This window comes from Thioalkalivibrio thiocyanoxidans ARh2 (genome assembly GCF_000385215.1).
Taxonomy (GTDB): domain Bacteria; phylum Pseudomonadota; class Gammaproteobacteria; order Ectothiorhodospirales; family Ectothiorhodospiraceae; genus Thioalkalivibrio; species Thioalkalivibrio thiocyanoxidans.
The window spans coordinates 1-47685 of the sequence record NZ_ARQK01000037.1; the positions used below are offsets into that span (position 1 = coordinate 1).

Annotated in this window: 50 protein-coding genes; 28 read left to right on the top strand and 22 right to left on the bottom strand. The window is 67.4% G+C overall.

Annotation, left to right across the window (positions count from 1 at the left end; genetic code table 11):
• Positions 1–513 (top strand): NAD-dependent epimerase/dehydratase family protein (locus G372_RS0103170; protein WP_020008823.1); only part of this gene is annotated, 513 nt, incomplete at its 5' end.
• A 30-nt stretch (positions 514–543) separates the two neighbouring features.
• Here the strand turns inward: G372_RS0103170 and G372_RS0103175 are convergent.
• The 3 genes from G372_RS0103175 to lexA all read right to left on the bottom strand — a co-directional run bounded on the left by G372_RS0103175 (position 544) and on the right by lexA (position 3405).
• Positions 544–1995 carry a Y-family DNA polymerase gene (locus G372_RS0103175; RefSeq protein WP_019624592.1) on the bottom strand — a complete coding sequence of 484 codons (1452 nt, stop codon included), beginning with the start codon at positions 1993–1995 and terminating at the stop codon, positions 544–546.
• Between the two features lie 172 nt (positions 1996–2167).
• Positions 2168–2791, bottom strand: coding sequence for a translesion DNA synthesis-associated protein ImuA (gene imuA / locus G372_RS0103180; RefSeq protein WP_019624591.1), 624 nt, complete (start codon positions 2789–2791; stop codon positions 2168–2170).
• Positions 2791–3405, bottom strand: a complete 615-nt coding sequence (gene lexA, locus G372_RS0103185) for a transcriptional repressor LexA (RefSeq protein WP_019624590.1) — start codon at positions 3403–3405, stop codon at positions 2791–2793. The genes imuA and lexA overlap by 1 nt, the downstream gene beginning before the upstream one ends.
• A gap of 188 nt (positions 3406–3593) precedes the next feature.
• On the opposite strand from lexA, the gene G372_RS0103190 reads away from it, so the two are divergent.
• Positions 3594–5390, top strand: a complete 1797-nt coding sequence (locus tag G372_RS0103190) for a potassium/proton antiporter (protein WP_019624589.1) — start codon at positions 3594–3596, stop codon at positions 5388–5390.
• Between the two features lie 28 nt (positions 5391–5418).
• Here the strand turns inward: G372_RS0103190 and G372_RS0103195 are convergent, their stop codons facing one another.
• A complete protein-coding gene (locus G372_RS0103195) occupies positions 5419–5769 on the bottom strand; it encodes a P-II family nitrogen regulator (RefSeq protein ID WP_019624588.1) in 351 nt (116 codons plus the stop codon).
• Positions 5770–5800: 31 nt separating this feature from the next.
• The gene (locus G372_RS0103200; RefSeq protein WP_019624587.1) at positions 5801–6127 is read right to left on the bottom strand and encodes a hypothetical protein; all 327 of its coding nucleotides are present in this window, start codon (positions 6125–6127) and stop codon (positions 5801–5803) included.
• A 165-nt stretch (positions 6128–6292) separates the two neighbouring features.
• On the opposite strand from G372_RS0103200, the gene G372_RS0103205 reads away from it, so the two are divergent.
• The 3 genes from G372_RS0103205 (at position 6293) to lolA (ending at position 10826) form a co-directional block, all read left to right on the top strand.
• Positions 6293–7531: a methyltransferase domain-containing protein gene (locus G372_RS0103205; RefSeq protein WP_026340423.1), complete on the top strand. Its 1239-nt coding sequence runs from the start codon at positions 6293–6295 to the stop codon at positions 7529–7531.
• Positions 7532–7678: 147 nt separating this feature from the next.
• The gene (locus tag G372_RS0103210) at positions 7679–10048 is read left to right on the top strand and encodes a DNA translocase FtsK (RefSeq protein WP_019624585.1); all 2370 of its coding nucleotides are present in this window, start codon (positions 7679–7681) and stop codon (positions 10046–10048) included.
• Positions 10049–10166: 118 nt separating this feature from the next.
• On the top strand, positions 10167–10826 hold the full coding sequence (gene lolA, locus G372_RS0103215; protein WP_026340422.1) for an outer membrane lipoprotein periplasmic chaperone LolA: 660 nt from the start codon (positions 10167–10169) through the stop codon (positions 10824–10826).
• A gap of 263 nt (positions 10827–11089) precedes the next feature.
• On the opposite strand, the gene G372_RS0103220 is transcribed toward lolA, so the two are convergent.
• Both G372_RS0103220 and zapB read right to left on the bottom strand, forming a co-directional pair.
• On the bottom strand, positions 11090–11392 hold the full coding sequence (locus tag G372_RS0103220) for a cell division protein ZapA (RefSeq protein ID WP_019624583.1): 303 nt from the start codon (positions 11390–11392) through the stop codon (positions 11090–11092).
• Complete coding sequence (gene zapB, locus G372_RS0103225) at positions 11389–11613, bottom strand: cell division protein ZapB (protein ID WP_018863741.1); 225 nt, start codon at positions 11611–11613, stop codon at positions 11389–11391. Before zapB ends, G372_RS0103220 begins: the two co-directional genes overlap by 4 nt.
• Positions 11614–11858: 245 nt before the next feature.
• Here zapB and G372_RS0103230 point away from each other — a divergent pair, with 245 nt between their 5' ends.
• From G372_RS0103230 to G372_RS0103255, 6 genes are all read left to right on the top strand, one after another.
• Positions 11859–12146 carry a hypothetical protein gene (locus G372_RS0103230; protein WP_019624582.1) on the top strand — a complete coding sequence of 96 codons (288 nt, stop codon included), beginning with the start codon at positions 11859–11861 and terminating at the stop codon, positions 12144–12146.
• Positions 12146–12748, top strand: a complete 603-nt coding sequence (locus tag G372_RS0103235; protein ID WP_018138364.1) for a UPF0149 family protein — start codon at positions 12146–12148, stop codon at positions 12746–12748. The genes G372_RS0103230 and G372_RS0103235 overlap by 1 nt, the downstream gene beginning before the upstream one ends.
• Positions 12745–14109, top strand: coding sequence for a Xaa-Pro aminopeptidase (gene pepP, locus G372_RS0103240; protein WP_019624581.1), 1365 nt, complete (start codon positions 12745–12747; stop codon positions 14107–14109). Before G372_RS0103235 ends, pepP begins: the two co-directional genes overlap by 4 nt.
• A gap of 259 nt (positions 14110–14368) precedes the next feature.
• Positions 14369–15628: an FAD-dependent monooxygenase gene (locus G372_RS0103245; RefSeq protein ID WP_019624580.1), complete on the top strand. Its 1260-nt coding sequence runs from the start codon at positions 14369–14371 to the stop codon at positions 15626–15628.
• Positions 15625–16818, top strand: a complete 1194-nt coding sequence (locus G372_RS0103250) for an FAD-dependent monooxygenase (RefSeq protein WP_019624579.1) — start codon at positions 15625–15627, stop codon at positions 16816–16818. The genes G372_RS0103245 and G372_RS0103250 overlap by 4 nt, the downstream gene beginning before the upstream one ends.
• A gap of 557 nt (positions 16819–17375) precedes the next feature.
• Positions 17376–18455 (top strand): porin, encoded by a 1080-nt coding sequence (locus tag G372_RS0103255; RefSeq protein WP_018863746.1) that lies wholly within the window; start codon positions 17376–17378, stop codon positions 18453–18455.
• 401 nt (positions 18456–18856) lie between these two features.
• Here G372_RS0103255 and G372_RS0103260 read toward each other — a convergent pair whose 3' ends face one another.
• The 6 genes from G372_RS0103260 to G372_RS0103285 form a co-directional block, all read right to left on the bottom strand.
• Positions 18857–19597 carry a secretin N-terminal domain-containing protein gene (locus G372_RS0103260; RefSeq protein WP_026278938.1) on the bottom strand — a complete coding sequence of 247 codons (741 nt, stop codon included), beginning with the start codon at positions 19595–19597 and terminating at the stop codon, positions 18857–18859.
• A gap of 61 nt (positions 19598–19658) precedes the next feature.
• On the bottom strand, positions 19659–20141 hold the full coding sequence (locus G372_RS0103265; protein WP_019624578.1) for a DUF7931 domain-containing protein: 483 nt from the start codon (positions 20139–20141) through the stop codon (positions 19659–19661).
• A gap of 243 nt (positions 20142–20384) precedes the next feature.
• Positions 20385–20843, bottom strand: coding sequence for a GNAT family N-acetyltransferase (locus tag G372_RS0103270; RefSeq protein ID WP_018863749.1), 459 nt, complete (start codon positions 20841–20843; stop codon positions 20385–20387).
• Positions 20844–21047: 204 nt separating this feature from the next.
• Complete coding sequence (locus G372_RS0103275; protein ID WP_019624576.1) at positions 21048–22271, bottom strand: SAM-dependent methyltransferase; 1224 nt, start codon at positions 22269–22271, stop codon at positions 21048–21050.
• Entirely contained in the window at positions 22271–23041 is a 771-nt protein-coding gene (locus G372_RS0103280) for a DUF1365 domain-containing protein (protein WP_019624575.1), read from the bottom strand. Before G372_RS0103280 ends, G372_RS0103275 begins: the two co-directional genes overlap by 1 nt.
• Positions 23042–23050: 9 nt before the next feature.
• Positions 23051–24436, bottom strand: coding sequence for an NAD(P)/FAD-dependent oxidoreductase (locus tag G372_RS0103285; RefSeq protein ID WP_019624574.1), 1386 nt, complete (start codon positions 24434–24436; stop codon positions 23051–23053).
• 246 nt (positions 24437–24682) lie between these two features.
• Here G372_RS0103285 and G372_RS0103290 point away from each other — a divergent pair, with 246 nt between their 5' ends.
• From G372_RS0103290 to G372_RS0103310, 5 genes are all read left to right on the top strand, one after another.
• Positions 24683–25141, top strand: a complete 459-nt coding sequence (locus tag G372_RS0103290; RefSeq protein ID WP_196800085.1) for a glutathione peroxidase — start codon at positions 24683–24685, stop codon at positions 25139–25141.
• A complete protein-coding gene (locus G372_RS0103295; RefSeq protein WP_019624572.1) occupies positions 25138–25953 on the top strand; it encodes a DUF3429 domain-containing protein in 816 nt (271 codons plus the stop codon). Before G372_RS0103290 ends, G372_RS0103295 begins: the two co-directional genes overlap by 4 nt.
• Positions 25954–25982: 29 nt before the next feature.
• Positions 25983–26636 carry a GTP cyclohydrolase I FolE gene (folE, locus tag G372_RS0103300; RefSeq protein ID WP_018863755.1) on the top strand — a complete coding sequence of 218 codons (654 nt, stop codon included), beginning with the start codon at positions 25983–25985 and terminating at the stop codon, positions 26634–26636.
• A gap of 243 nt (positions 26637–26879) precedes the next feature.
• Entirely contained in the window at positions 26880–27482 is a 603-nt protein-coding gene (locus G372_RS0103305; RefSeq protein ID WP_019624571.1) for a class I SAM-dependent methyltransferase, read from the top strand.
• Between the two features lie 130 nt (positions 27483–27612).
• Positions 27613–27825, top strand: coding sequence for a YjfB family protein (locus tag G372_RS0103310; protein ID WP_018863757.1), 213 nt, complete (start codon positions 27613–27615; stop codon positions 27823–27825).
• Between the two features lie 77 nt (positions 27826–27902).
• On the opposite strand, the gene G372_RS0103315 is transcribed toward G372_RS0103310, so the two are convergent.
• The 9 genes from G372_RS0103315 to metG all read right to left on the bottom strand — a co-directional run bounded on the left by G372_RS0103315 (position 27903) and on the right by metG (position 36803).
• Positions 27903–28595, bottom strand: coding sequence for an electron transport complex subunit E (locus G372_RS0103315; RefSeq protein ID WP_018863758.1), 693 nt, complete (start codon positions 28593–28595; stop codon positions 27903–27905).
• Complete coding sequence (gene rsxG / locus G372_RS0103320) at positions 28592–29275, bottom strand: electron transport complex subunit RsxG (protein WP_019624570.1); 684 nt, start codon at positions 29273–29275, stop codon at positions 28592–28594. The genes G372_RS0103315 and rsxG overlap by 4 nt, the downstream gene beginning before the upstream one ends.
• Entirely contained in the window at positions 29268–30329 is a 1062-nt protein-coding gene (rsxD, locus tag G372_RS0103325; protein ID WP_018863760.1) for an electron transport complex subunit RsxD, read from the bottom strand. Before rsxD ends, rsxG begins: the two co-directional genes overlap by 8 nt.
• Entirely contained in the window at positions 30329–31957 is a 1629-nt protein-coding gene (gene rsxC / locus G372_RS0103330) for an electron transport complex subunit RsxC (protein ID WP_019624569.1), read from the bottom strand. The genes rsxD and rsxC overlap by 1 nt, the downstream gene beginning before the upstream one ends.
• Before the next feature lie 32 nt (positions 31958–31989).
• Entirely contained in the window at positions 31990–32574 is a 585-nt protein-coding gene (gene rsxB / locus G372_RS0103335) for an electron transport complex subunit RsxB (RefSeq protein ID WP_018863762.1), read from the bottom strand.
• Positions 32571–33149, bottom strand: coding sequence for an electron transport complex subunit RsxA (gene rsxA, locus G372_RS0103340; RefSeq protein ID WP_018862782.1), 579 nt, complete (start codon positions 33147–33149; stop codon positions 32571–32573). Before rsxA ends, rsxB begins: the two co-directional genes overlap by 4 nt.
• Positions 33150–33384: 235 nt before the next feature.
• Positions 33385–34080, bottom strand: coding sequence for an HAD family hydrolase (locus G372_RS0103345; RefSeq protein WP_019624568.1), 696 nt, complete (start codon positions 34078–34080; stop codon positions 33385–33387).
• Complete coding sequence (gene mtnB / locus G372_RS0103350) at positions 34077–34697, bottom strand: methylthioribulose 1-phosphate dehydratase (protein WP_018863764.1); 621 nt, start codon at positions 34695–34697, stop codon at positions 34077–34079. The genes G372_RS0103345 and mtnB overlap by 4 nt, the downstream gene beginning before the upstream one ends.
• A 69-nt stretch (positions 34698–34766) precedes the next feature.
• Positions 34767–36803: a methionine--tRNA ligase gene (gene metG, locus G372_RS0103355; RefSeq protein WP_019624567.1), complete on the bottom strand. Its 2037-nt coding sequence runs from the start codon at positions 36801–36803 to the stop codon at positions 34767–34769.
• Positions 36804–37263: 460 nt separating this feature from the next.
• On the opposite strand from metG, the gene apbC reads away from it, so the two are divergent.
• From apbC to G372_RS0103415, 12 genes are all read left to right on the top strand, one after another.
• On the top strand, positions 37264–38355 hold the full coding sequence (gene apbC, locus G372_RS0103360) for an iron-sulfur cluster carrier protein ApbC (protein WP_018863766.1): 1092 nt from the start codon (positions 37264–37266) through the stop codon (positions 38353–38355).
• 29 nt (positions 38356–38384) lie between these two features.
• Entirely contained in the window at positions 38385–38951 is a 567-nt protein-coding gene (dcd, locus tag G372_RS0103365; protein WP_012983152.1) for a dCTP deaminase, read from the top strand.
• Between the two features lie 28 nt (positions 38952–38979).
• Entirely contained in the window at positions 38980–39885 is a 906-nt protein-coding gene (locus G372_RS0103370) for a carbamate kinase (RefSeq protein WP_026340421.1), read from the top strand.
• A gap of 110 nt (positions 39886–39995) precedes the next feature.
• On the top strand, positions 39996–40205 hold the full coding sequence (locus G372_RS0103375; RefSeq protein ID WP_018863768.1) for a fimbrillin family protein: 210 nt from the start codon (positions 39996–39998) through the stop codon (positions 40203–40205).
• Positions 40206–40354: 149 nt separating this feature from the next.
• Positions 40355–42073 (top strand): biosynthetic-type acetolactate synthase large subunit, encoded by a 1719-nt coding sequence (gene ilvB, locus G372_RS0103380; protein ID WP_019624565.1) that lies wholly within the window; start codon positions 40355–40357, stop codon positions 42071–42073.
• Positions 42074–42095: 22 nt separating this feature from the next.
• A complete protein-coding gene (gene ilvN / locus G372_RS0103385) occupies positions 42096–42590 on the top strand; it encodes an acetolactate synthase small subunit (protein ID WP_019624564.1) in 495 nt (164 codons plus the stop codon).
• A 91-nt stretch (positions 42591–42681) separates the two neighbouring features.
• Positions 42682–43698 (top strand): ketol-acid reductoisomerase, encoded by a 1017-nt coding sequence (gene ilvC / locus G372_RS0103390; RefSeq protein WP_018863771.1) that lies wholly within the window; start codon positions 42682–42684, stop codon positions 43696–43698.
• Between the two features lie 64 nt (positions 43699–43762).
• Positions 43763–44431 (top strand): phosphatidylserine decarboxylase, encoded by a 669-nt coding sequence (locus tag G372_RS0103395; protein ID WP_018863772.1) that lies wholly within the window; start codon positions 43763–43765, stop codon positions 44429–44431.
• On the top strand, positions 44428–45237 hold the full coding sequence (pssA, locus tag G372_RS0103400) for a CDP-diacylglycerol--serine O-phosphatidyltransferase (protein WP_019624563.1): 810 nt from the start codon (positions 44428–44430) through the stop codon (positions 45235–45237). The genes G372_RS0103395 and pssA overlap by 4 nt, the downstream gene beginning before the upstream one ends.
• Before the next feature lie 3 nt (positions 45238–45240).
• On the top strand, positions 45241–46035 hold the full coding sequence (locus G372_RS0103405) for a uracil-DNA glycosylase (RefSeq protein ID WP_019624562.1): 795 nt from the start codon (positions 45241–45243) through the stop codon (positions 46033–46035).
• A 93-nt stretch (positions 46036–46128) separates the two neighbouring features.
• A complete protein-coding gene (gene rimI, locus G372_RS0103410; RefSeq protein WP_026278941.1) occupies positions 46129–46608 on the top strand; it encodes a ribosomal protein S18-alanine N-acetyltransferase in 480 nt (159 codons plus the stop codon).
• 155 nt (positions 46609–46763) lie between these two features.
• A complete protein-coding gene (locus tag G372_RS0103415; RefSeq protein ID WP_019624561.1) occupies positions 46764–47567 on the top strand; it encodes a tetratricopeptide repeat protein in 804 nt (267 codons plus the stop codon).
• Positions 47568–47685 lie beyond the last annotated feature (118 nt).

The window sequence follows — 47685 nt, forward strand, 5'->3', positions numbered from 1 at the left end:
TATGCGCACCTGTACCAGCTCCCGGTGACGGGGCTGCGCTTCTTTACCGTCTACGGCCCGTGGGGCCGTCCGGACATGGCGCTGTTCCTGTTCACGAAGAAGATCCTGGCGGGCGAGCCCATCGACGTCTTCAACTACGGCCATCATCGGCGCGACTTCACCTACATCGACGATATCGTCGAGGGCGTGATCCGCGCGTTGGATCGTCCGGCACGGGCCAATCCCGCGTGGACCGGGGCCGAGCCCGACTCGGCGACGAGTGCGGCACCCTACCGGCTGTACAACATCGGCAACCACGAGCCGGTGGAGCTGATGCGCTACATCGAGGTGCTGGAAGACTGCCTGGGCAAGAAGGCCGAGAAGAATCTTCTGCCGCTGCAGCCGGGGGACGTGCCGGACACCTACGCCGACGTCGAGGCTCTGCGCGAGGACGTGGGCTATGCCCCCGCGACCGCGGTGGAAGACGGTATCGCCCGCTTTGTCGAGTGGTATCGCGAGTACTACCGCGTCTGATCAGTCACCCGTGCGCGCCGTGCTGGCGCGCTACCCCCAGTAGCCCTGCCGGAACCACTGGCCGCTGCGCAGGCAGCGGTACAGCCACAGTCTGCGACCCTGCCGGTCGCGCGTGACCGCGTAATCGCGGCGCACATCCTGCCCGCGGTCCCACCAGCCATCCTCCAGTCGACCCAGCCCGTGCGTATGCAGCGGGGGCGGGATCGGTTGCGGGTCCTCTAGCCAGAGCGCCGTGCCGCAGATCATTTGCGCGGGTGTCGGCGGCGGAGGCGAGGCCGCCGCGTCGAGATCGTGTCGCGCGTCCTGGGCGGCCTCGGGGCGCGGGATGCCGCTGGCGGTGAGCCGGACGATCGCCTGCTCGCCCAGACGCGCGCTCAGACGGGCCAGCACGGCCGGCAACTGCGCGTCCGCCGGCGGGTGGCCCGGGGTCTCGGCCAGCAGGCTGGCGCCCTGCGCGGGCGGGTCGAGCAGCCGCGCGGCCCGCAGGCGCAGCCCGATGACCGGTGCGGGCAGGGCCTCGCGCTCCAGCCGGGTCTGCCACAGGGGCAGCCAGTCCTCGGCGCGGATACCGGGGTGGCCGCGCTCCAGCGTTATTCGGGTAGGGGTGATCCGGGTATGTTCTTCGCGGTGTTTCAGTTCCAGCGTCATGCCCTGCAGGCTGCGGTTCAGGCCGCGCAGCTGGGCCTCGGCCTGGCGCAGCAGGCGCTTGAGCGGGAAGGCCAGGGCCCCGGTCGCGTGAATCTCGTGTTCCAGGCGCAGCGACAGGTCCAGTTCCGGGGGCGGATCGAAGCGCGGCAGGGTCTCCGTGCGCCGCCCCAGCAGCCGATCCAGCAGTACCAGCAACTCCGGGCCATGGCGACGCGCGAGCTCGGGGCGCGCCAACCGCAGCAGGTCGCCGAGCTGGCGCAGGCCGATGGCCCGCAGGCCCTCCCGGGTCGCGGCGGACAGTGGCAGGGCCTCCAGCGGGACGGGTGACAGGGTGCGGCGCAGGGCCTCGCTATCGTCGGGGATTGCGGGATTGCGCAGGGTGGCCAGCAGACGCGCGGCGGCCGGGCTGCGCGCCACGCCGATGCGCGGGTGGAAGCCCAGCCCCTTCAGGGTCTCCCGTACCCGCTCCCGCAGGGTGGCGAGCCCGCCGAACAGGCGCCGGCTGCGTCCGACCTCCAGCAGGATGCGCCGGGCCTCCGGCTCCGGGTGTACGTGATCGGAGAACTGCAGCAGTACGCCGGCCAGCATGGCGATCTGCGCGGTCTGGGCCTGCGGGTCGTGCTCGACGAGTTCCGGGGTGTCGAGGATGGCGAGGGCATCGGCCAGCGCCATGCCCGGCCGGGCCCCGGCGCGCCGCGCTGCGCGGTTGGTGGCATGCACGCGCGGCGCAGCGCCGGCCTCGACCACCAGCAGGGGGCGTTCGGTCAGCCGTGAACGGTCCGCCTCGGCACGCGCCAGGGTCTCCAGCGCCAGATGCGGCAGCTCGACCGCCATCCACTGTTCGTCTGCCGAGCATGGTTCGATCCGTGGGGCAGGGCCGGGCGCTGCCGGAGCCTGAGGGGGGGCAATCGAGGGCGGAATCAGGGCTGGCTGGCGCCATGCGCGGGCCGGGCGAGACGTCTGCTGCGGGTGCGGGACGGCTTGTGGTCGCTCGGGATGGCCCATCTCAGGGTACCGGGATGTGCAGGGTCTGGTCGGAACGGGCCCAGTCGCCGATGCCCTTCAGGCAGTGCAGTTCGAGGCCGTCGGTGGCGGGCTGCCAGCGCAGGCGCTGATGGGCCGGGGAGGGCTGCTCCGCGGCGCGCGGCGGGCGGTACAGGATGGCGCAGGCCTGGCTTTCGGCTGCGGCCAGGCGCAGCCGGCGCAGCAGCGCGGTTTCCACCGGGCCGCCCAGCCAGGCCAGCAGGACGCCGAAGGCCGGGTCACGCAGGCACTGCTCGCCGGCCCAGAGGGTGTCGCGGGCGTGTTCGGTGCGGATCAGCAGCACCCGTTCCTGCGGGATGCCAAGCGGCTGCCAGCCGGGCAGCCAGGGCGTGGCGGGCGGCGCCAGCAGCGCGATCCAGTACCCTTCGCGGCCACAGGACGCGAGCATGGGGACCAGCAGGCGGGTCTCGCCGCAGCCAAAGGGGGCGCCCAGGAGTTCGATCAGCTGGCCGCGCGGCCAGCCGCCCCCCAGGGCGCGGTCCAGCGCCGGGTGGCCGCTCGGCCAGACCGGGGCATTCGCGGCAGGGGCGGCGCTGCGCCCGCGCCACAGCGCCGGATGATCGAGCAGGGCATCAATGCCGGGCATTACTGCAGTTCAAGATCGCGCAGTACGCCGACCCCGATACCCTCGATTGCCAGCTCCTGGCGCTCCAGGTCGATCTCGATCGGGGCAAAGTCGGGGTTCTCCGGCAGCAGGCGCACGCGGGGACCGTCCTGCTCGAAGCGCTTGACCGTCACCTCGTCCTCGATGCGGGCCACGACGATCTGGCCAGGGCGGGCCTCCGGGGTCTGGCGGACGGCCAGTAGGTCGCCATCGAGGATGCCGGCGTCGCGCATGCTCTCGCCATGCACGCGCAGCAGGTAGTCCGGGCGGGCCCGGAACAGGCTGTCGTCGATCCGGTAGTGGCGTTCGATATGCTCGGTGGCGAGTATCGGCGAGCCGGCGGCCACGCGCCCGACCAGGGGCAGTTCGGCCGGTCGGGCCGCATGCGTACCGGCCAGGCGGATACCGCGCGCGGCCCCGCCCACCAGCTCGATCGCGCCCTTTTTCTCCAGGGCCTTCAAGTGGCATTCGGATGCATAGGGCGAGCGAAAGCCAAAGGCACGGGCGATCTCGCTGCGCGTCGGGGCCGTGCCCTGGGTGGCGACGGTCTCGGTGATGTAGTCGAGGATGGCCTGCTGGCGCGCGGTCAGGGACACGGCGAATACTCCACGGATGACTGTTTATAAATACAGTATCCCGTGGCCGGGGCCGAGGCAAGTGCGAGGACTTGTCGCGCGCATTGAGAACGGCGGATTCTTGTCCGGGGGCACCCCCTGGAGGTCGGTTCCAGGGTGATCATGCGATGATGGCCCGCATGTGGGTCCGAAGGACATAAAGGGGTTCGATGGACTGGATTTTTCCGCTGATCCTGATTGGCGCCGGGCTGATCGTGGTCTCGGTGCTGACGTCGGCGCTGTCGTTCCGGCTGGGTGCACCGCTGTTGCTCGTGTTCCTGGGCATCGGCCTGCTCGCCGGCGAAGACGGCCTCGGGCTCGAGTTCGACGACCCCAATACCGCGTTCCTGATCGGCAGCCTTGCGCTGGCCGTGATCCTGTTCGACTCCGGCTTTGGCACCCGGCTGCGGACCCTGCGCCGGGCGGCGGGTCCAGCCATTGTGCTGGCCACGGTCGGAGTCGCCCTGACCACGCTGCTGCTGGGCGCGGCGGCCCACTGGCTGCTGGATCTGCCCTGGGGCTATGCGCTGTTGCTGGGGGCCCTGATCAGCTCCACGGATGCCGCGGCGGTGTTCTTCCTGCTGCGGGTGGGCGGGGTGAAGATCAACCGCCGCGTGCGCTCCATCCTGGAGGTGGAGTCGGGCTCCAACGACCCGATGGCGATCTTCCTGACCGTGGTCTTCATCGAGTGGATCCTGTCCGGCACCACGGTCGGTGGCCTGGCCACACTGTTCGCCACGGAATTCCTGTGGCAGATGGGGCTAGGTCTCCTGCTCGGCGTGGTGGGCGGCTATCTGCTGGTGGAACTGGTCAATCGCCTGCCGCTGGAGGAGGGGCTTTACCCGATCGCGGTGATGGCCGGCGCGGTAAGCCTGTTTGCCCTGGCCGGCTGGCTGGGGGGCAGCGGGTTCCTGGCCGCCTATGTGGCGGGCATCGTGGCGGGCAACCGCAAGATGCGGGGCGCGGCGAAGCTGCACCGACAGCAGCAGGGGCTGACCTGGCTGGCGCAGATCAGCATGTTCCTGATCCTGGGGTTGCTGGCCACGCCCTCGGAGTTTCCGTCGCTGGCGCTGCCGGCCCTGGCGCTGGGCCTGGTGCTGATCCTGCTTGCCCGGCCACTGGCGGTCTGGCTCTGTCTGCTGCCCTTTCGGCAGGACTGGCGGAGCACGGCGTTTGTCTCCTGGGTGGGCCTGCGCGGGGCGGTGTCGATCCTGCTGGCGATCCTGCCGATGGTGGCCGGTGTCGAGGGCGGAGAGGTGTTCTTCAACATCGTGTTCATGATGGTGCTGGTCTCGCTACTGGTGCAGGGCTGGACGATTCGCCCGGTGGCTGAGCGGCTCGGGCTGGTAGTGCCGCCGGAGATGGGCCCGGTGGAACGCGTGCAGCTGGAACTGCCCGGCAGTCCGCGGCATGAACTGGCGGTGTACCGCGTGATCGAGGACAGTCCAGTCCTGCGCGGGGCGCGTCTGCCACGCTGGGCGCGCCCGTCGCTGGTGGTGCGCGAGGGGCGTTCGGTGCGCTATCAGCAGGCCGGGCGCCTGACGCCGGGGGACTATCTCTACATCTTCGTGGTGCCGGAGTACGTGCCGCTACTGGACCGCCTGTTCGCCAGCCCGCGTATCCCGGGTCATGACGATCCCGAGTTCTTCGGCGAGTTGCCGTTGAACTCGGAAAAATCGCTGGCCGATCTGTGCCAGATATACGGGGTGTCCTGCGAAGAGGTGGATGCGCAGCTGACCATCGGCGAATATCTGGCGCAGGAGCTCCCGGGAGAACCGGTCGTGGGTGACCGGGTGAGCTTCGGTTCCGCGGACCTGATCGTGCGCGAGGTCGACGAGGCCGGGCAGGTCACGCAGGCGGGGCTGGCCTTTCTGCGCCATGGGGCCGGGGGGGACGGGCTCACTCTGCCCTGGTACGGCTGGTGGCGGGCACTGCGCGGGCGTCGTGCCCCGAAGAGCCAGGGCTAATCAAAAGCCTTGCACTGGGCAGCGCTTTTTACGGCGAGCCCTGCTCCAGTGTCTTGCGCAGGTGTTCGATCTGCTCCGGCTTGATGCCGGCGATGTCCTTGATCGGCAGGGTAAACGCGAAGCCGTTCCCCACCTCGCTCAGCGCGAGTTCTTCGTCCAGGCGCTTCAGCAGGCGTTCGGCGAGACTGGCCTCCAGGACCATCAGCAGTACCGTGCGGGCCGCGGAGTCCTTCAGGTCCATGATCGGTGTGCGGCGCAGCTGGGCAATGCCCTGGCCCTCCAGCAGCGTCAGGCCGGCCGCGCCCTCGCGGCGGACGGTCTCGATGGCGCGGTCGGCCCGGTTGCGCGGGACCACGGCGGCGAGCAGTACGAATTGCATGGCGTTCCTCGCGCAGGAGATCAGTGTTTCCTTAGGGTTGGGCAGGGCCACCGACGAACTGCATGCCCGCCAGGGCCTGGGCATCCAGCGTGAAGGCCAGACCGTTGTAGGGCTGCAGCAGGTCCAGTTCCAGGTTCAGGCGGCGGGCGATGCGCTCGGCGCGTTCCTCGTCCAGCTCCCAGATGCAGATCGACTCACGACCCTGGTAGGTCACGCCGAGAAAGGTCATGTGGTCCGGGAAGCCGAGCCCCGCACCGTGCATCACCGTGCCGTCCATGCTGCCTTCCTCGGCGGCGATCGCCAGCGCCAGATCCTCGCGGTCCTGATCGACGATGGCTACCAGAAATGTTTCGGCCATTAGGTGACCCCTGTTTGTTGGGTTCGCGTGCCTGGTGCCAGTGAGTATCTCAGCAACGCCTGCCGGGTGCCCAGACCCATGCCGTTGATCCGGCAGCGACTGCAGACGAAACGAAGTCCTGTTCGCCGTACCATACCCGGAATGTCGCAAGGGAGACACGGATCCATGTACGACCCCTTTGCCTGCCCGGGCCGTACGCCACCGACATCGAGCATGCCGCACAAGGCGCTGGATGTCGGTTTTACGCTGGATTGGGCCAGTGCCGAGGCCCGGCATCGCGACTGTCTGTTTCTGCCGTGGCTGATGCCGGTACAGGACGCCTGGCCGGGTGCCGTCGGGTCACAACTGGCCGGCGCGAAGGTTGGCGAGGCAGTGGAAGTTCCGGGGGAGCCGCTGGTCCCGGGGTGGGACCCGGCAGGGGAGGTAGAACTGCCGTCGGTGGCCTTCAATCAGCGCCTACGCCGGCGTCGGGTGGTGGAACCCCGTGCCGGGCGTTTCTATCCGCGGGCGTTCATCGCCGGTCACGCCGGCATCGAGGCCGGTGACCGCGAGCTGTTCCGCATCGGCGCGCTGGAGGACGCGCGGCTCATCGCGGACCTGAACCACCCGCTGGCGGACGCAGACCTGCAGCTGCGCGCTAGGGTAATGGCGTTTCACGAGCAGGGACGCGACGACGATCGGGCGATGGACGTTACCCGGATGCTGACGGCGCGCGGCCCGGGGATGCAGGCGCGCTGGCACGGGCGGCCGACGGCCTTCTGGTCCGGAGATGCCTGCGAGCGCGAGGATTCCGCGCCCGATCGCGACTTCTACGCCAGTCCACGACTGGTGCATCACCTGGATGCCACGGCCCGCGCCCGGATCGCGGCGCTGTACGCCACGCTGATCCCCTCGGGCGCGCGGGTGCTGGACCTGATGAGCAGCTGGGCATCGCACCTCGATCAGGTGCGAGAACCCGAGGCCGTTGTCGGGCTGGGCATGAACCACGAGGAGCTGGCCGCCAACGCGACCCTGGATCAGGCCCTGGTGCACGACCTGAACCGGCAGCCGGCGATTCCGCTGCCGTCCGCGAGTTTCGACGCGGTGGTGTGTACCGCCTCGGTGGAGTACCTGACGCGCCCACAGGCGGTATTCGCCTCGGTGCGCGAGTTGTTGCGCCCGGGCGGGGTGTTCGTGGTGACGTTCTCCGATCGCTGCTTTCCGACCAAGGCGATCGCGGTCTGGGAGCAGTTGTATGACTTCGAGCGCATGGGGCTGGTGCTCGATTTGTTCCTGCGCGCAGGATTCGGCGACCTTTCCACGCTCTCGTTGCGCGGCCTGCCGCGCCCGCCGGACGATCCGTATGCCGGGCGGCTGGAACATGCCGATCCGGTTTTCGCGGTCTGGGGTTGTCGGCGGGACTGAGGGAGCTTCGCGGGCAAGCCCGCTCCCACAATGGCGGGGCTCACTGTGTGTGGGCAAAAAGGCAACCGGACCGGACTCGGTTCTCAGGCTTGGCTGGCCTGGCACCACGAACGCTGTTTTAACCGGTAAACTGCGCGATGATTCGCAATGCCCGCGTCGCGGGCCGAACACGATGGGGAGCGCATGGCCGCAAGCAAGGCCAAATCCGGGGGCAAGGGCAGGAAGACGGCAGAGCCGGCCGCGGCACCGAGCCTGAGCGGGCAGCTGCTGCGCGGGCTGCGCGAGGGTGCGCTGCTGATCTTCGGCATGCTGGCGCTTTATCTGCTGGTCGCCCTGGTCAGCTATCACCCGGGCGATGCGGCCTGGTCCACCACCGGCGATGGCGAGAGCCTGCGCAACCTCGGCGGCACCACTGGCGCCTGGTTTGCGGATATCGCGTTTCACCTGCTGGGCTATCTGGCCTATCTGGTTCCGCTGGCGGTCGGCGGCATCGGCTGGTGGCTGTTCCGGCATCGCCGCGAGGCGCGGATCGCCAGCCCGATGGAGCTGACGGTGCGCGGGGTCGCGCTGATCGTGGCACTGATCTCGGGCGCGGCACTGGCTGCGCTGCATCTGCTCCCGGGCGGGATGCCGGTGCACGCGGGCGGCATCCTCGGGGACCTGTTCGCCGGCTGGGCCGTGGCCGGGCTGAGCCTGGTCGGGGCGACGCTGGTGTTGCTGGCGCTGTTTCTGGCCGGGGTGACGCTGTTTACCGGGCTGTCCTGGTTCCTGCTGATGGATCGACTGGGTCAGTTGACGATTCGTGGCTTCGAGCGGCTGCGCGCCCAGCTGGATTCGGCCCGGGATCGCCGCATCGGCGCGCGCGAGCGCGCCGAACGCGAGACGCGGGTGGAGAAGGAGCGCAAGCGCACCGAGAAGCGCGCCCCCTCGCGTGTGGAGCCGCGCATCGAGGCGCCGGCGCCCAGCCCGCGCGTACAGAAGGAAAAGCAGGTCCCGCTGTTCACCGAAGGGTCCGGGGCCGATCCGCGTCCACCGCTGTCCCTGCTGGACGAGCCGCCGCCCCCGCCGGATGGCTTTTCGGAGGAGTCGCTGCAGGCACTCTCGCGCCTGGTCGAGCTGAAGCTGAAGGACTTTGGCGTGGAGGTCGAGGTGGTCGCGGTGCAGCCGGGCCCGGTGATCACGCGCTTCGAGCTGCAGCCGGCCGCCGGGGTCAAGGCCTCTCGCATCTCCGGGCTGTCCACCGATCTGGCGCGTTCGCTGTCGGTGATCGCAGTGCGCATCGTCGAGGTGATCCCGGGCAAGTCCACGGTGGGCCTGGAGATCCCCAACGAGAACCGCGAAATCGTGGCGCTCTCGGAGATCCTGCGCTCCGAGCTGTTCGACGCGAACAAGTCGCCGCTGACGATGGCGCTCGGCAAGGACATCGGCGGCGGCCCGGTGATGGCGGATCTGGCGAAGATGCCGCACCTGCTGGTGGCCGGGACGACCGGCTCCGGGAAGTCGGTCGGCGTGAACGCGATGCTGCTGTCGCTGCTGTACAAGTCCACGCCGGACGACGTGCGCCTGATCCTGATCGACCCGAAGATGCTGGAGCTGTCGGTGTACGAGGGCATCCCGCATCTGCTGTGCCCGGTGGTCACCGACATGAAGGATGCCTCCAACGCCCTGCGCTGGGCGGTGGCGGAGATGGAGCGGCGCTACAAGCTGATGTCGGCGATGGGTGTGCGCAACATCGGCGGCTTCAACAAGAAGGTGCGCGATGCCGAGGCCGCCGGCGAGCCGCTGAAGGACCCGCTGTTCAAGCCGGAGGAGGCGTTGACCGAGACCGAGGCGCCGGACCTGGAGCCGTTGCCGTTCATCGTGATCGTGGTCGACGAGTTCGCCGACATGATGATGGTGGTGGGCAAGAAGGTGGAGGAGCTGATCGCACGCCTGGCGCAGAAGGCGCGCGCCGCCGGTATCCACCTGATCCTGGCCACCCAGCGCCCGTCGGTGGACGTGATCACCGGCCTGATCAAGGCGAACATCCCCAGCCGTATCGCGTTCCAGGTCTCCTCGCGCGTGGACTCGCGCACCATCCTCGACCAGATGGGGGCCGAACACCTGCTGGGTCACGGCGACATGCTCTACCTGCCGCCGGGCAAGGCGATGCCGGAGCGCGTGCACGGCGCCTTCGTCGGCGACAACGAGGTCCACCAGGTGGTGGAGTACCTGAAGTCCACCGGCGAGCCGGACTACAACGAGGCGATCCTCGACGAGCCGGAGGCCGGGGCTGCCGCGATCCCGGGCCTGGAGGCGCCGGGCGAGGGCGAAGCGGAGAGCGATCCGCTTTACGACCAGGCCGTGCAGATCGTGATCGAGTCGCGCAAGGCCTCGATCTCGTTTATCCAGCGCCGCCTGAAGATCGGCTACAACCGTGCCGCGCGCATGGTCGAGGACATGGAGGCCGCCGGGCTGGTCAGCCCGGTGCAGTCCAATGGCAACCGCGAGGTCCTGGTTCCGGGACCGAACGACTGACGCTCGGCCGGGTCCATGTACCGGATCCTGTGATCCGGCTCGCTCTTTCACTTGTGACATTCACGCCCGGTTAAGCCACCGGGCGCAGGATCATCGTAAACACCCAACCGGAGTCCGCATGACTGTTCGACTTGTTCCCCGTCTGTTGCTTGCCCTGGTCGCGACGACGATGTTCCTGTTCGCCGGGCCGCTGGCGGCCGAGCGCGGCCCGGCACCGGACGCGCGTGCCGCGCTGGATCGCTTTGTCGAGGGACTGGAGACCTTCACCGCCGAATTCACGCAGACGGTGCGCGACGAGACGGGGTACGTGCTGCAGGAGTCGGATGGTTCGATGCAACTGGGCATGCCGAACCGGCTGCGCTGGGAGGTGACCGAGCCCTTCCCGCAGACGATTGTCTCCGATGGCGAGGACCTGTGGACCTACGACCCGGACCTGGCGCAGGCGACCGTGCGCCCGCTGGGGGATGCCTTTGATGCGACACCGATCGCGGCGATCACCCAGCCCGAGCGGCTGGATGAGCACTTCCGCATGGATGTGCTGCCGGTAGGCGATGCCTCGGCCCTGCGCCTGCTGCTGATCCCGCGCAACGAGCAGGCGGACTTCACGCATCTCGAGTTGGACCTGACGCCGGATGGCGACCTGACCCGTATGGCCTTTCGCGACATCTTTGGTCAGGAGACCGAGATTCACTTCGAGCGAAGCGAGCGCAATGCACCGGTCGACGAGGCTGCGTTTACCTTCGATCCGCCGTCCGGGGTGGATATCTATCGGCCGTAGAGACGTGCCTCCGTCTGGGGCGTGAACGCTACCTGACGTAGGGTGCGGTTGAGCATCGCGAAACGCACCACTCGCCGCGGCCGTGGGTTCCCTTGATGGGATTCGCTTGGCTCATCCCATCCTACGGCGCGGGGTGGGGGCAGGAGTAGGGTGCGGTTGAGCACCGCGAAACGCACCATGCCCGACGCCGTGGGAACCCTTGATGGGGTTCGATTGGCTCATCCCATCCTACGGCGCTGTGGGAGCGGCCTTGGCCGCGAACTTCAGGAGCGGGGCGTTCCCAGCGACTGCTCGATGCGGTCGGCAATCGCGGTGATGCGGGCCGGGCCAGTCTGCTCGGCGCGCTTGAGCTGCTCCTGGCATTCGAGCATCTCGTGCGCGAGGTTCAGCGCCACCATCACGGCAATGCGCTCGGCGCCGACCACGCGGCCGGTGTCGCGCAGCTCGCGCATGCGTTCGTCGATCAGGGAGGCGGAGGCGAACAGGTCGGCGCGTTCCTCGGGCGGGCAGGCGATCTGATATTCCTTGCCCAGGATCGACACGCGTACGGGTTCGGACTGGCTCATTCGCTGTGCTCCATCGACCGCAGGCGGGCGATCATCGTCTCGACCCGGTGCCGGGCCTGTTCGTTGCGTTCCTTGAAGGCCGCGCGCTCGCTTTTCAGCTGACGAATCTGCTCGTGCAGCAGATGGTTCTCTTCGCGCAGGGCGGCATGTTCATCGAGCAGCCGCGTAATCGCGGTCTCGAGGCGCTCGACGGGATCGTGGCTGGAATCCTCGGACGACATGGCGACAGGCCCCGGTTCGGTGAAGGCGACCGCGCACGGCGCGCGATGCAGTCCATGGAGTCTAGGAGGCCCCCCCGCAAATCGTCAACTTGTGTGACCTTTTTGCGGGAGCGCCTTCACTTTTGCCATCCGCGACTGCCGGCGGCGACAGGGCCAAACGCGCGCGGACACGGCGTTTTGTTGCGACTCCTATGGCGGGCTGGTCACAATAGGCGGCATACCGTTTCTCAGGAACCGCAACGCCCATGACCCAGCCGCCCGAACCCGACCCGCAGGCCACCGTGATCGAGGGCACCGCCCACAACGGCAAGCCCTGCCGCATCGTGGACAACACGGGGGCGATTCCGCGCGCGGAGCTGGAGCAGTTGCTGGAGGACCTGATCGCGGCGAAGCGCTTCGGCCTGAATGCGCTGTCGGCCACCGGGTCCAGCGCGATCAAGCTGGGCGAGCCGCAGTTCACCCATTTGCAGGTGGGTGACGACCTCTACCGCTTCCTGCTGTTTCCGTACGAAGCCCGTCTGGAGTCCTTCTGATGGCTGCCCCCACTGGCGAATCGACCAAGGCGCGCGGCGGCCTCGAGTCCGATCCAACTGCCCTGGCGGAGCAGCTCGCCCACGGCCTGCGCCGCATGGGCTTCGCGCAGACCCCGGCCTCCGCCCACGGGCTGTTCACCGGCTGCGTGGTCGCGGACCCCGGCGCGGATGTCGAGGCGCTGGAACAAAGCCTGGGCGAGGCGCTGCCGCTGACCGATGCCGCGCCGGACGACTTCCGCGCGACGGTGGAGGCGATCCGCCGGGCACTGCTGGCGCAGCTGTACGATGTCGAGCTCGGCTTCGGGCCCTTGCTGCCGGAGGACGAGCCGATCGAGGCGCGGGCCCAGGCCCTGTCCGAGTGGGTCGACGGCTTTATCTCCGGCTTCGGGCAGATGCCCCGGCTGCAGCAGATGAAGCCCTCGGCCGAGGCCAGCGAAATCCTGCGCGACTTCGCCGAGATCGCGCGCATCGAGCTGGAGCCGGAGGACGACGAAGACAACGCCGCCGCCTTCGAGGAACTCAACGAATACGTGCGCGTCGGTGTATTGCTGATCGCCGACGAGCTCGCCCCGGACGACCCGAAACGGATCCCGATGCAATGAATGCCCCCACGCGCCCCCCGCTGCCCGGCAAGACCCCGACCATCACCCTGGCCGAGTTCGCCCGGCGGCGTCAGCGCCTGATGCGCGGCGTGGGGGGCGACTCGATCATCGTGGTGCCCGCAGCGCACGAGCAGGTGCGCAATCGCGATGTCGACTACCCGTTTCGCCAGAACAGTGACTTCCTCTATCTGACGGGCTTCCCGGAGCCGGATGCGGTCGCCGTGTTCGTCCCCGGACGCGAGGCCGGGGAGTACATCCTGTTCTGCCGCGACCGCGACCCCAAGCAGGAGACCTGGCAGGGGCGGCGCGCCGGACCGGACGGGGCGATGGAGCAGTACGGCGCGGAGTGCGCGTTCCCGATCGAGGACATCGACGAGATCCTGCCGGGCCTGATGGAGAACCGGCGCGTGCTGTGCGCCCCGTTCGGGCGCGACGAGGCGCTGGACCAGCGGCTGTTCGGCTGGGTCAACCAGGTCCGCGCGAAGGCGCGCAACGGCGTGCGGGCCCCGCATGAATATGTCGCGGTCGAGCACTATGTGCACGAACAGCGCCTGTTCAAGAAGGCCCCGGAGCTGCGCATGATGCGCCACGCGGCCGCAATCTCCTGCCAGGCCCACATCCGCGCGATGCAGGCGGCCCGCCCGGGCGTGACCGAGTTCATGGTCGAGGCCGAACTGCTGCACGAATTCCACCGCCATGGCACCGAGCCGGCGTATCCCTCGATCGTCGGTGGTGGCGAGAACGGCTGCATCCTGCACTACATCGAGAATCGCGATGTCCTGAACGACGGCGACCTGCTGCTGATCGACGCCGGCTGCGAGGTGCAGGGCTACGCCTCCGACATCACCCGCACCTTCCCGGTCTCCGGGCGCTTCAGCGACACCCAGCGCGAGGTCTACGAGTGCGTACTGGCCGCCCAGCACGCGGCCATCGAGCAGACCCGCCCCGGCAACCACTGGAACGACCCGCACGACGCCGCGGTGCGCGAGCTGACCCGCGGGCTCAAGGAGCTGGGCGTGCTCAAGGGCCGGCTCGACAAGCTGCTCAAGGACCACGCCTACCGGCCTTTCTATATGCACCGCACCGGACACTGGCTGGGTCTGGATGTGCACGACGTCGGCGACTACCGGGTCGGCGACGCCTGGCGCCTGCTGGAGCCGGGCATGGTGACCACCGTGGAGCCGGGGCTCTACTTCGGCCCGTACTCCGAGGCCCCGAAGGCCCTGCGCGGCATCGGCATCCGCATCGAGGACGACGTCGCCGTCACCCGCGACGGACACGAAGTCCTGACCGCCGCCTGCCCCAAGACCCCCGCCGACATCGAAGCCTGCACGGCCGGCAACCTCCCGGGCTGGACCTGACCATGCACCATCATCAATACCCGGCACCGGACCACCTCCCTGTGGGAACCGACCTTGTAGGAGCGGGCCTTGTGGGAGCGGGCTTGCCCGCGAACAACGAAGCGCACCGATCCCCGGCCGGCGCCCACACCCCTGATGCGATTCGCTGCGCTCATCCGCATCCTACGAAGGCGCTGCGGGACCGGTCCTTGTGGGAGCGGGCTTTGTGGGAGCGGGCTTGCCCGCGAACTGCCGCGCAAAGACAGGGTGTTGGGCTGAGATGAGTACCCAAACCCCCGACATCGCCATCATCGGCGGCGGCCCGGTCGGCAGCCTGGCGGCCGCGACGCTCTCCCGGGCCGGCTACTCCGTGGCGCTGTTCGAGCGGGGCGCTGCGCCGAAGCCGGACACCATGCGCCCCGACACCCGCGGCTACGCCCTGGCCGCCGGCTCCGTCCAGCTGCTGGACGATCTCGGCTACTGGTCGTCCGTGGCCGAACAGGCCACCCCCATCCGTTCCATCGTGGTCAGCCGCCGCGGCGGGCTGGGGCGGGTCCACCTGAACGCGCGCGACCACGGCCGCGCCGCGCTCGGGCAGGTCGTCCCGGCCGCCGCCCTGGATCCAATGCTGAGCGAGGCCTGCCGCGCGGCCGGTGTGGACCTGCACTACGACTCGACCCTGGCCGGCCTCGATCCGGCCGAGGGCGACCGGCGGACGCTGCACATCCAGGGAGCAAAGGGCGAGGCGGCCTGGTCCGCCCGTCTTATCCTCGCGGCGGACGGCGTGAGCTCCCCGACCCGCAAGGCCCTGGGTCTGCCGGTGCAGCGTCTGCGCTACGACGCCGATGCCCTGGTCTTCGACGTACGCCCGGATCGCCCGCACAACGGCCAGGCCTTCGAGCGCTTCACCGACGAGGGACCACTGGCCCTGCTGCCGCAGGCCGATGGCCGCATGAATGTCGTCTGGGTGGCGCCGCCGCAGACCTGCGAACAGCGCCTGGAGAGGAACGAGGCCGAGCGCCTGCGCGAGCTACAGGCCCGCTTCGGCTGGACCCTCGGGCGTCTGCGTCCGGCGGGGCCGGTCGTGCGTTTCCCGCTGGAGCGCGTCCACGCCCCGGAGCCGGTCGCCGAGCGTGCGCTGCTGCTGGGCAATGCCGCGCATTCCGTGCACCCGGTGGCGGGGCAGGGGCTCAACCTGTCGCTGCGCGACGTGGCGGGCCTGCTCGGTGCGCTACGCACGGGCCGACAAGCCGATGGCACGCCCGCGTTTGCCGCCGACCCGGGTGCGGCGGCCGTGCTGGAGGCCTATGCGAAAGATCGGCGACAGGATGTGGGCAGCGTGGTTGCGGCCACCGATTTCCTTGCCCGGGGCCTGTTGCATGCCGCCGGGCTGCGCGGCCACGGGCTGGGGGCCGGCATGATGGCGGTCGATCGCCTGCGCCCGGCGCGCGATGCGCTGGCCCGCTCCGCAATGGGGCTGGGACCGCTGCCGCGTCATACGCTCGCCCATCTACCCGCACCCGGGCAAAGCACGCCATGACGAAAGACGCCCACAACGAAACGCTGGACGTACTGGTCGTAGGCGCGGGCGCCGTCGGCGGGGCGATCGCCCTGGGCGCCGCACGGCAGGGCCTGCGGGTCGGCGTGCTGGAACGCAATGCCGCGCCCCAGTTCGATCCGGAGACGACGCCGGTCACGCGGGTTGCCACACTCAACTCCGCCTCCATGGCCTTTCTCCACGAGCTGGGCGTACGCGAGGCGCTGGAGCAGCGCCGCGCCCATGCGTTCTCCGGTATGTACGTCTGGGATGCGAACGGCCCCGGCCATATCCGCTTCGAGGCCGATGCGCTGGGCGTACCCGCGCTCGGCTGGACGGTCGAGCTCGCCGCACTCGAGTCGGTGCTCTGGGGCGAACTCGAGGCCGCGGGCGTCGCCCTGTATCCGCAGACCGAATGGAAAACCCTCGATCGCCGCCCGGACCGGGTCGATGTGTACGGCGACCACCGACGGCCGATCGCCTCGGCCCGCCTGTTGGTCGCGGCCGACGGCGCGCGTTCCCGTGTCCGCGACTACGTCGGTATCCCGTTTACCGGGCACGACTACGACGCGAGCGGCATCGTCGCGACCATCACCACCGAGCACCCGCACCAGGACACGGCCTGGCAGCGCTTCGTCGAGGACCGCATTATCGCGCTCCTGCCGCTGGCGGACGGGCGCTGCTCCATCGTCTGGTCGCAGCCCGAATGGCCGGCCGCCGAAGACACCCTGGCCCTGGACGACGCGGCCTTTTGTGCGGCGCTGGAACAGGAGACCGATGGATGCCTGGGCGCGATTACCGCCACGTCCCCACGCGCCAGCTTCCCGCTCACCGCGCGCCACGCAAAGACCTACCACTCGGGCCGCGTGGTACTGGCCGGCGACGCCGCCCACACCATCCACCCGCTGGCGGGGCAGGGCCTGAACCTGGGCCTGGCCGACGCCCGCACTATGGTCGACGGGCTGCGCGGCCCCGCCCGCCACGACCCGGGCGCGGAGACCGTCCTGCGCGCCTACACCCGCGCCCGCCGCCCGGAAAACGCCCTCATGCAACGCGCGATGGACGGCTTGAAGCTCCTGTTCGGCACCCAGGCCGCCGGGCTTCCCGAACTGCGCGGCCTCGGCCTGCGCCTGGTCGACCAGACCGCCCCCGTCAAGCGCCGCCTAGCCCTGCGCGCCTTCGGCCTCGATTAGCCACACACCCCTGGCCCGACCCCTGTAGGAGGCCAGCCCTCTGGCCGATTGGGGGTCCGGCCAATGCCCAATCGGCCAGAGGGCTGGCCTCCTACGCCTCCGGTCACCCCCTCTGCATCCGCCTCGCTTCCGGACCGCTGCAACTGTCGGCTTTCCGCAACAAAAGCACCGACCTGGCCGTCCACCTTTCCTTTGTTGCACATCTGCAACGCTGTCTTGACTGCCGTATCTCATCCCCGAACCCGCCTGATCGCGTACGTTTCTACAACATAAGATCTAGCTTATATGGGGTACGGGTCACACTGGAGTGGTCGCCGCGAGGGTTCTCGTTCCCTCGTCTATTCAGGGGGTTGCGGCACCATGTTGCCCCGTCTTGCGCGCGTCTCCATGGCCTTTTTCGGGTTGCTGCGGGGCAAACTTCCAACGGCGTCGACATTTTTTCGCCACAAGGGGTTGAAATGCGACACCGTGGTGTATATAAAACACCTGTCATTCGCGGGATACGCCCAGCGAATGCAGGCGTAGAAACACACCAATTCTCCTGGGAGATACGCAACATGAAAAAACAGATTCTCGCAGTCGCCGTTGCCGGCGCCTTCGCGGTCCCGGCCTTCGCCGCCGCGGACTCCAACGTCACCCTGTTCGGCCAGCTGCAGACGCAGATCGTCCACCACAGCGGTGGCGACCTCGATTCCGGCTTCCGTATGCACGACGGTGGCTTTGTCGGTGGTTCGCCGGAAGGTCGTCTGTTTGGCGCCAATCCGAACCGCATCGGTGTGATGGCTAGCCATGACCTGGGCAACGGCATGAAGGCCTTCCTCAAGGTCGAGCAGGACGTCGACACCCGCCAAGGCATGAACCGTGGCGCCCGTGACCAGTTCGTCGGCCTCGAAGGCGACTTCGGCCGCATCCAGGCTGGCCGCATGGCTTCTCCGTACGTGACCGCCGGCAAGGACCCGCTGAACGCGACCTTCATGCAGGCCCGTACCAACGGTGGCCGCCTGAACCCGCAGACCTTTGGTGGCCTGGGTGAAGGTTCCTACCTGAATGAAGGGATCGCGTACAGCAACAGCTTCGGCATTGTCAGCCTCAATGTTGGCGCGTTTGTCGACAACACCGACGACAGCAACAGTGCTCTGGCCGGTCGCCTGAACTTCGACCTGGATCCGGTTGAACTTTACATCGCCCATAACCACGCGAATGACTACCGTGCGTCTCTCGGTGGTGATTTCCGTGCCACCAAGGTCGGTGTGGACTGGAGCACCGGTCCGTTCCGTCTGGTTGGCGAAGTGACCGACTTCAAGGCAGACGACGCCGCTGGCAACAACTGGCTTGATGGAAACACCTACTTCCTGTCGGGTACCTACACGATGGGCCGTAACGACTTCGTGCTGAACCTGGGTCATACCCGTAACAGCAACGATGTGGGCGGTGACGGCAACATTGACTACGCCGCGATCGCTGTCAAGCACAACTTCAGCAACCGTGTGATGGGCTTCGCTGGCGTGTCGTACTCCGACTATGACAACGATAGCCCGGCTATGACCCGTAGCATCGACGGCGGTGTGTTCACCGGTGATGCCGGTAGCTCCACCTCCTTCACCGGCGTGGGTGCTGGTCTTCGGGTGTCCTTCTAAGCCCGAGCACTGCTTACAAGCGGTATAACAACAAGCATCAAGCTTGTTTTACGGGGCCCCCAGGGGCCCCGTTTTTTATGCACGACCTTCGGCCCCGTTTGGGGCTTTTTTGTGTCTGGCGTTCTCGGGTGTTGTACGGGTCCCCAGTCAACATTGGCATTCCCGCTCAACGCATCGGGTCCCTGTCATCGCTGCGGGGACGGTCGCTCTTCGTCATCCCGGCCCCAGCGAAGCGGAGAGCCGGGATCCCCGGCATCGCGACTGGCAAACGGTGAGTTTACTCGCTAGTGGAGAGATCCCGGATAACCGCTGCGCGGTTTCCGGTATGGCGGTCAGTGGGCGTTGGGGGCAGCGTGCGGGACCCGTGCGCCATCGAAGGCTCGGCGTCCCTTGGGGGGTGCTCAGTCGACAGGGTCGACTCGTATCTGAAGGGACAGGGCGTCGCGTTCGCGGGTGGTGCGACGGGAGGCAATGCCGCGTTCCTCGAGGTCGATGGTGCGGCCGACCCCGGCGAGGTCGTGCCATGTGCCGGGCTCGATGGTGATGGAGGACTCGACGAACTGGCGTTCCACGCGGCCCAGGGTGGCGGCGGGCGGTTGTTCGTGGAGCTGATAGATATCCACGCGGATGCGACCGTCCGGCTGGGCTTGGGGCTGCACGCGGAATCCGCGGCCGGTGTCGCGGAAAACCGGTTCCATGCCGAAGCCGGCGCGACCGGCGAATACGCGGAAGCCGTGGGCCTCGGTCTCGCCGACCAGGATCACGGCCTCGGTGCCTTCGCGCAGGCGGATCTGCTGGGTCTGGTCGTCGCGGGGGGCGGTGGTCCAGCGCCGGGCGGTACCGCGGGCCTGGGTCCCGTCCGGGCCGGATTCGATGTCGATCCCTGCTTCGGTTTCCTGGCGCGGGCGCTCGCTGCTTCGGCGTACCGACAGGACAAGATCCTGGGTGCTGTGGTCGAGCTCGGCCACGACTTCTCGGATCTGTTCGAGGGTCCGCGCGTCGGCGCGTACCAGGAGGCGGAAGCCATCGGCGCGCAGCGTGGCTGCATTCCCGAACAGGCCCTGTAGCTCGGGCAGGATTTCGGCGGCCGGTCTGTTCTGCAGGGGGAGCACAGCCACATCGGCCTGCGGGTCACGGGCCAGGGCGGGTGCCGAGGCTCCGGCCAGCAGCAGGCTCCCCGCCAGAATGCGCAGGGTGTGGCGTCTAGACCATGAGCCGGCGCAGTACGATCGCTTCATCGCTTAGACTCCAGTTCGCCTCGAAATCCAGGGCGGCTCGTTGGGTGCCCGCGCGATCATCGACGTCCCCGCGAAGGATCCGTTGCCCGCCGGCCTGAGTCAGCTGCATCCAGCCGCTGTGATCCGCGATCGCGGTCAGCGTGAGGGGGCTCTCCTCGGCGGCATCCAGCCGTCGCACGGTCACGGCGGTGGGCAGGCGCTTGATGCTCTCCACCAGTCCCGGGATGCGCTCGCGCAGCGCCAGATCGTCATCGACCAGGATGCGGATATCGGTGTGGCGGTGGCGCTGGGCGATGTTGGCCAGGTGCGAGCCCAGCTCCAACGCGCGGAACTCCGCCAGCAGCTCCACGCGCGCATGGAGCCAGAAGCGCCGCCGGGTCTGGTCGAGCAGTTCCCCCAGCAGGGCAGCCGCATCTTCTATTACGGGATCGGTGGTCGGTTCGGCCATGCAGTCGCCTCCGGGCAGGGTCTCTACTCAGCATAGGCAACTAGTGCCCTTCACGCATCTAGCCCGGGGTGCATGTCGAGAAACGAGCGACCATCGCGGCACGATTGGAGACACGATGCGGTATTTCCCCTGGCCATTGCATGCCGAGGGGGCGCTTGTTCATTCAAGGGCTCGCGTTGGGGTGCAGGGCAAGGCGGCTTGCCTGACGGACGCACTGACCAGGCGGGCTTGAAAGCCCGCCTGTTAACCGGCCCGGGCCTGGGCCAGGGGCTGGCGGATGCGGCGGAGCATGCGACGGTGGGGGATGCCGGCGTCCTCGAAGGTGTCGGAGATGATGAAGAAATCGTGCTGGGCGTAGAAGCCCAGGCGGGTGTTCTGGGCGTTCAGCCAGACCTCGCGCCAGCCATGGCGGATGGCCGCCTCGACGGCGTAGTCGAGTAGGCGCGAGCCGATCCCGTGGCCGCGCCAGGGCTCGCGTACGGCCATGCGCCCGATCTGGCCGGAGGGCAGCATGCGGAGGGTGCCGATCGGTTCGCCACCGGGGCCGATGGCCAGCCAGTGCAATGCGGTTGCATCCAGTCCGTCGAACTCCAGGGCCTTTGGGACACCTTGTTCCTCGATAAAGACCTCGCGACGTACTGCGGAGATCGCTTCGGCGTCTGCGGGCCAGCTGGCCTCCCGGAACTGAATGCGATGTTGCATGGTGACCTCCCCAACCATTCGGGATTGTTGTTGAGCAAGCGCCGGTTTGCGCGAAGCCGGAAATTCGGATTCTAGTTCACGACTCTGGAACCGTCCTGTGAATTGCGTCCCAAGAAACTGGTGATTGAGTACCAAATTTCGCTCATCGGTGGGGAAAGATCGAACGATGATTGGACGATTAGCCGTTCAAGTGGGGCGCGATGTTCAGTGGTCGTGATGCCACAGAACGACCTGCATGAGGTCGACCCGCTGCTGCTCGAAGCCCACCTCGCAGTAGGCAAGGTAGTAGCGCCACATGCGCAGGAACTCGGGGGTGTATCCCAGTGCCTCGATGACCGGTTCTGCCTGGCGCACTTCGCGATCCCAGCGGCGCAGGGTCTCGGCATAGTCCAGGCCGAAGAACCGCTGATCGCCGATCGCGAGGCCCGCTCTGCGCGCCGCCTCGTTGAAGCGGGGGACCGAGGGCAGCATGCCGCCCGGGAAGACATAGAGCTGGATGAAATCCGCATTGTTGCGGTAGTAGTCGAACGCGGCCTCGTCGATGGTGATGACCTGCATTGCGGCGCGCCCGCCGGGGCGCAGGCAGGCGCGAACGGTCTCGAAGAAGCTGGGCCACCACTGCTGCCCGACGGCTTCGAACATCTCGATCGACACGACGTGGTCGAACTGGCCGCGCAGATCGCGATAGTCCTGCAGGCGCAGCTCGACACGGTCGGCGAGGCCGGCGCGCTCGATCCGCTCGCGGGCATAGTCGAGCTGCTCCTGCGACAGGGTGATGGCCGTGACCCGGTGACCGCGGCGCGCGGCCAGCTCGGCGAAGCCGCCCCAGCCGCAGCCGATTTCGAGGATGTGCGTGCCCGGGGCCGCGTCGAGTTGCTGCAGCAGCCGCTCGTACTTGCGCTGCTGGGCGCTCTCCAGCGCCTCGTCGCCACGACTGAACAGGGCGGCGGAGTAGCTCATGCCCGGATCCAGCCAGAGCCGGTAGAAGTCGTTGCCGAGATCGTAGTGGAAGCGGATGTTGGCACGACTGCCGCGGCGACTGTTGCGGTGCCACCAGTGGCGCAGGGCGTCGAACTGGCGCTGGATGACGGGGCGGGCCGCGAGATCGGCCAGTGCGGCCTCGTTGTCGGTGGCCAGGTGCAGCAGGCCCTTCAGGTCCGGCGTGCCCCAGTCGCCGGCGATGTAGCCCTCGGCAAAGCCGAGATCCCCGTGGCGCAGGATGCGCAGCAGCGCTCGCCAGGGCCGCTTGAGGTGCCAGATGGACTCGCGGCCGGGGCGCGCGCCCCGCACGACCTCCCGTTCCCCGCGAGGGCCGACCAGCGTCAGTTGTCCCTGTTCGAGACCGCGCAGGGTCCGGGCGATCAGCTGCAGGGCCCAGTGCCGGCGGGTGGCGAACTCGGTGGTCGCGCTTCCTTGTTCGACGGACATCAGTGTATCTCCTGTTGCGGCGGCGCGGGGCGCGCGTGATAGCGCCCGCCACGCAGCCAGATCTTGAGCGCCTGCCAGTGGATCAGCGGCAGGACCTTGAGGGTCATCCAGGGCTGGTGAAGCAACGCGGCCAGCAGCGTTCGGTCGCTGAAGGTACGCAGGCGGCCGTGCTGGGTCGCGACCAGGAACGGTGAACCCGCCCGGGTCTCGCGGATTGCCAGCCGCACCCTGGCGCCGCGTTCGAGCCGCGCGGGCGAGATGGCGAAGGCGTAGCGCGCATCCATGTCGATGAACGGGGACACGTGAAAGGCCTTGTCCTTCTCCTGGCGTACCGGCGTGGTCATGGCGCGACCGTCTTCGTGCAGCAGGTAGTGGTGGTGCTCGCCGAAGGTGTTGCGGACTTCCAGCAGTACGCCGCGCAACCCGCCATCCGCGTGATAGGCGAACCAGACGCTGAGCGGATTGAACGCGTGTCCGAATACGCGCGGCATCGCGAGCAGGTGGATCGCGCCGCCCGCGAGCTCGATGCCGTGCTCGGCGAGAGAGGACTCGATCCAGGGCCGCCAGGGGCGTCCATCGCGGGGACCATGGTCGCGGGTATGCAGGCTGAACAGGTTGAAACGGTCCAGCGAGAAAAGCCGGCAGCGCGCCGCGGTGGCGTCCAGCCGATCGATGTCGAACAGCGCGGCGGTGACCGGATAGCGAAAGCGGTACGCCGGCGGCGCGATGCGCTGATGCATGACCGATGTGTAGACCAGGGCCGCATCCATGCCGATGCCTCAGATATCCTCGGGTCGTGCGGCGGGTGCCGCGGCCGGCGTTGCCCCGCCCCCGTTGATCGGCTTCGGGCCTTCGGGCATCGCAGCGGGTCTAGCGGTGGCCGGTCCCGCAGGCGTGGAATGCCATGGCGGTGCGATGCCCATCGCCTCGCCGATGGCGACGGCGGAGCGCAGGCCGTCCTCGTGGAAACCGTCGCCCATCCAGGCCCCGGCGAAATAGAGCCCGTCCTGTCCCTGGCGAGCCATCAGACGCTGGCGGGCGGTCTCGGCGGGGGCATCCATCACCGGGTGTTCCCACAGGTGCTCGCCGAGCACCGTGGTGGGGTGGGGTTCGCGCCAGGGGTTCAGGCTGATCACGTAGTCGCGGCGGCGTTGCAGGTCATGCAGGCGGTTCATCCAGTAGGAAACCGAGACCCGTTCGCCGGGCTGTGTGGTGCGCCCGCTCAGGTAGTTCCAGGAGGACCAGACCCGGCGCGAGCGGGGCATCAGGGTCGGGTCGGTATGGACGACCGCGCGGTTCTCCTGGAAGCGGCAGTCGGCCAGCAGGCGGTCGAGCGAGGGCATGGCCCGCCCCAGGAGGCGGCGGGCGTCGTTGGCATGACAGGCAAAGACGACCTGATCGAATCCCTCGGAGCGTTCCGCGGTCAGCACGCGCCACTGTCCGTCTTCGGGAATCACGGCGCGGACGGCCTCGTGGACCACGCTTCGTGGTTCGAGCCGCGCCGCCAGGCGTTGCACGTATTCGCGGCTGCCCCCGCGCACGGTGCGCCACTGCGGGCGGTTGCGCAGGTCCAGCAGCCCGTGGTTGCGAAAGAAACGCAGGAAGCTTGCGGCCGGGAATTCGCGGATGGATTCCGGCGGCGCGGACCAGATCGCGGCGGCCATCGGCAGCAGGTAGTCCTCGATGAAGCCCCGGCCGAAACGGTGCCGCGAAAGGAAGCGATTCAGGGTGCCTGGCGGCACCTCGCCGCGCTCGAACAGCCGGTGGCCCAGGCGGTTGAAGCGGAGGATGTCGGCTCCCATGCGCAGAAAACGGGGGCTGAGCAGGTTGCGCCGCTGGGCGAACAGGGTGTTCAGGTCGCTGCCGGCGTACTCCACACCATGGGGCTGGCGGGAACAGGAGAACGACATGTCAGTGGGCTGGGTTGGCACGTCCAGGTCGCTGAACAGCCGGGTCAGCAGCGGATAGTTGCGCTCGTTGTACACCACGAACCCGGTGTCGATCCGGGCAGGGCCTTCCGGATCGGACACCTCGATGGTGTGCGCATGGCCTCCCAGTTCCGGGGCCGCCTCGAACAGGCATACCGGGTGGCGCGACTGCAGGATCCAGCTGCTGGCCAGCCCGGCGATGCCGCCACCGATTACGGCGATGCGAGAGGTGCTCATGGCGGCGACTCCGGTTCGATACAGGGGGTGATGTACAACTTATACAGTACCTGTACAATGCCTGTAAATGGTAGCGGTCCTGATTACGGCGTACGGTGGGGCTCAAGGGCCCCGGACGTGGAGGGTGTGACGATGCGTTCAGGTAGTCGGTTGCTGGGAGTGGTGTTGCTGGTCTGGGCTGGTGTGTGGTCCCACGTGGCGGCGGGCGAGGCTGGGGCGTCATGCCCCGCCAGTCTGGACTTCGAGCTGCGCCCATTGGCGGCCTCGGAGCCGGTGCGCCTTTGCGATCGCCATGCCGGGCAGGTGCTGCTGGTGGTCAATACGGCCAGCCAGTGTGGCTTTACGCCTCAGTACGAGGGTCTGGAGGCGCTGGATGCAGAGCTGCGGGATCGGGGGTTCCACGTGGTCGGTTTCCCCTCCGGTGACTTTGCCGGGCAGGAGTACGAGGACGAGGCGGATATCGCCGAGTTCTGCCGGTCCAATTACGGGATCCAGTTCCCGATGTACGAGAAGGTGCACGCCTCGCGGCGTCACGCGGTGCCCGGCACGCTTTATCACTACCTGGGGACGGCCGCCGGCGAGTTTCCGTCCTGGAATTTTCACAAGTACCTGATCGGGCGCGACGGCGAGGTGCTGGCCTCGTTCGGCACGCGCGTGACACCCGAGGACCGGCGCCTGCGCGCCGCGATTGAGGCGGCGCTATGAACGACACCGCACAGGGCATGAGCAGCTGGCCCAGGGAGTTACGCGAGGCACTGGAGGGGCACGAGGTCGTGGCGATCACCTCCGCGTTGTCCGACGTGCGCGAGGCCGAGGCCCTGCTGGATGCGATGCTGCCCGGTCAATGGGTGCGTCTGGAGTGGGGGATGGGATCCGCGCACAACCGCGAGCAGTTCCACGTCCTGCAGCAGGCGACAGGGGCCGATGTGCTGCCGTTTTTCGTGGCGCGGGACGGGCCGGTCGGAGGGCTCCCCGAGTTGCGCGAGTATCTGGGCGCGCGGGCGGTCGCGGCCGGCGCCAGCCGGGGGCGTCACGGCGTGGCCGAAGAGGTACCGTCATCGCAGCAGGCCGCGGAAGGTTCGGCGCCGGTGCTCCAGGTGCTTGGATACGGTGGTCTGATCCCCTTTGTGGCGCTGGGCTTCGGCGCCTGGATGGCCCAGCCGGAATGGCAGGTTTTCGCGCTGGAGGCCCTGGCGTTTTATGGTGCGGTGATCCTGTCGTTCCTGGGGGCCATCCACTGGGGGCTTTATCTGGCGGATCGCGGCCACCGGGTGGGGCCCCTGTCGGCACCCGTGTGGGCGGTGGTACCGGCGATCCTTGCCTGGCTGGCGTTGCTGCAGCCCCTGCCCGAGGCGCTGATGACCCTGGCCGCCCTGTTTCTGGGCGTGCTCTGGGTGGATCGCCTGAGCCTGCGCGGCAGGTGTCTGCCGCGCGGCTATATGGGTCTGCGCATGGCGCTGACAGCGGTGGCCATCGTGTCGCTGGCCTCCGGACTGGCCGTTATTATGGCGGGCTGACACGCCTGCGCCCCCAACGAACGCCGAAGATGGCACACAACAAGGACCTATCCATGCAAGCAGATCCCCGAACCGTGGATGAGCCCGAGGCCAGCAGTGCCGACGGGCGTCCGCTGCCGGCCCCCGAAGCGCTGGCCCGTCATTACCGCGAGATCCTCGCCGGCCTGAACGAAGACCCGAACCGGGAGGGCCTGCTGGATACGCCGATGCGGGCGGCCAAGGCGATGCAGTACCTGACCCGCGGGTATCACCAGGACCTCGACACCATCGTCAACGGGGCGTTGTTCAGTTCCGACAATGACGAGATGGTGCTGCTGCGCGACATCGAGCTGTATTCGCTGTGCGAGCATCATCTGCTGCCGATCATCGGCAAGGTGCATGTCGCCTATCTGCCCAATGGCAAGGTGATCGGGTTGTCCAAGATCGCGCGGATTGTCGATATGTACGCCGCGCGTCTGCAGATCCAGGAAAACCTGACGCGACAGATTGCCGAGGCCCTGATGCAGGTCACCAATGCCAAGGGTGTGGGTGTAGTGGTGGATGCCAAGCACATGTGCATGACCATGCGCGGGGTGGAAAAGCAGCACTCGTCGATGGCGACCTCGGTGATGCTGGGTGCCTTCCGCGAGGATGCGCGCACCCGCCGCGAGTTCCTGAATCTGATCCACAGCTCCCGCGACTGAACCCCGCCGGCTGCATTTGCCCGGAACACGGGCAAAAAAATGGCCCGGTGGGAGTCCGGGCCGAACGTTCAGACAACCGTGTGATGGAGTCTTCTAGTCTGAACGGCGGACCTGCGGCTTCCGTTGCCAGGAACCGCTCTATCCGCTCTTGCCTCCATGGACAGGGGTGTGATGCACAGGTTCCGTTCGGATCCGGGTATCACGTCAACGCGTTCACATTTTGCGCCGCGTACAATGATTCTTATGCGCGGAGTGGAACAGATTCCCTGGCTTTATGACGCCCTGATGGGGCTGGCGGACGCGCTTGGATTCCGGGGCTGGCGCCGGCGTCTCGTCGCGGGGGTGCGTGGAGGCGTGCTCGAGATCGGTTGCGGCACGGGGCGCAATGTCCCTCTTTATCCGGACGCGGCGCAGGTCGTTGCGCTTGATCCGGATCTGGCGGCCCTGCGTCGGGCGCGCAAGCGCGTCCCCGAAGCCTTGTTTGTGGTCGCGCGGGCCGAGGCATTGCCCTTTGCCGATGCGCAGTTCGACACGGTCGTCTCGGGGCTGGTGTTCTGTTCGGTTCAGGATCCGGACCGGGGACTGGGGGAGATCCGCCGTGTGTTGCGCGCCGAGGGGCAGTTGCGCATGCTCGAGCACGTGCGGCACCGGTGCCCGAGCCTGGCCTGGGTGCAGGATCAGGTGCAGCCGGCCTGGACCTGCGTGACCGGCGGCTGCTACCCGAACCGCGACACCGAGGCAGCGGTGGAGCGCGCCGGGTTCGTGATCGAGGCAGAGGACCGCGAGGCGCGCGGGGTCATGCGGCGGTTCGCGGCCCATCCCCGCTTGCCGCGGGACACTGGCTGAGGCGGTCAAAAAAATTTTCAGCGGACCCTAAAGTCTGCGCGCGTCTGGTCGTCACTCCAGGGGAGTCAGGCCCGAAATCGCATCGCGAATGCCCGGCGGGCCGGCTCCACATTCGAATCAGGAGTGAACGATGGATGCCAGTGCGATTGCCAGCCAGGCCACGCAGATGAGCCAGCAGAATATTGCCGCGCAAAAGGACGTCGCGGTGCAGAAGAAGGCCATGGAATCGGAAGAGATGGCGGCACAGGGCCTGTTGCAGGCCATGCCGAACATCAGCGAGATGCAGGCGACCTCCCAGGGCCTGCCCGACCACGTGGGCAATCACGTCGATACGAAGGCCTGATCGCCCATACGGTCGCCGCCCCGCCGGATTTCCCCGGCGGGGCGTTTTTCGTTATGGGTTCTGCGTGATGCGCGGGATCAGGCGGTTTCGGAGGCCTCGGCGCGGGATTCGTCCGTAGTGGGTTCCGGCTCGGTCGCCGTGTGCTGGTCGATCCAGTTCTTGGCGGCGATCAGCAGGCCCATGGCCATGAACGCGCCCGGCGGGAGCAGGGCGAGCAGGAAGCCGTGCTCGGATGGGTAGATCTGGATGGTCAGGTTATGGCCCCACTCGCCGAACAGCAGGTGGGCGTTGTCCATCAGCGTACCCTGGCCGAGGATCTCGCGCAGCGCGCCCAGCGCGATCAGTACACCGGTAAAGCCCAGGCCCATCATCAGCCCGTCCAGCGCGGCGCGCGGGACCGAGTTGCGCGAGGCGAAGGCCTCCGCGCGGCCGATGATCGCGCAGTTGGTCACGATCAGCGGGATGAAGATACCGAGGATCAGGAACAGGCCGTGGAACCAGGCATTCATCGCCAGTTCGATTGCGGTCACGATGGAGGCGATGATCAGCACGTAGACCGGGATGCGGATCTCCGGGCGGGCGTGGCGGCGGATGGTCGAGACCAGCACATTCGACAGCAGCAGCGTCAGGGTAGTCGCGATGCCCAGCCCGATGGCATTGACCATGGTCCCGGAGATTGCCAGCAGCGGGCACAGGCCGAGCAGCTGGACCAGGCCCGGGTTGTTGTTCCACAGGCCGTCGCGAATGATATCGGTCAGGGTCGGGTTCATCGGTCGTCCTGTTCCGGTTCAGCGATTGGTTCGACCATCGCGCCTTCGTCTTCCTTCGGCGCGCTCGCAAGCAGGTCGTCGCGGTAGTCGTCGAAGTATTCCAGTGTGCGGCGTACGGCGCGAACCACCGCACGCGGGGTAATGGTGGCCCCGGTGAACTGGTCGAACACGCCGCCATCGCGGCGCACGGCCCAGTTGTCGGGCTCGGGGTCGTTGAGCGAGCGGCCCTCGAAGCCGTGGATCCAGTCGGAGCGTTCGGCCTCGATGGCGTCACCCAGCCCCGGTGTCTCGCGGTGGCTGGAGACGCGCACGCCCAGCAGTTCGCCGTCGCGGTCCACGCCGATCAGCAGATGGATGTCGCCGCTGTAGCCGTCGCGTGCCACGGCCGAGAACACGATACCCATGACGTTGTCGTCCGCGTCGCGGGCGAACCAGGCGGGCAGCTCCTTCCCGCCCAGCCGGTCGCTGCTGAGCGCCGCCGTATCGTGCACCGGGTCGTTCGCATAATCGAGGTCCCCTGTGAGATCCGCGATGCGGCTGCGGTTGACCTCCATGCGGTTGTCCGCGATGCGTGCCTCCGTGCCCTCCTGTACCAGCGCGACCAGCCCCGCGCCGGCCGCCGCGAAGCCGGCCAGCAGGACGGTGGCGATCAGGATATCGCGCGGCTTCAGGTCAAGCATGGCCGTCCCCTGGCGGCGGCCCGCCGCGAGTGCGACCGAAGACGCGCGGTCGCGTCAGGTGGTCGAGCGTCGGGGCGACCATGTTCATCAGCAGTACGGCGAAGGCCACCGCATCCGGATAGCCGCCCCAGGTGCGGATCACGAAGATCAGCACGCCGATCCCGGCCCCGTAGAGGATGCGCCCGAGCGGGGTGGTGGAAGCGGAGACCGGATCGGTGGCGATGAAGAACGCGCCGATGATGACCGCCCCGGAGAACACGTGGAAGGCCGGCGAGGCGAACGAGTCGGGGTCCAGCAGCCAGAAGAAGCCGGCCGGGATGGCCACGCCCAGGATTACGGCCACCGGGATGTGCCAGTGGATGATGCGGCGGAACAGCAGATACAGCCCGCCCAGCAGGAAGAAGTTGCCGACCCATTCCCAGCCGGTCTCGGTGAAGGTGCCAAACAGCGGGCTGGCCGTGATCTCGCCCACCGTGCGCCCGGAGACCAGTCCCTCGCGCATGGCGTCCAGTGGTGTCGCGCGTGTGACGGCGTCCCACTCCTGGGCGCCGGGGAGGCTGCCGGTCAGCACGGTCTGCAGGCTCTGCCAGAGGGTGAGCGGGGATTCCGGCAGCGTGGTGGCGGCCGGCCAGAGGGCCATCTCGCGCGGGAACGAGACCAGGACGACGACATAGCCGACCATCGCCGGATTGAACGGGTTGTAGCCCAGCCCGCCGTAGAGGTGCTTGGCGACGATGATCGCGAACGCAATGCCGATCAGCGTGACCCAGAAAGGCGCCAGCGGCGGGATCGCCAGTGCGAACAGCCAGCCGGTCACGATCGCGGAGTTGTCCGCCAGCGTGGCCATGACCGGCCGCTTGCGCGCGGCGACCATCGCCGCCTCGAAGGCCACCGCGAACAGCACGCCCAGCAGCACGTTGACCAGCACGCCCCAGCCGAAGAACCAGGTCATGGCCAGGGTGCCGGGCACCAGCGCCATCAGCACCTGCCGCATCACGCCGCCCACGGAGTGCGCCGGGATCACATGGGGGGAGGATTGCGTACGAAAGCGCATCAGCGGTCGTCCCCGTCCCGGGTGTTGTCTGTCGTGGAGGCTTCCTCGCCGGTGTTCGTCTCCGGGCCGGATGCCTGATCGCTGTCCTTCGCGGACCCTTCCGCGCGGGCGGCCTTTTTCTTCTGCGCGCGTTCCAGCGCCGCCTGGATCGCGGCCTGCTTGTCGCCGTCGCTTTCCTTGTTCTTCAGCGCGGCCTTCTTCTTCGCCAGGCGTTCGGCCTTCTCGCGCTCCTCGCGCTCGATGCGCTCCTGGCGGAATTCGTAGCGCTCGCGCGCGATGTCCGACTTCTGGCGTTCCTTCTCCCGCGCCCAGATCTCGTTCTTGGCATAGCGGTAGTACTGCACCAGCGGGATGTTGCTGGGGCAGACATAGGCGCAGCAGCCGCATTCGATGCAGTCGAACAGCCCGTAGTCCTGGATTGCGTCGAAGTCCTTCGCCTTCGCCTGCCAGTAGAGTTGCTGCGGGAGCAGCTGCGCCGGGCAGACGGCCGCGCACTCGGCGCAGCGGATGCAGGGCATGACCGGGCCGGGCGAGGGCGTGTCCTGGGGGCGCGTGGCGAGCAGGCAGTTGGTGGCCTTGATCACCGGGATGGAGTCGTCATGGACCGCAAAGCCCATCATCGGACCGCCCATGACCAGCCGGTCCACGCCTTCGGCATAGCCGCCGGCCGCCTCGATGACGTCGGCGAACGGGGTGCCGAGCAGGGCCTCCACGTTGCGCGGGTGTTTCACCCCGGGGCCGGTGACAGTGACGATGCGCGACAGCAGCGGGCGGCCCTGGATCACCGTGTCGCAGATTGCCTTGAAGGTGCCCGGGTTGTGGCAGACCATGCCGAGGTCCGCGGGCAGCCCGCCGCTCGGGACCTCCTGGCCGGTCAGCACCTTGATCAGCTGGCGTTCGCCACCCGTGGGGTAGATCGAAGGGACCGACACCAGCTCGATCAGGTCGCGCAGCTCGGTCGGCAGGGTCTCGGTCAGTGCCCGCATGGCCTCGGGCATGTTGTCCTCGACCGCGAACAGCACCCGCTCCACACCCAGCAGGCGGGCGGTGATGCGAATGCCTTCGAATACCGCCTCCGGCGCGGTGCGCAGCAGCATGTCGTCGGCACTGATATAGGGCTCGCATTCCGCCCCGTTGACCACCAGCGTATGGATGCGCTGGCCGGCGCGCGGGTTCAGCTTGACCGCCGTGGGGAAGGCCGCGCCCCCCAGCCCGACAATCCCGCCGGCGCGCAGGCGCTGGCGCAGCGCGCGCAGGTCGCGGGTATCCCAGTCCAGCCAGGGCTCCATGCGGGCATCGCCCCATTCGTCGCGCCCGTCGGGTTCGATGACCACGCAGGGGGCATTGAGGCCCGAGGGGTGGGGTACGGGGTAGAGGTCGATGTCGACCACCTTGCCGGAGGTGGGCGCGTGCACATGCGCGGCGATGTAGCCCTTGGACTGGCCGATGCGCTGGCCCTTGGTTACGTGATCGCCGACCTGGACACAGGCCTCGGTCGCCTCGCCGATATGCTGGCCGAGCGGTACCGTCAGCTTTGCGGGCACGCCCATCACCAGCACCGGCTCGGCGGTACTGGCCTCGGTCTCGTCGGCCAGTTTCAGGCCTCCATGGAAGCGGTGCAGCTGCATCGGCGTATTCTAACGTTTCGCGCAAAAGCGGCTTAATGGCCGCTGCGCGAGACGTCCGCAATCGCGTGTATGGGCCGCTCGATGGGCGAGGGTTCCGGTTCCTCCCAGCGCCACTCGGTGATGTCGGTCTGGATCGGCACCATGCTGATGCAGTCGACGGGGCAGGGCTCGATGCACAGTTCGCAGCCGGTGCACTCCTCCTCGATTACGGTATGCATCTGCTTGGCCGCGCCGAGAATCGCATCCACTGGGCAGGCCTGGATGCACAGGGTGCAGCCGATGCAGATGTTCTCGTCGATGACGGCGACGGCCTTTTCCTGTTCCTCTTCTTCCAGGGGTGTCGGCTCGCGATCGAGCAGATCGGCCAGGGCCTGCACCGTGGCCTGCCCACCGGGCGGGCAGCGGTTGATGTCCGCCTCGCCGGCGGCGATCGCCTCGGCATAGGGGCGGCAGCCGGGATAGGAGCACTGGCCGCACTGGGTTTGCGGGAGCAGGGCATCGATCTGGTCCACTACCGGGTCTTGTTCGACGCGAAAGCGCTGTGCGGCAAAGCCGAGGATCAGCCCGAACGCGGCGGCCAGACCGCCGATCGCGAGGATGGCATAGACGACGCTCACAGCCGCACCAGCCCGGAAAAGCCCATGAACGCCAGCGACATCAGACCCGCGGTGACCATGGCCACCGCACTGCCGCGAAAGACCACGGGCACGTCGGCCACCGCGATGCGCTCGCGGATGGCGGAGAACAGGATCAGCACGATGGAGAAGCCGACCGCGGCGCCGAAGCCGTAGAGCGCGGATTCGACGAAGTTGTGCGCCTCCTGGACGTTGAGCAGGGCCACGCCCAGCACTGCGCAGTTGGTGGTGATTAGCGGCAGGAAGATGCCCAGCACGTTGTAGAGCAGGGGGCTGGTCTTGCGCACCACCAGCTCGGTGAACTGAACCACGGCGGCGATCACCAGGATGAACGCGATGGTGCGCAGGTATTCGAGCCCCAGCGGGGTCAGCAGGTATTCGTTGATCACATAGGAACTGACCGCGGACAACGTCAGCACGAAGGTCGTGGCCAGGCCCATGCCGGTGGCCGTCTCGACCTTGCGCGAGACCCCCATGAACGGGCACAGGCCCAGAAACTTCACCAGTACGAAGTTGTTCACGAGGATCGTACTGATGAGGATCAGGACGTATTCCACGTTAATTCCGAGTCGTCAGGTCAACAAAATAGTATCAGGGACCGCTTATCCCGACTCAACCCTTCCGGGGTGCGGGTTTTGGGTGGGAGCAGGCCTGTCCGGGCCACTTCAGTGGTCGGGGCTTGGTGGAGTCATTCGCGGGCAAGCCCGCTCCCACATGGCCCGCTCCCACAAGGCCTGCTCCCGGAAGGGCCCCAGTCAGGCCGATGCCCGACCGGCCCTCAAAGGGCAGAGTCTAGCCGCCTGCCGGGAGGAGCGCGTCCAGGCGGTATCGCGGATGCTTGTCTGCGGCAACCGGGTCGGTGAACGGGCGGGCGGTCTGCAACCAGGCCTGCTGCGCGGCGTCCAGCTCTTCGCCGCGCACCGACAGCAGCATGATCGCCTCCGGCGCGATGCCGATCTCGTCCGCCAGGCGGCGGTAGCTGCCGGCATCGCGCCGCCCGCCGATGCGGGTATCGAACAGCCCGGTCAGGCGCTGTTCCACCTCCGGGTGTGGGCCGTGGCGCAACCAGTCGCGCTGGACCGGGGCCGGGCTCGCGCCAAAGCTGTACAGGGCCACGCCGGCATCGTCCAGCGCGATCAGCGCCTGGGCCGTGTCATCCGACAGTTCCGGCCGCAGCATCGAGGCCTCCAGCGCATCCGCCCAGATCAGGCCCTGTAGCTGGCGAAGGGGCGTGATGTCCTGTCCGCCGCGGATCCAGGCGCGGATCTGCGCGAGCAGACCGTCGACGTCCAGCTCGCGGCCCGAATAGGCGAGGATGTCCGCGAGCACGCGCTGCACCGCGGTGCTCTCCGCGTGGCGCTCGAGAAAGCCCGGCAGGGCCTCCAGCGAATAGGGCTCAAGCGTGTCGCGCAGCACGCCGGGCGGTGCCAGGACCCCCTCGAACGCGAGGATCAGGGCCTGGGGCGCGCGATTCGGTGACGTGTTCATCGGCTCATCTGGTGTGCGAGCGTCTCGCACTGGAACATGAATTCGAAGGCCTCGACGCGGTGCAGCGCCAGCTCCACGCTTGCGCCCCAGGTATAGAGGCCGTGGCCGCCGATCAGGAAGCCGGCGAGATTGGGCTCGCGGGACATCGCGGCGTCGACGCGTGCGGCCAGCTGTTGCACGTCGGGTTCGTTCGCGAACACGGGAAGGTCCAGGCCCCGGGCGGGATTGTCCACGCCGGGCAGTTCCCGCAGGACCTCGTAGTCGCGCAGGGCGAGAGCGCCGGGGAACTGGCGCGACAGGACGGTCGCATGTACCGAGTGCGTATGCAGCACGGCGCCCAGCTGTGCGTCGTGACGGTACATGATGATGTGCAGAAAGGTCTCCGGGGCCGGCTCCTCGCTGCCGGCGACCACGTGGCCGTCGAGGTCGACCACCAGGAAGTCATGGCGATCGAGAAAGCTCTTCTCGCGATTGGGTGCGGTGACCGCGATATGCCGGTCATCCAGGCGCGCGGAGAAGTGTCCGGTGCGCGCGGGCAACCAGCCGCGCGCCGAGAGATCACGGCCTGCTTCGGCCAGCAGGCGTACCTGTGCCAGGAATTCGGGGCTTTGGTCCATGCGTCCGGGTATCGGCAAAAGAGCGGCAGCTTACGCGAGCCGTGGGTGCAAATCCATGACGCGGGCGGCCTATTTGACCCGCATTCCGGGCCGGGCGCCGTCGTCCGGGTTGAGGATGTACAGTTCCGAGCCGCCGGGGCCGGCCGCCAGGACCATGCCCTCGGATACGCCAAAGCGCAGCTTGCGCGGCGCGAGGTTGGCCACCATCACCGTGTGGCGGCCGACCAGATCCTCCGGCGCGTAGGCGGACTTGATGCCGGCAAAGACCTGACGCGTCTCCGAGCCGATATCGAGGGTCAGCTTCAGCAGCTTGTCCGCGCCTTCCACGTGCTCGGCACTGGCGATGCGCGCGATGCGCAGGTCCACCTTCGCGAAGGTGTCGAAGTCGATGGTCTCGGCGATGGGGTCCACGTCGGGTTCCGCTTCGGCGGTGGGGGCGGACTCGGGTTCGGGCGTGGCCAGGGTGGCCTTCGAGGCCTCCAGCAGCTTGTCGACGGTCTCGCCCTCGATGCGCGTCATCAGCGGCCTGAACTTCTCGATCGAGCGCCCGACCAGCGGTGCGCGCGTATCCCAGGCCAGGCTGTCCAGCCGCAGGAAGGCCGCGGCGTCGGCCGCCAGTCGCGGCAATACCGGGGCGAGGTAGACGATCAGGATACGGAACAGGTCCAGCCCCTGGGTGGAGATGGCCTGCACCTCGGCCTCGCGGCCTTCCTGCTTCGCTAGCACCCAGGGCTGGGCCTCGTCGATGTACTGGTTGGCCTGATCGGCCAGCGCCATGATGCGGCGGATGGCCTGGGCGTATTCGCGGTTCTCGAACGCGGCGGCGATGGCCTCGCCCTCGTCGACGAAGGCCTCGTGCAGGTCCGGACGCGGCAGCTCGGCCGCCAGCTCGCCGTTCGAGCGCTTGGTAATGAAGCCGGCGCAGCGGCTGGCGATGTTGACCAGCTTGCCGACCAGATCGGAGTTCACGCGCTGGACGAAGTCGTCCAGGTTGAGGTCGAGGTCGTCGACCCCGGCACCCAGCTTGGCCGCGAGGTAGTAGCGCAGGGATTCGGGATTCAGGTGGTCGAGGTAGTCGCGCGCGCGGATGAAGGTCCCGCGCGACTTGGACATCTTCTGCCCGTTGACGGTCAGGAAGCCGTGGCAGAACACCGCGCTGGGCGTGCGAAAGCCCGCGCCGTGCAGCATGGCCGGCCAGAACAGCGTATGGAAGTACGCGATGTCCTTGCCGATGAAGTGATACAGCTCGGCGTCGGAGTCCGCGCCCCACCAGGCGTCGAAGTCCAGGCCCTGCTGTTCGGCGTAGGCGCGAAAGCTCGCCATGTAGCCGATGGGCGCGTCCAGCCAGACGTAGAAGTACTTGCCCGGGGCGTCGGGGATCTCGAAGCCGAAGTAGGGGGCGTCGCGCGAGATATCCCAGTCGGTCAGGCCCGCGTCGAACCACTCGTCCAGCTTGTTGCGGATCGCGTCCTGCAGGCGGCCGGAGCCGGTCCACTCGCGCAGGAAGGCCTCGAAGTCGCCGAGCCTGAAGAAGTAGTGCTCGGACTCGCGCGATTCCGGGCGGGCGCCGCTGATCGCGGAGACCGGGTCTTTCAGGTCCAGCGGGCTGTAGGTCGCGCCGCAGGCCTCGCAGGAGTCGCCGTACTGCTCCTCGGCGCCGCATCTCGGGCAGCTGCCCTTGATGAAGCGGTCAGGCAGGAACATCCCGGCCTCGGGGTCGTAGGCCTGGTCGATGGTGCGCGTCTCGATATGCCCGGCGTCGCGCAGTGCGGTGTAGATGCGGGCAGCGAGTTCGCGGTTCTCGTCCGAGTGGGTCGAGTGGTAGTGGTCGAAGCCGACCAGGAACTCACTGAAGTCGGCCTCGTGCTCCTGGCGCACCCGTGCGATCAGCTCCTCGGGCTCGATGCCCTCGGCGCGGGCCTTCAGCATGATCGGGGTGCCGTGCGCGTCATCCGCGCAGACGTAGATCACCTCGTGGCCGCGCGCACGCTGGAAGCGCACCCAGATATCGGTCTGGATGTACTCGACCAGGTGCCCCAGATGGATCGGCCCGTTGGCATAGGGCAGGGCGCTGGTGACCAGGATCTTGCGCGGCGTGTCAGTCATCGTCGGGCTCGTGCCTCGGTAGCGGCGGGCGGCGGAATGCAGGGGCGTTATTGTCGGGGCTGCCAGCCGGGTTGTCGAGGCGCGTCGCGCTTGCCGCGGCCTTTTCCACAGAAGCTGTGGATAACTCTGTGGGCAACACGGTGGAATTCTTCGCCAGGCCTTGTTACGCAAGGACCCCGTACAGATTGGTCAAAAAACGTTCAATTTATTTTTTGCAAGTATAAACAGCAAGATGCGGGTTCTTTGTAGAGCAGTTTCGGCGCTGTTGTCGCTATCTGGGGCGTTTGCCGGTCGTGCGAAGATTCATGTGTATAAAACAGGGCGGAAGGGTTGACAGAACGCTCGGCACCCCTCTCGAGGCATACGGCAAAGGACTGCCGACGTGTGGTGCCATTGGCGTGCCGATTTGCGCCCAGTAGAATCGCGCGATTACTCCCAACCGCTGGATGGAACGAACGCCATGTCCGAACTCTCGCGCGAGCAGATCGAAAACGCCCTGAAGACCGTTCAGGACAAGTACCTGGAACAGGACCTGGTGGCCGCCGGTGCGGTCAGGGATATCCGCGTTGAGGGCGCGCGTGCGGTCATCAGCATCGAGATGGGCTACTCGGCGGACGGCTATCACGACGAGCTGCGTGCCGCGATCCAGGGCGCGCTGGCCGGCGTGCCCGGTCTCGAGTCCTCCGAGGTCACCATCGGTACGAAGGTGACCGCCCACGCGGTGCAGAAGAGCCTGAAGCCGATGCCCGGCATCAAGAACATCATCGCCGTGGCCTCCGGCAAGGGCGGGGTGGGCAAGTCCACCACCGCGGTCAATCTGGCCCTGGGCCTGGCCGCCGAAGGCGCGCAGGTCGGAATCCTGGACGCGGACATCTACGGCCCCAGCCAGCCGCGCATGCTGGGGATCAAGGATCGTCCGGAGTCGAAAGACGGCAAGTCCATGGAACCGCTGGAGCGCCACGGCGTGCAGGCGATGTCCATTGGCTTCCTGATCGAGGAGGACACGCCGATGATCTGGCGTGGCCCGATGGTCACCCAGGCCCTGGAGCAGCTGCTGAACGAGACCAACTGGAAGGATCTCGACTACCTGGTGATCGATCTGCCGCCGGGTACCGGCGACATCCAGTTGACCCTGTCGCAGAAGATCCCGGTCTCCGGTGCGGTGATCGTCACCACGCCGCAGGACATCGCCCTGCTGGATGCGCGCAAGGGACTGCGCATGTTCGAGAAGGTCGAGGTGCCGGTACTGGGCATCATCGAGAACATGAGCATCCACATCTGCTCGAAGTGTGGCCACGAGGAGCACATCTTCGGCCAGGGCGGTGCCGAGGGCATGGCCGAGGAATACGGCGTGGACATGCTCGGCGCGCTGCCGCTGGACATTCACATCCGCGAGCAGGCCGATGGGGGCGAGCCGACCGTGGTCGCCGCACCGGACAGCCGCATCGCCGAGATCTACCGCGAGATCGCACGTCGCACGGGCGCCAAGCTCGCGGAGCAGGCGAAGGACTACAGCAGCAAGTTCCCCAACATCGTCATCCAGAACAACTGATTCGGCGACCACAACCAGGGACAGGGCAGATGAGCATCAAGTCGGACCGCTGGATCCGGGAGATGGCCGAGACGAAGGGCATGATCGAGCCCTTCGAGCCCGGTCAGGTCCGCTATCACGACGAGCAGCGCATCGTCTCCTACGGTACGTCCAGCTACGGCTATGACGTGCGCTGCTCGGACCATTTCAAGATCTTCACCAACATCAACTCGAGCATCGTCGACCCCAAGGGCTTCGACGAGGGCAGCTTTGTGGACGTGCATTCCGATGTCTGCATCATCCCGCCCAACTCGTTTGCGCTGGCGCATACGGTCGAGTACTTCCGCATCCCGCGCGACGTGCTGACCATCTGCCTCGGCAAGTCGACCTACGCGCGCTGCGGCATCATCGTCAACGTGACCCCGCTGGAACCCGAGTGGGAAGGCCACGTGACGCTGGAGTTCTCCAACACCACGCCGCTGCCGGCCAAGATCTACGCCAACGAGGGCGTGGCACAGATGCTGTTCCTGCAGTCCGACGAGGTCTGCGAGACCTCTTACAAGGACCGCGGCGGCAAGTACCAGGGGCAGCGTGGTGTGACCTTGCCCCGTACCTGACCCCCACCGACCCGCGAAGGAGGCCGCCATCCGCATCGTGATCGCGCTGGGCGGAAACGCCCTGCTGCAACGCGGCGAGACCCCGTCGGCCGAGGCCCAGCGGCGCAATGCCCGCGCCGCGGCGCAGGCTGTCGCCGAGGTCGCCAACGAGCACGAGGTCGTCGTGACCCACGGCAATGGTCCGCAGGTGGGCCTGCTGGCCAGCCAGGCGGAGGCCGATTCCATTCACTGGCCACTGGACGTGGTCGGCGCCGAGAGCCACGGGATGATCGGCTACATCCTTGCGCAGGAGCTGCACAACGCCCTGGGACATGACCGGATCGCCAGCCTACTGACGCAGACCGAGGTCGACCCGGACGATCCGGCGTTCGCCCGCCCCGAAAAGTTCATCGGCCCGGTCTGGGATGAATCCCGGGCGCATGCCCTGGCCGAGGCACGCGGCTGGGATATCGCCCGCGACGGTGACGGCTGGCGGCGCGTGGTCGCCTCGCCGGAGCCGCAGAAGGTGCTGGGCGTGGAGGCCGTACGGACCCTGGTCGACGGCGGATCCCTCGCGATCTGCGCGGGCGGCGGCGGCGTGCCGGTCGCGCGTGATGATGAAGGTCGGCTGTACGGCATCGAGGCAGTGGTGGACAAGGACCTGACCGCCGCACGCCTGGCGGTGGAGCTGGGCGCGGACTGGCTCCTGATGCTGACGGACGTCGACGGCGTCTACTGGAACTGGGGCGAGCCCGATGCCACGCGCCTGAAGGCATTGCTGGTCAGTGCGGTCGACCCTGAGACCTTCCCGGCCGGATCGATGGGCCCGAAGATGGAGGCCGCACGGCGCGTCGCGGAATACGGTGCCTGTGCCGGGATCGGGGCGCTCGAGGACGCTGCCGCGATTGTTGCGGGGCAGGCCGGGACGCGGGTCTTGCCGGTGGGGGTGTCGTAGGGTCCGGACCCGCGCGGGAATCAGCGTCTCGCCGTGGTGGATTGTTGCCAAGCCATTGGTCTCGCGGCAAGCTCGCCCGTTCACGCCCCTGTATCGCAAGGAAGAACACTATGTATCGCCATGCCCGCATCACTGGAGTCCTCGTTCTGCCGGTTGCCGCCGCGCTTGTGCTGGCCGGCTGCGGAGGCGAGGAAGAAGAGGTGAACCCGCCGCAAGGGCTGGAACAGCAGATGGCGCCGCAGGACATGTCCAGCGACGATGCCCGCCGCCCGACCAATCCCGGTCTGCCTGCGGCGGACGTGAAGAAGTCGGACGACTGAAGCCTCTGCGCCTTCTCCTGGACGGTTTCGCGTGCGCTGCGTGCTGGGAAAAATCGTCATTTCATATTAGGATGCTGGGCTATTTTGATTCCTGCTGGGTGATCCCGCCACGATCACGCACGAGCCCTTAGGTAAGGAAGTCGACCACCATGTCCGAGACCGCAAATTCCTCCACCGCCATCACCGGCGCCGAGATCTTCTGCCGCAGCCTGCAGGCCGAGGGTGTCGACGTCGTATTCGGGTATCCCGGCGGGGCGGTACTGCACATCTACGATGCGCTGTACCGCCAGGACAAGGTCTCGCACGTACTGGTGCGCCACGAACAGGGCGCGGTACATGCGGCCGAGGGCTATGCCAAATCCTCCGACAAGCCGGGGGTTGCGCTGGTCACCTCCGGCCCCGGCGCGACCAACGCGATTACCGGGATCGCCGATGCCTACATGGATTCGGTGCCGCTGGTCGTGTTCACCGGCCAGGTGCCGACCAGCCTGATCGGCAACGACGCCTTCCAGGAAGTGGATACCGTGGGGATTACCCGCCCCTGCGTGAAGCACAACTTCCTGGTCAAGGACGTGAAGGATCTGGCGACCACGATCAAGAAGGCCTTCTACGTGGCGACCACCGGTCGCCCCGGCCCCGTGGTCGTGGATATCCCGAAGGATGTGACCGCGGCGAGCTGCGAGTTCGAATACCCCGAGTCCATCCACATGCGCTCGTACAACCCGACCTTTGGCGGTTACACCGGCCAGATCGACAAGGCGGTGGACCTGATCCTGTCGGCGAAGCAGCCGATGATCTACACCGGCGGGGGCGTGATCCTGGGCAAGGGTTCCGAGGCGCTGACCGAGTTCACCCGCAAGCTCGGCTACCCGATCACCAACACCCTGATGGGGCTGGGCGGCTATCCGTCGTCGGACAAGCAGTTCCTGGGCATGCTGGGCATGCACGGGACCTACGAGGCCAACATGGCCATGCACCACGCCGACGTGCTGATCGCGATCGGCGCGCGCTTCGACGACCGTGTGACCGGCAACATCGAGAAGTTCTGCCCGCACGCGAAGATCGTGCATGTCGATGTCGACCCATCCTCGATTTCCAAGAACGTGAAGGTCGACGTGCCCATCGTTGGCGAGGTGGAGCCGGTGCTGCGCGCGCTGATCAAGGCGCTGGACGCCGCCAACGCGAAGCCGGACCCGGCGGCGCTGGATGCCTGGTGGAAGCAGATCCGCGAGTGGCAGTCGCAGGACTGCCTGAAATACGACCGCGAGTCCGAACTGATCAAGCCACAGTACGTGGTGCAGAAGTTCTGGGAGCTGACGAAGGGCGAAGCCTTCGTGACCTCGGACGTTGGCCAGCACCAGATGTGGGCCGCGCAGTTCTACGGCTTCGACAAGCCGAACCGCTGGATCAATTCGGGTGGCCTGGGGACGATGGGCGTCGGCCTGCCGTTCGCGATGGGCGTGCAGTTCGCCCACCCGGACGCGACGGTCGGCTGCATCACCGGCGAGGCCAGCATCCAGATGTGCATCCAGGAGCTGTCGACCTGCTACCAGTACCAGCTGCCGATCAAGATCCTGAACCTGAACAACCGTTATCTGGGCATGGTCCGGCAGTGGCAGGAGTTCTTCTACCAGGGCCGCTACGCGATGTCCTACATGGACGCGCTGCCCGATTTCGTAAAACTGGCCGAGGCGTATGGCCATGTGGGCATGCGCATCGACAAGCCGGGCGATGTCGAGGGCGCGATCAAGGAGGCCCTCGCGCAGAAGGAGCGCCTGGTGTTCCTGGACTTCATCACCGACCAGTCCGAGAACGTCTATCCGATGATCCCGGCCGGCGCCGGCCAGAACGAAATGATCCTGGTCTGAACCGGGTACAGGGAAGAGCCGTATGCGTCATATCATCAGTGTCCTGCTGGAAAACGAATCCGGTGCCCTCTCAAGGGTGGCCGGGCTGTTCTCCGCGCGTGGCTACAACATCGAATCGCTGACCGTCGCGCCGACCGACGACCCGTCGCTGTCGCGCATGACCATCGTCACCAGTGGCTCCGACGAGATCGTCGAGCAGATCACCAAGCAGCTGAACAAGCTGGTCGACGTGATCAAGCTGCTGGACATGACCGCGCACCCGCACATCGAGCGCGAGATGGCCCTGATCAAGGTGCGTGTGGGCGAGGCGGCCGATCGGGAAGAGGTCAAGCGCCTGACCGACATCTTCCGCGGTCGCATCATCGACGTGACCCAGCAGACCTACGTGATCGAGATCACCGGCGAGGGCTCCAAGCTCGACGCCTTCCTCGAGGCGGTCTCGCCGTTCCCGGTGCAGGAGGTCGTGCGCTCGGGTGTGATGGGCATCGCCCGCGGCGACGTCGCGCTGCAACTGTAATCGTCTTCGCTTTCGTCCGTGTCCGCCGGGCACGGGCTGTTAATTCGTCATGGGCCTCCTGGCGGGGCCCGTTGCCAAGGAAATGACTGCCATGAACCTGTATTACGACAAAGACGCCGACCTCTCCATCATCCAGGGCATGAAGGTCGCGATCATCGGCTATGGCTCGCAGGGGCACGCCCATGCGAACAACCTGAAGGATTCCGGTGTGGACGTCACCGTCGGCCTGCGTGGCGGGTCCAGCTCGCGTGCCAAGGCCGAGGAGGCGGGGCTGAAGGTCGCCGATGTCGATACCGCGACCGCCGGTGCCGATCTGATCATGGTACTGGCCCCGGACGAGTACCAGGCGGCCCTGTACCGTGACGTGCTGGAGCCCAACCTGAAGCAGGGCGCGACCCTGGCCTTCGCCCACGGCTTCGCGATCCACTACAACCAGATCGAGCCGCGCAAGGACCTGGACGTGATCATGATCGCGCCCAAGGCCCCGGGCCACACCGTGCGCTCCGAGTTCGTGCGTGGCGGCGGTATCCCCGACCTGATCGCGGTGCAGCAGGACGCCTCCGGCAAGGCCCGCGACATCGCGATGTCCTACGCCTCTGCGATCGGCGGCGGCCGCACCGGCATCATCGAGACCACCTTCAAGGACGAGACCGAGACCGACCTGTTCGGCGAGCAGGCCGTGCTGTGCGGCGGTGCGGTGGAGCTGGTCAAGGCGGGCTTCGAGACCCTGACCGAGGCCGGCTACGCCCCGGAGATGGCCTACTTCGAGTGCCTGCACGAACTGAAGCTGATCGTCGACCTGATGTACGAGGGCGGCATCGCCAACATGAACTACTCGATCTCCAACAACGCCGAGTACGGCGAGTACGTGACCGGCCCGCAGGTGATCAACGAGGAGTCGCGCTGGGCGATGCGCGAGGCGCTGAAGAATATCCAGAACGGCGAGTACGCCAAGCAGTTCATCCTGGAAGGCGCGATGAACTACCCGTCGATGACCGCCAACCGTCGCCTGAACGCGGCCCACGAGATCGAGCAGGTGGGCGAACGCCTGCGTGCGATGATGCCGTGGATCAAGGCCAACCAGCTGGTCGACAAGTCCCGCAACTGATCCGTCGGGGGCGGCCCGGGGCGCAGGCCCCGGGTCGCGCACCCGCGCCCCCTCCGAGAACCCCATGCTGTTTCCGCTCGCCCCCGAAGGCCGTCTGTTCGTGATCATCGCCGCCTGGATGGCGGTGATCTCGCTACTGGTCGGAGAGGCCGAGCTGGGCCTGTTCATGGTGCTGCTGACCGTGGCGCTGATGGGGGTGTTTCGGGATCTGCGGCGCAAGGCGGCGGCCCCCGCACTGGGCGTGATCGCCCCGGCCGACGGCACGGTGGAGGCGGTCGACGAGACGACCGATCCGTTTACCGGCGAGCCCGCCCGGCGCATCCGCATTCGCCAGCGGCGGCTTGGGGAATACAACGTTCATGCCCCGCAGGAATCGAAGGTGGTCGAGCGAAGCTGGCCGGGCAAAGAGACGGACAGCCCGCCGGACGGGCAGCTGGGTCACCGTCTGGCATTTGCGCTGACGACCGACGAGGGTACGCGTCTGACGCTCGCCCTGTCGGTCAATCACTGGCCACGGATGATCCGTCTGCAGAACGTGGTGCCAGGCAATCGCCTCGGGCGCGGCAAGCGCATGGGTTTTGCCGGATTCGGTGCTACCTTCGAAGTCTGGCTGCCGGCCGGGTCCCAGGTGTTGGCCCAGGTCGGCCAGAAGGTGCTGGCGGGATCGACCGTGATTGGCGGTCTGCCGGAGTCCAGTGGCGACGAGGAAGCGACCGTGGAGGTGCTGGAGTGACGCCGGATGACGAGGGCTCAAGCGACATCGACGAGATGAACGGGACCGACGACCGGCACGAGGGGCGTGCCCGGCGTCGCCGCGGCATCTTTCTGCTCCCCAACCTGTTCACCACCGGGGTCCTGTTCTCCGGGTTCTTCGCCATCGTCTCCGCGATCAATGGCGAATTCACGACCGCCGCGATCGCGGTGTTCGTCGCCATGGTCCTGGATACCCTCGATGGCCGCGTGGCGCGCATGACGGACACGCAAAGCGAGTTCGGTGCGCAGTACGACTCGCTGTCCGACCTGGTCTCCTTCGGGGTGGCCCCGGCCCTGGTCGTGTATCTGTGGCAGCTCCAGGATCTGGGCAATCTCGGCTGGGTCGCGGCCTTCTTCTTTGCCACTGCCGCGGCGTTGCGCCTGGCTCGCTTCAACAGCCGACTGGCCGTGGTGGACAAGCGATTCTTCCAGGGGCTGCCGAGCCCCGCCGCCGCGGCCCTGGTGGTCGGGATGGTCTGGGTGCTGGAGGACCTCGGCATTCCGGCGGATCTGGCCGACCCGTACGTAGTCGCGATCCTGATCGTGACGGTGCTCGCGGGTGCGGCGATGGTCAGCAATCTGACCTATTTCAGTTTCAAGGACATGGACTTCAAGCATCGGGTGCCGTTCCTGGCGATTGTCGGGGTGGTGGGCGCACTGATGCTGCTGGCGCTGGATCCGCCCAAGGTCCTTTGGGCGGGCTTCGTGATCTATGCCCTCTCCGGGCCCCTGCTGACGCTGGAACGCTGGCGCCGCCATCGTCGTCGTACGCCCCCGGGGGACTGACGCGTGGACCTGTCGGCACGAAAACGCCGTATCCTGGCCGACATGGGGATCCCCGTCTGGCGCGCCCGGGACGGCGCCTTCCCGGGCGTTCCGGCGGCAGCACCGGCCGCCGAGCCGTCCGCTGCGCCGCTGGTGCCCGAGGTAGAGTCCAGCCAGGTGCCCAGCGCCCCCCTCGAGTCGTCCGAAGCGCCAGCGATCCCCGCGAGCGTGCCAGCCGAGGGCGGAGTCGAGTCCCTCGACTGGTCGGAACTCGAGGCGCGCGTACGCGACTGCACGGCCTGTGCCGAGCTCGCCGGTCAGCGTACGCAGACGGTGTTTGGCGTGGGGGATCGCCGCGCCCGCTGGCTGCTCGTGGGCGAGGCCCCCGGGGCCGAGGAAGACCGCCGGGGCGAACCCTTCGTCGGACGTGCCGGCCAGTTGCTGGATAATATGCTCGCCGCACTGGGACTCGATCGGCGGCAGGATGTGTTTATCGCCAACGTGCTCAAGTGCCGCCCGCCGAACAACCGCGACCCCAGTCCGGAGGAATCCCGGGCCTGTCGCGGCTTCCTCAACCGGCAGATCGCGCTGGTGCAGCCGGAGGTGATTGTTGCGCTCGGGCGTATCGCCGCCCAGCATCTGCTGGAGACCGACCAGCCCTTGGGGCGCCTGCGTGGCAGCCTGCATCGGTATCGTGAGGTCCCGCTGGTCGTGACGTATCATCCCGCCTATCTGTTGCGGAAGCCGCAGGACAAGGCCAAGGCCTGGCAGGATCTGCAGCGTGCACGGGCCTGCCTGACGAGTGCGTCCGGAGGGTAACCCTTCGGACTGTAGGAGTTAGGGAATGCAGCGAACGCGTACACGCCTATATGCTCAGCCCAGGAATGAACTCAGGAGAGCCAGCCCGACGCCATGAGTGCCGAGCCGCAAGTACAACCCCGGATGCGCCGCATGCTGGCCGAGGATGTCGAGCGTGTAATGGCCATCGAGCGCGAGGCCTACCACTACCCCTGGACTGCGCGCATCTTCGAGGACTGCATCCGGGTCGGCTATGACTGCTGGGTGCTGGAGGTGGACGAGCGCCAGGTGGGGCACGCGGTGCTGACCGTGGCGGCCGGCGAGGCGCATCTGCTGAATATGACGGTCGATCGGCGCTGGCAGGGGTACGGGCTGGGTCGCTTTCTGCTGCGCCGCCTGCTCGACTATGCCTGCGACCAGAAGGCCGAGGCCCTGTTTCTGGAGGTGCGTCCGTCCAATGTCGCGGCGGTGCAGCTCTATCGCTCGGAGGGCTTCGCGCACATCGGGACCCGGCCGCGCTACTATCCGCTGCACAGCGGGCGCGAGGACGCCTGGGTGCTGAGTCGCCGGTGCGATGGCCCGGCCGGGGCCTGAACCCGAGGCTCTGTGACGGCCGGCACGTTTTCCCGCGTCTCGAGGCCGTTTTGCGGCCTGGGGTTCACGTCCCGCTGGCGCCGTTTTGCGCATGGTCAGGGTGCGGTCTATGATCGTAACCGGCATTGATGCCGGAATCCCCGTGAGGTAGTCCCATGTCCCGATCGCTGCGTGCCCTGTTTTTCTCGCTCCCCCTGACGCTGCCCTTGGCCTTCGGCACCGGCGTGGCACAGGCTCAGGACTATGGTTACGACGAGGTCGAACGCCAGCAGGAGCTGCTCGGCGTCTGGTACGAGATTCGCGAAGGCAATGCCCAGCGCGGCGATACGCGTGCCATGTTCGATGTGGGGATGGCCAATTACGTTGGCCGGGGTACCGACGTGGATTACGACGCGGCGCTGCACTGGTTCGCGCGTGCGGCGGACGACGATCATGCGGGCGCCCATTACTACCTTGGCTTCATGTTTGCCGCCGGTCGCGGGACGGCGGCGGATGAAGACAAGGCCCTTGAGCACTACACACGTTCGGCGGAACTGGGGTACGCGGACGCGCAATACTGGCTGGGCAGCCACTACGCCCGCAACGATCAGTCGCACAGCGAGGCCCTGGAGTGGCTGGGCAAGGCGGCACAGCAGGGGCAGGTCTCGGCCAAGTACTACTATGGCTTCCTGCATGAGAGGGGGCAGGGGACCAGTCCGGATCCCGCCGAGGCAGCCCGCTGGTATACCAAGGCTGCCGAGCGCGGTGATCGCAATTCGCAGATCGGCCTGGGTCGTCTTCATCAGAACGGGCAAGGGGTGGAACGCGACCTGGTCGAGGCCTATGTCTGGTATTCCCTGGCCGAGGACAACGAACGCATCGAGGCCGTCAAGACGCGCATGAATCAGCGCGACCTGGATCTTGCCCAGAGCCGACTGGACGAACAGTCCTCGGAGATTCAGCGGGCGGCCGCACGCTAGGGAAACACTGATCAATGTACACGCTCGCGTTGGTACCCCAGGTTTTCCGAGACAAGGCGCGCCGTGCAGCGGGTAGTGGTTCTACCCGCAAGCGGCGCAACGCAGGATCGGGGAACCT

Bases quoted from the DNA above. Each gene is read 5' to 3' on its own strand.
- G372_RS0103175 (WP_019624592.1), bottom strand. From the start codon at position 1,995: ATGGCGGTCGAGCTGCCGCATCTGGCGCTGGAGACCCTGGCGCGTGCC.
- imuA (WP_019624591.1), bottom strand. From the start codon at position 2,791: ATGCCCGGCATTGATGCCCTGCTCGATCATCCGGCGCTGTGGCGCGGG.
- G372_RS0103190 (WP_019624589.1), top strand. From the start codon at position 3,594: ATGGACTGGATTTTTCCGCTGATCCTGATTGGCGCCGGGCTGATCGTG.
- G372_RS0103195 (WP_019624588.1), bottom strand. From the start codon at position 5,769: ATGCAATTCGTACTGCTCGCCGCCGTGGTCCCGCGCAACCGGGCCGAC.
- G372_RS0103200 (WP_019624587.1), bottom strand. From the start codon at position 6,127: ATGGCCGAAACATTTCTGGTAGCCATCGTCGATCAGGACCGCGAGGAT.
- G372_RS0103205 (WP_026340423.1), top strand. From the start codon at position 6,293: ATGTACGACCCCTTTGCCTGCCCGGGCCGTACGCCACCGACATCGAGC.
- G372_RS0103210 (WP_019624585.1), top strand. From the start codon at position 7,679: ATGCCCGCGTCGCGGGCCGAACACGATGGGGAGCGCATGGCCGCAAGC.
- lolA (WP_026340422.1), top strand. From the start codon at position 10,167: ATGACTGTTCGACTTGTTCCCCGTCTGTTGCTTGCCCTGGTCGCGACG.
- G372_RS0103220 (WP_019624583.1), bottom strand. From the start codon at position 11,392: ATGAGCCAGTCCGAACCCGTACGCGTGTCGATCCTGGGCAAGGAATAT.
- zapB (WP_018863741.1), bottom strand. From the start codon at position 11,613: ATGTCGTCCGAGGATTCCAGCCACGATCCCGTCGAGCGCCTCGAGACC.
- G372_RS0103230 (WP_019624582.1), top strand. From the start codon at position 11,859: ATGACCCAGCCGCCCGAACCCGACCCGCAGGCCACCGTGATCGAGGGC.
- G372_RS0103235 (WP_018138364.1), top strand. From the start codon at position 12,146: ATGGCTGCCCCCACTGGCGAATCGACCAAGGCGCGCGGCGGCCTCGAG.
- pepP (WP_019624581.1), top strand. From the start codon at position 12,745: ATGAATGCCCCCACGCGCCCCCCGCTGCCCGGCAAGACCCCGACCATC.
- G372_RS0103245 (WP_019624580.1), top strand. From the start codon at position 14,369: ATGAGTACCCAAACCCCCGACATCGCCATCATCGGCGGCGGCCCGGTC.
- G372_RS0103250 (WP_019624579.1), top strand. From the start codon at position 15,625: ATGACGAAAGACGCCCACAACGAAACGCTGGACGTACTGGTCGTAGGC.
- G372_RS0103255 (WP_018863746.1), top strand. From the start codon at position 17,376: ATGAAAAAACAGATTCTCGCAGTCGCCGTTGCCGGCGCCTTCGCGGTC.
- G372_RS0103265 (WP_019624578.1), bottom strand. From the start codon at position 20,141: ATGGCCGAACCGACCACCGATCCCGTAATAGAAGATGCGGCTGCCCTG.
- G372_RS0103270 (WP_018863749.1), bottom strand. From the start codon at position 20,843: ATGCAACATCGCATTCAGTTCCGGGAGGCCAGCTGGCCCGCAGACGCC.
- G372_RS0103275 (WP_019624576.1), bottom strand. From the start codon at position 22,271: ATGTCCGTCGAACAAGGAAGCGCGACCACCGAGTTCGCCACCCGCCGG.
- G372_RS0103280 (WP_019624575.1), bottom strand. From the start codon at position 23,041: ATGGATGCGGCCCTGGTCTACACATCGGTCATGCATCAGCGCATCGCG.
- G372_RS0103285 (WP_019624574.1), bottom strand. From the start codon at position 24,436: ATGAGCACCTCTCGCATCGCCGTAATCGGTGGCGGCATCGCCGGGCTG.
- G372_RS0103295 (WP_019624572.1), top strand. From the start codon at position 25,138: ATGAACGACACCGCACAGGGCATGAGCAGCTGGCCCAGGGAGTTACGC.
- folE (WP_018863755.1), top strand. From the start codon at position 25,983: ATGGCACACAACAAGGACCTATCCATGCAAGCAGATCCCCGAACCGTG.
- G372_RS0103305 (WP_019624571.1), top strand. From the start codon at position 26,880: ATGCGCGGAGTGGAACAGATTCCCTGGCTTTATGACGCCCTGATGGGG.
- G372_RS0103310 (WP_018863757.1), top strand. From the start codon at position 27,613: ATGGATGCCAGTGCGATTGCCAGCCAGGCCACGCAGATGAGCCAGCAG.
- G372_RS0103315 (WP_018863758.1), bottom strand. From the start codon at position 28,595: ATGAACCCGACCCTGACCGATATCATTCGCGACGGCCTGTGGAACAAC.
- rsxG (WP_019624570.1), bottom strand. From the start codon at position 29,275: ATGCTTGACCTGAAGCCGCGCGATATCCTGATCGCCACCGTCCTGCTG.
- rsxD (WP_018863760.1), bottom strand. From the start codon at position 30,329: ATGCGCTTTCGTACGCAATCCTCCCCCCATGTGATCCCGGCGCACTCC.
- rsxC (WP_019624569.1), bottom strand. From the start codon at position 31,957: ATGCAGCTGCACCGCTTCCATGGAGGCCTGAAACTGGCCGACGAGACC.
- G372_RS0103345 (WP_019624568.1), bottom strand. From the start codon at position 34,080: ATGAACACGTCACCGAATCGCGCGCCCCAGGCCCTGATCCTCGCGTTC.
- mtnB (WP_018863764.1), bottom strand. From the start codon at position 34,697: ATGGACCAAAGCCCCGAATTCCTGGCACAGGTACGCCTGCTGGCCGAA.
- metG (WP_019624567.1), bottom strand. From the start codon at position 36,803: ATGACTGACACGCCGCGCAAGATCCTGGTCACCAGCGCCCTGCCCTAT.
- apbC (WP_018863766.1), top strand. From the start codon at position 37,264: ATGTCCGAACTCTCGCGCGAGCAGATCGAAAACGCCCTGAAGACCGTT.
- dcd (WP_012983152.1), top strand. From the start codon at position 38,385: ATGAGCATCAAGTCGGACCGCTGGATCCGGGAGATGGCCGAGACGAAG.
- G372_RS0103375 (WP_018863768.1), top strand. From the start codon at position 39,996: ATGTATCGCCATGCCCGCATCACTGGAGTCCTCGTTCTGCCGGTTGCC.
- ilvB (WP_019624565.1), top strand. From the start codon at position 40,355: ATGTCCGAGACCGCAAATTCCTCCACCGCCATCACCGGCGCCGAGATC.
- ilvN (WP_019624564.1), top strand. From the start codon at position 42,096: ATGCGTCATATCATCAGTGTCCTGCTGGAAAACGAATCCGGTGCCCTC.
- ilvC (WP_018863771.1), top strand. From the start codon at position 42,682: ATGAACCTGTATTACGACAAAGACGCCGACCTCTCCATCATCCAGGGC.
- G372_RS0103395 (WP_018863772.1), top strand. From the start codon at position 43,763: ATGCTGTTTCCGCTCGCCCCCGAAGGCCGTCTGTTCGTGATCATCGCC.
- rimI (WP_026278941.1), top strand. From the start codon at position 46,129: ATGAGTGCCGAGCCGCAAGTACAACCCCGGATGCGCCGCATGCTGGCC.
- G372_RS0103415 (WP_019624561.1), top strand. From the start codon at position 46,764: ATGTCCCGATCGCTGCGTGCCCTGTTTTTCTCGCTCCCCCTGACGCTG.